The following is a 57,671-nucleotide window of genomic DNA, read 5'->3' as shown; positions in this document are numbered from 1 at the left end:
TCCACCGTAGTCCCCGCCGGGCCGTTTTCCCTGAGCGATGTACGGCGCTTGAATAGCCGCTCCGACGTGGAAGTCACAATCAAGGAAACCTCAGGTGAAGAGCGGCGTTTCACTGTGCCGGCCGCCATGCTGGGCCTGGGGTTGCCCGCCCCTGGTTACTCGGTCGCGGCCGGCCGGCTACGCAAGGTCGGTGACGGCCCTGGCGCCGAGCCCTGGGTAGCCAGCGGCGGCTGGAGCGGCGCGCTGCACCCTCAAGTCAGCGTCGGCGCCGGCGTGCTTGGGGCCGAAGACTATCGCGCGGCAGGTATGAGCCTGGGTTGGTTGCCGTGGCAGGACAGCCAGCTTCAGTTCTCCACCCAACTCGCCCAGGCCACTCGCCAAGGCAATGAACGCGGCATGCAAACCGACCTGTCCTGGTCTCAACGCTTGACCGAGCGCTGGGCAGTCACCACCGCCGGTTCGTGGCGCACCCTGGGTTATCGCGACCTGGAAGAGTCCACCTACACCACCAACACCCGCGAGCAACAACGCTCCCGCTACCGCGACCAGCAGAGCGCCACGGCGTCCTGGTCACACCCGATGCTGGGGGCGTTCAGTGCAGGGTTCTCACGTTCATCCACGTTTACCGGCGACAGCAGCAGCCGCGCGCTGATGTCCTGGGGCACCAGCTTTGGCCGGGTGTCGGTCTCGGCCAGTGCCGAATGGCAAATCGGTGGGCGCCAGCAAAGCGATGACAGCCTTTACCTGAACATCAGTGTGCCGCTCGGTGAAAACCGCAGGGGCCGTGCCTGGGCGCGAAACACCGGCGGCGAGCACCGCATTGGCGCCGGGGTAAGCGAGCAGATCAATGATCAATTGAGCTATCGCGTTGGCGTGGAACGCGACAGCCGCGACCGTGAGGTGGAGTCCTCCGTGGGCGTCTCGGCTCTGCCTTACTACAGCCAGTTGGACTTCAACTACACCCGCAACGACGCCGAGCGTTCCAGCTATCAGGGCGGCGCACGCGGGGGCGTGGTACTGCATGACGACGGCCTGACCTTTTCGCCGTACCCGGTGCGCGAAACCTTTGCGCTGATGTCGGTGGGCGACATGGCCGGGATCAAGGTGAGTACGCCCAGCGGCCCGGTGTGGACCGACTGGCAAGGCCAGGCGGTGGTACCGCAACTCAGTGCCTATGGCCGCAGCCCGGTGGAAGTGCAAACCCGCTCGCTGCCGCGCAATGCCGATATCAGCAATGGCCTGGCAGTGTTGTCGGCTGGCCGCGGTGCGGTGGACAAAGTCGAGTTCGGCGTGGCCCTGACCCGCCGTGCGCTGCTGAACGTGACCACGGCGGCCGGTCAGCCGGTGCCGCGCGGTGCCACCGTCAGTACCGAGAATGGCGAGTTTGTGACCCTGGTGCAGGAAGGCAGCCAAGTGTTTCTGCCCGACGTGCTCGACCGCCGCGCGCTGTGGATCAGCGCACCCGGCCAGGCCCGCTGCCGCCTGATGTTTGACCTGCCCGAACGCAGCGACCCCGAGGTGTATTACGAAACTGCACCGGCGCGGTGCCTACCATGAGGATGTCCACCATGGGTCTGAACCCTGTCTTGTTAGCACTGGGCCTGCTGTCGAGCGCCACCACCTGGGCCGCCGACGAGTGCCAGTTGAACCTGAGCGACACTGCGCTGGATTTCGGCCTGATGAACCGAGCGGTCGCAGGGGTGCCAGCAGCGGAACGCCTGCTGGGTGAACGAAGGGTGAGCCTGACCCTCAATTGCCCCGACCCCGCTGACCTGAGCCTGTTTTATCGCGCACTGGGCGCGGGTGCCGAACGCTTCGCCTTTACTGAGCGTGGCAGCTACAGCCTGCACGTCAGCCACGCCCTGCTCGATGGCCAAGCGGTTGAGTTGGGCTTGCTTGCCGGTCGCGGCCAACCCGCCGTCTCCAGCGGGACCAGCCTGGCGTGGCGCCCTGAACATGGGATTGTGCCGATGCGCGCCGGGGTGCCGGCCAGTGGGCGCAATCTGTCGGTACAACTGGAAATTCGTGCCTGGGCCAGCGAACAAGCCTCGCGGGTCAACGATGCTGTCACCTGGGAAACCAGCGGTGTGTTCGACGCCCTCAACACTGGCCGCACACGGGATATGCGCCTGCAAGCACGCTTTGCCCCGGCCGCCTGCACACCCAGCCTGTCCGGCGGCGGCACGGTGGATTTCGGCAAGTTATCGGTGATGGACCTGGACATGCACAAGGACACGTTGCTGGCCGCTCGCCCCCTGGTGATCAGCGTAGCGTGCGACGCGCCGACCGCCTTCACCCTGCGCCTTCAAGACAACCGCCAGGGTTCGGCCACCGGCCCAGGCGACGAAACCCGCTACGGCCTGGGACTCGATGCCAAAGGGCAAAAAATCGGTCGCTACGCAGTGATCTTCGACCCACTGCGCGTCACCGCCGATCACTTCGCCCAGTTGTACCGCACCGATTCCCCGACCGGTGACGCGCCGTGGAGCAGCGCCAGTGCCAGCCCGCTGGCCATCGGCGCCAACCGCCACCTGGGGTTCAGCGCCAGCGCCGGCAGCACCGGCGGCCCAGACCCCATTCAACAACTCAGTGCCACGGCGAGCCTGGAGGCGGTGATTGCACCGCTGGGTTCACTGGACCTGGGCAGCGAGGTGCGGCTCGACGGCTCGGCCACCCTCGAAATCAACTACCTCTAGGAGCACCGCCATGAAAACCCTATTGATGCCTCTCGCCGCCCTGATGGTTCTGTCAGGCAGCGTCCACGCCGCCTCCACGGTCGACCTGGCCGTGAAGGGCCTGATCACGCCGATGGCCTGCACGCCGCTGTTGTCCAGCGGCGGGCTGGTGGACTTCGGCAAGATCTCGCGCAATGACCTCAACCTCACCAACGGCACCCGCCTGCCCCACAAGTACCTGACCCTGACCGTCACCTGCAACGCCGCCGGGCGCTACGCCCTGCGCATGCGTGACAACCGTGACGGCACGGCCCACGTCAACAGCGAGATCTTCTACGGGCTGGGGCTCGACACCGCCGGCAACAAAATCGGCGTGTACTCGGTGAGCTTCGACCCCAAGCAGACCGTGGTCGATGACCTTGCCGTCGTGTATGGCACCGAGTCCACCACCGGCGGCCTCGCCTGGCGCACCTCCAACCTGAACCCGATCGACATCGGGTCACGCAGCCTTCTGGGCTTCACCGATGTGGTCGGCAGTGTCGCCGGCCCCTCGGCGATCCAGACCCTCACCAGCACCCTGACGCTGGAAGCCACGATCAACGCCCGACAGAACCTGGACCTCAGCGTGGAAACGCCGATGGACGGCTCTGCCACGTTGGAAGTGGTGTACCTGTAAACCCTGCAATTTTTCCTAACCCTGAATCTGGAGTAACCCCATGAGCAACATCCGCAACACACTGATCGCCGCACTGCTGACCACCGCCACCGGCACTGCACTCGCCGCCTCCAGCGTCGACCTGGCAGTAAAGGGATCGATCACCCCGAGTGCCTGCACACCCAGCCTGTCCAGTGGCGGCACGGTGGATTTCGGCAAGATGTCCGCCAAGGACCTCAATGCCGACAAAGTGACGCGCCTGGAAAGTGACCTCATTCAACTGAGGATCAGCTGCGACGCGGCCACGCTCTTTGCCTTCAAGGGCGACGACAATCGCAAAGGCTCGGTACCTGACGGCCACGAGGGCAACTTCGGGCTTGGCCTGATCAATGGCAATGAAAAGCTCGGTTCCTACTATGGTGTGTTGACTTCAGCGGTGGCTGACAATTCCCCCGCCAGGTTCATCGGTTCGCAAGATGGCGGAGCGACCTGGTTCAGTACCGGTGAACTATCGGATAGCCTTATCACATCCGTCGCCAATACCACGTCCATCACACCGATACCGGTGCAGGAGTTGACCGGCGACCTGAAAATCAAGGCGTTGATCGCCCCCGCCAACTCCCTGACCTTGACCAGTGAAGTGCCCCTCGACGGTTCTGTCACGCTGACGGTCAGCTACCTCTGACCCCCATGGGGTCAGACTTTTTCACTGCTGACCCCAACATACAACGCACGACCCGCACCACAACCGGCGATGATCGCGCCCAGGCCGATCACGCCGAACACCCAGCCGGTGGCGCCCCAGCCACCGGTCCAATCATGCAGTACCCCCACCGCCAACGGCCCCATGGACGCCAACGTATAGCCGATGCCCTGGGCCATGCCCGACAGGTTGGCGGCGACGTGGGAGTCCCGTGAGCGCAGCACAATCAGGGTCAATGCCAGGCTGAACGTGCCGCCCTGGCCCAGCCCCAGCAGAATCGCCCAGCCCCACAAGCCATCCAGCGGCGCAAACAGGCAGCCAAACAAACCGGCGAGGGTGAGCAGCATTACCACCACGATCGCCAGGCGTTGGTCCTTGCCCCGCGTAGCCAGCCACGGCGCGGTGAGCGCGCTGAGCAGTTGCACGATGATCGACCCGGACAGCGCCAAACCCGCTTCGGTAGCGCTAAGGCCCCGGCTGATCAGGATCGATGGCACCCAGCCAAACACGATATAGGCCAGGGACGATTGCAGGCCCATGTACAGGGTCACTTGCCAGGCCAACGGATCGCGCAGCAACCCCTTCACCCGATAAGCGACTTTGTGGGCACCGTGCTTCTGCCCGATTTGCGGCAACCAGAACAGCGCCGCCACCAATGCGGGCAGAATCCAGAAACCCAGGCCGATGTTCCAGCTGTTGCCGAAGTACTGACTCAACGGCACCGTCGCCCCCGCTGCCAACGCCGCGCCCAGGCACAACGCCATGGTGTACACACCGGTCATGGTGCCGGCCTGTTTGGCAAAGTCACGCTTGACGATGCCTGGCAGCAGCACACCGATGATGCCGATGCTTGCCCCCGCAACCAGGCTGCCGGCAAACAACCCGGCCTCGCCGAATGAGCTGCGCAGAAGAATGCCTGCGGCCAGCGTGAGCAGAATCCCCAGCACCACCCGCTCGGCACCAAAGCGCCGTGCCAGGATCGGCGCCAAGGGCGCAAACAACCCCAGGCACAGCACCGGCAAGGTGGTCAGCAAACCGGCCTTGGCCGCCGACAGGCCCAGGCTGGTCGACACATCGTTGAGCAATGGCGACAGGCTTGACAGCGCCGGGCGCAAATTCAGCGCCACCAGCACAAGCCCCAACAGCAGCAACCATGGGCGGCTTACCGGTGGCGGGCTGTGTTGAATCACATCGTCGTCGGCTTCGGCGTCGATCAACAGTTCTTCAAGCTTGGTTTCAGAGGTCATGGATCAACTGCCGGCAGAGGGATGGGCGTTTGCCCTGATCGCTGGTTGAAAAGTCCCACAGCCTATTCGGACGTGCCTACAAGAGCAACGCACTAAGTTTTTTAGGCAACAAAAGGAGCTGAATTTTCGATTGGTAAAATTACCCTCTGAGGGTAATTATTGGACTCAGGTGTCTTATGGAAAAGTACACACCTCATTACGATTTGGCCTTGGTAAAAAAAGAGGTCGTCCTTTTGGGTTACCGGGCATTCACTGATCTACGGCACGGAGATTTACATCAAGGTCACTGACCGCCCAGGCGGTGGCCCTCCCGTAATCTCCTTCAAGGAGAAAACCCTATAAGAACCCAGCAATGCATGAGCTGCGGAACCCATGACGCAATGCAGCACTTCGAAGGTCGCACCTTCACAATCAACACTCGGGGAATGATTCGGGTTATTCCTGACATTGCGGGCTGGGAATGCGAGGTCTGTCATGAAGTTGAATTCGATCACGACGACGACAGTGCGGAGCGTTATTGCAAGGCTTCCGATCTGCTGTTGATCGACGCGCGTAAAATCATCGCCGCCGAAATGAAGCGAATCCGCCGCAAGCTACACCTCACACAAAAAGACGCTGTGCGACTCTTCACCGTCCGCGGGCACAATGCATTTTCTCGCTACGAACGGGCTGAGATTTTTCCGCCGGAACCGTTGCTCACGTTGATGCGCCTATTGGATAAACACCCCCACTTGCTGGCAGATATTGAAGCCCTCAATGTCGGGGAAGACCTGAACCGACTGCTCATTGCAAAAGATGCGCTACCGCTGGCAGCACAAGCCTCCTGACAAAAACCAGCAGGCAAAAATAAACCCGGCACCAGGCCGGGTTTATTCATTCAAGCCCCGATCAATGCAAAATCTGGCTCAAGAACAACTTGGTCCGGTCATTCTGCGGGTTGTCGAAGAAGTCATTCGGCGCCGCCTGTTCCACGATTTCACCCTTGTCCATGAAGATCACGCGGTTGGCCACGGTGCGCGCAAAGCCCATTTCGTGGGTGACGCACAGCATGGTCATGCCGTCTTCGGCCAGGCCGATCATGGTGTCCAATACCTCTTTGACCATTTCCGGGTCGAGTGCCGAAGTCGGCTCGTCGAACAGCATGATTTTGGGTTTCATGCACAAGGCACGGGCAATCGCCACACGCTGCTGCTGGCCGCCAGACAGTTGCCCCGGAAACTTGTGGGCCTGCTCGGGGATGCGTACGCGCTCCAAGTAGTGCATGGCAATTTCTTCGGCCTTGCGCTTGGGCATCTTGCGCACCCACATCGGGGCCAGCGTGCAGTTTTGCAGGATGGTCAGGTGCGGGAACAGGTTGAAGTGCTGGAACACCATGCCCACTTCGCGGCGGATCGCTTCGATCTGCTTGAGGTCGTTGGTCAGTTCCACGCCATCGACCACGATGCGACCCTGCTGGTGTTCTTCCAGGCGGTTGAGGCAACGGATGGTGGTGGACTTGCCCGAACCCGACGGGCCGCACAGCACGATACGCTCGCCCTGCTTGACGTTGAGGTTGATGTCTTTCAACACGTGGAACTGGCCGTACCACTTGTTGACGCCCTGCATCTGGATAATGCCTTCAGGGCTCACAGGCTGTTTGATCGCTTCGCTCATAACATCAACTCCTAACGCTTGTGGCCTGTGTCGAGCTTGTGTTCCAAATGAATGGAATAGCGCGACATACCAAAACAGAAAATCCAGAACACCAGGGCGGCGAACACGTAGCCTTCGGTGGCCATGCCCAGCCATTTAGGGTCGGCGGCGGCTTGCTTGACGCTGTTGAGCAGGTCGAACAGGCCAATGATGATCACAAGGCTGGTGTCCTTGAACAGCGCAATGAACGTGTTGACGATGCCGGGGATCACCAGCTTCAAGGCTTGCGGCAGAATCACCAGGCCCATCGAACGCCAGTAGCCCAGGCCCATCGCCGCAGCCGCTTCGTATTGCCCTTTGGGAATCGCCTGCAAACCACCACGCACCACTTCAGCCACGTAGGCCGACTGGAACAGGATCACGCCGATCAGTGCGCGCAGTAATTTGTCGATGCCCATGCCTTCAGGCAGGAACAACGGCAGCATCACCGAGGACATGAACAGCACGGTGATCAACGGCACACCGCGCCAGAACTCGATGAAGGTCACGCAGACCACTCGAATCGCCGGCATGTTCGAGCGCCGCCCCAGCGCCAGCACGATGCCCAGCGGCAAGGCGCCGGCGATGCCGACAGTGGCGATCACCAGGGTCAGCATCAGGCCGCCCCATTGGCTGGTGGCCACGTTGGTCAGGCCGAAGATGCCGCCGTGCAGCAGGAAGAACGCGATGATCGGGTACAGCACCAGAAAGCCCAGGCCGTAGATCGCCTTGCGCTGGAAGCGCGAGATGAACAACGGCGCCACGCCAACAATGGCCAACCACACGGTCAGGTCCACACGCCAGCGCAGCTCGCCAGGGTAGTAGCCGTACATGAACTGGCCGAAGCGCTGTTGGATAAACACCCAGCAGGCGCCTTCCTTGGTGCAGTCGGCGCGGGTGGTCCCTACCCAGTTGGCATCCAGGATCGCCCAATGCAGGATCGGCGGGACCACCAGGTAGATCAGGTAGAACGCCAACAAGGTCAGCAGGGTGTTAAGCCAACTGGAAAACAGGTTGGCGCGCATCCATGCCATCGGCCCGAAGACTTTGCTCGGCGGCGGCATATCAGGTTTGAACGTATGCGAACTCATGCAGGTTTCCTCACCGCTCGATCAGCGCAATGCGCTTGTTGTACCAGTTCATCAGCAGGGAAATGCTGATGCTGATCGCCAGGTACACGCTCATGGTGATTGCAATCACTTCGATCGCCTGGCCGGTCTGGTTAAGCACCGTGCCGGCAAACAGCGAAACCATTTCCGGGTAGCCGATACCGGCGGCCAGGGACGAGTTTTTCGCCAGGTTCAGGTATTGGCTGGTCAGCGGCGGAATGATCACCCGCAGGGCCTGCGGGATGATGACCTTGCGCAGCGTCGGCCCAGGGCGCAGGCCCAGGGAGCGCGCGGCTTCGGTCTGGCCGTGGCTGACGGACTTGATGCCCGAGCGCACGATCTCGGCGATAAAGGCTGCCGTGTACACGGTGAGTGCCAGGGTCAGTGCCAGCAGTTCGGGGATCAATACCCAACCGCCGACAAAGTTGAAGCCTTTGAGCTCCGGCATTTCCCAGTGCAGCGGTGCACCGAAGACCAAGGCGCACAACGCCGGGATCACGATGAACAACCCAAGGCCCGCCCAGAATTTATGGAACGGCACGCCGGTGGCTTCAAAACGCTTGTTGGCCCAACGCGCCATCAACACGATTGCCACAATGGCCACCACGATGCTGACCACAAACGGCCAGAAGCCATCGGCGGCAATCGCTGCCGGCATGTTCAGGCCACGGCTGCTGACAAAGAAGGTATCGCCGAAGTTATGGCTGTTACGCGGCCCCGGCATGGTCAGGAACACCGCGAAATACCAGAACAGGATTTGCAGCAGCGGCGGGATGTTGCGGAACACTTCCACATACACGGTGGCCAGCTTGTTGATCATCCAGTTCGGTGACAGACGCGCCACGCCGATGATGAAGCCCAGCAGGGTCGCGAGAATCACGCCGATAAAGGTCACCAGCAAGGTGTTGAGCAAGCCGATCACGAAGACCCGTGCATAGCTGTCCGATTCGGTGTAATCGATCAAATGCTGCGCGATGCCGAAGCCGGCACTGCGTTCAAGAAAGTCGAAACCCGAGGTAATGCCCCGGTGCTGAAGGTTGGTCTGGGTGTTGTCGAAGAGGTACCAGCCCAGCGAAATCACCGCCACAATCGTGATGATCTGGAAGAGCCACGCACGCACTTTGGGATCGCTGAAGCTGAGCTTCTGCTTGGGTGCGACGATTTGTTTTTGCATGAAATGCCCCGAAAGAAATGGAACAGGAACTCACCCGGCGGTTGGCCCACCGGGTGATTGAACCATCAGCGATCAGCGCACAGGCGGTGCGTATTGAATGCCGCCGTTGTTCCACAGCGCGTTCAGGCCACGGTCGATTTCCAGCGGGGTGCTCTTGCCCAGGTTGCGCTCGAACACTTCGCCGTAGTTACCGACTTGCTTGACGATCTGTACAACCCAGTCTTTCTTCACTTTCAGGTCTTTGCCGTATTCGCCATCAGCACCCAGCAGACGGGCTACGTCCGGGTTCTTGGTGGACTTGGCTTCGGCTTCGACGTTTTTGGACGTGATACCGGCTTCTTCAGCGTTGAGCATGGCGTAGCCAACCCAGCGCACGATGGCCAGCCACTCGTCGTCGCCATTACGCACCACCGGGCCCAGTGGCTCCTTGGAGATGGTTTCTGGCAGAACGACGTAGTCCTTCGGTGCGGCCAGCTTGCTGCGCTGGGCGAACAGTTGGGACTTGTCGGAGGTCAGTACGTCGCAACGCCCGGATTCCAGCGACTTGGCGCTTTCATCGGAGGTGTCGAAGGTGATCGGGGTGTATTTGAGGCCGTTGCCACGGAAGTAGTCGGAAACGTTCAGCTCGGTGGTGGTACCGGCCTGGATGCAGATGGTTGCACCGTCCAGTTCCTTGGCACTTTTTACGCCCAGCTTGTTGTTTACCAGGAAGCCGATGCCGTCGTAGTAAGTAATGAAGCCTGGGAATTTCAGGCCCATGCCGGCGTCACGGGAGCTGGTCATGGTGGTGTTACGGGACAGGATGTCGACTTCGCCCGATTGAAGCGCGGTGAAACGCTCCTTGGCATTCAACTGGCTGAATTTGACCTTGGTAGCGTCGCCAAACACGGCGGCGGCCACAGCGCGGCACACGTCAGCGTCGATCCCCAGGATCTTGCCGCTGGCATCCGGTACCGAGAAACCCGGCAGGCCGTCACTCACGCCACATTGCACAAAGCCTTTCTTCTGCACGGCATCCAGGGTGGCGCCGGCTTGGGCGAAACCGCTGACACCCAGTACAGCCGCCGCAGTCACGATGGCCAGGGTGGATTTCAATACCTTCATTCAAACCTCCAGTTGCTCTTGTTGTGTCGGAGCTCGAACCTCAGCGCACCCTTATGAGGCGGTATTGACCCGTGTTGGCTTTTTTTGGGGTCAAGCAGCTTGAGGCCGTCGCAGTAATTCCAGCTGCTATCCCATCGGCGGCAGTCACTGATAGTGTTACCGTCTTCAGAGATAGTTCTGACATCGTTCAACACATAGCAAGGCCCGTACCAGAGTGGCGGCTGAGTCGTTTCAGCCCACTATCAAGCGCAAAAGATTCAACCTTGCGACATTCTCTTAACAGATCAACCTGCCGCGCACCGTTGGGTCGCACTTAATCGGAGCGCACGCACATATATGGAGCAGACATGACCGAACCCTTGATTCTTCAGCCCGCCAAGCCCGCAGACGCCTGCGTAATCTGGTTGCATGGCCTGGGTGCCGATCGCTACGACTTCCTGCCGGTGGCCGAAGCACTGCAAGAAAGCCTGCTGACCACCCGTTTCGTTTTGCCCCAGGCGCCGACCCGCCCGGTGACCATCAACGGTGGCTATGAGATGCCGAGCTGGTACGACATCAAGGCCATGAGCCCGGCACGCTCGATCAGCCTGGAAGAGTTGGAAATATCGGCAAAAACGGTCACGGATTTGATCGAGGCTCAGAAGAGAACCGGAATAGACGCTTCGCGCATTTTCCTCGCCGGTTTCTCCCAAGGGGGCGCCGTGGTGTATCACACCGCGTTCCTGAACTGGGAAGGCCCGTTGGGTGGCGTGATTGCCCTCTCCACCTATGCCCCTACCTTCGGCGACGAGCTGCAATTGTCTGCCAGCCAGCAGCGCATTCCGGCCCTGTGCCTGCACGGCCAATACGATGAAGTGGTGCAAAACGCCATGGGCCGCAGCGCCTACGAGCATCTGAAAACCCATGGTGTCACCGTGACATGGCAGGAATACCCAATGGGCCACGAAGTGTTACCCGAAGAGATCCGCGATATCGGCATCTGGCTGTCAGCACGCCTGGGCTGAAACCCGGCGTTTATGTAGCCGTATGACAGACGCACTACGCCGCGCCCGATTCTTGCATTACACTGGCCGGCGTACATTCCTTAACCAATTAATGAGATCACCGTGCTCGAAGCACTCAAGAAGATGTTCGGCAAAAGCGAGGCCGAGCCGCTCGCGCCTGTTCCCAGTGCTCCTGTCCCGACTGCCGGCAGCCGCAATGACGGCCAACAGCCCGAGCGGACTGCGCCTGTCGCCCAGCCCGCGACGCCTACGGTGACTCCGCCTGAGCTGGCCAAACAAGCCGCACCGGCGCCGAAACCGCGCCGCGAACGTGCGCCCAAGCCGCCCGTTATCCCGTGGAAACTCGAAGACTTCGTCGTCGAGCCCCAGGAAGGCAAGACCCGCTTCCACGACTTCAAGCTCGCCCCGGAACTGATGCACGCCATCCAGGACCTGGGGTTTCCGTACTGCACGCCGATCCAGGCACAGGTCCTGGGCTTCACCCTGGCGGGCAAAGACGCCATCGGCCGCGCCCAGACCGGTACCGGCAAGACTGCCGCGTTCCTGATCTCGATCATCACCCAGTTGCTGCAGACGCCACCGCCGAAAGAACGCTACATGGGCGAACCCCGCGCACTGATCATCGCCCCCACCCGGGAGCTGGTGGTGCAGATCGCCAAGGACGCCGCCGACCTGACCAAGTACACCGGCCTCAACGTCATGACGTTCGTTGGCGGCATGGACTTCGACAAGCAGCTCAAGCACCTCGAAGCCCGCCACTGCGACATCCTGGTGGCCACCCCTGGCCGCTTGCTGGACTTCAACCAGCGCGGCGACGTGCACCTGGACATGGTCGAAGTGATGGTGCTGGACGAAGCCGACCGCATGCTCGACATGGGTTTTATCCCACAAGTGCGCCAGATCATTCGCCAAACCCCGCCCAAGTCCGAGCGCCAGACGCTGCTGTTCTCCGCCACCTTCACCGAAGACGTGATGAACCTGGCCAAGCAGTGGACCACCGACCCGTCCATCGTCGAGATCGAAGCAGAAAACGTCGCCAGCGAAAACGTCGAGCAACATATCTATGCTGTGGCCGGGGCCGACAAGTACAAGCTGCTCTACAACCTGGTCAACGACAACGGTTGGGAGCGGGTGATGGTGTTTGCCAACCGCAAGGACGAAGTGCGCCGCATCGAAGAACGCCTGGTGCGTGATGGGGTAAACGCTGCGCAACTGTCGGGCGATGTGCCGCAGCACAAGCGCATCAAGACGCTGGAGGGCTTTCGTGAAGGCAAGATCCGCGTATTGGTGGCCACTGACGTGGCGGGCCGTGGCATTCACATCGACGGCATCAGCCATGTGATCAACTTCACCCTGCCGGAAGTGCCGGACGACTACGTGCACCGTATTGGCCGCACCGGCCGTGCAGGCGCTGCGGGTGTGTCGATCAGTTTTGCCGGGGAAGATGATTCGTACCAGTTGCCGTCGATCGAGGCGCTGCTGGGGCGCAAGATCAGCTGCGAGACGCCGCCGACGCATCTGTTGCGAGCGGTAGAGCGCAAACGCCCGTAAAGCTGGAATGCGATAAAAAATGTGGGAGCGGGCTTGCTCGCGAATGCGGTGTATCAGTGATGAATGTATCAACTGACACTCCGCATTCGCGAGCAAGCCCGCTCCCACATTTGGTTTTGTGTTTAGCCTACGACTTCCAGCGATCTGCGGCAGCGTGATCGCTACTACGCCCTTCGACCCATCGCGGTCCTTCGCTGGTGTTCTCTTTCTTCCAGAACGGCGCCCGCGTCTTCAAGTAATCCATCACAAACGCACAGGCATCGAACGCCGCCTGGCGATGGGCACTGGCTACGCCAACGAACACAATCGGCTCCCCAGGCTCCAGCGCGCCGATGCGGTGCAGCACATCCAGCTTGAGCAAGGGCCAGCGCTGTTCTGCTTCCACAGCAATCTTGGCCAAAGCCTTTTCAGTCATGCCGGGATAGTGTTCAAGAAACATCCCCGACACCTCACGGCCATCGTTGAAGTCACGCACGTAGCCGACAAAACTCACCACCGCGCCCACGCCGACATTGGCCGCGTGCATGGCGTTGACTTCGGCACCGGGGTCAAACGCCTCGATCTGCACCCGAATGGCCATGCTCAGCCTCCCGTGACGGGTGGGAAGAACGCCACTTCATCGCCATCGACGAGGGGTTCGTCCAGCGTACACAGCTCTTCGTTGCGCGCGCACATCAGGCTGGCTTCGTTGAGTACGGCAAAGTCTGCATCATTGGCGAGCGCGAGCCGCACCGCACCGACGGTGGCGAATTCGCCCTCCATCTCCAGCGAGTCAAAGCCCACCGCCTCGGCGTAACGCGCAAAAAACAATACGTTGATGCTCATGCCTGGTCCGCCTTGAAGTGCCCACTTTTGCCGCCGAGCTTTTCCAGCAGGCGAATATGTTCGATGGTCATGCCGCGATCCACGGCCTTGCACATGTCGTAGATCGTCAGCGCCGCAACGCTGGCGGCGGTCAGGGCTTCCATCTCCACGCCGGTTTGCCCGGAGAGCTTGCACCGCGCCAGGATGTGCACAGCGTCCACGCCATCGGCGCGCAACTCGACCTTGACGCCGGTGAGCATCAGCGGGTGGCACAGGGGGATCAAATCGCTGGTCTTCTTGGCGGCCTGGATCCCGGCGATGCGGGCCACGGCAAATACGTCACCCTTGGGATGGGCACCGTCGACAATCATTGTCAGGGTCTCGGGCAACATGCGCACACGCGCTTCGGCCACCGCTTCACGGAACGTCACGGCTTTGTCGGTGACGTCGACCATGTGGGCGCGACCTTGGGAATCGAGATGAGTCAGCACGGGGTTACTCCTGATCAGGAGCAGCGATTGTAAACCCAACACTGATCAAGATGTGTCACAAGCTTATGTGGGAGGGGGCTTGCTCCCGATAGCAGTGGGTCAGTCAACAGAGATGTTGAATGTGCCATAGCCATCGGGGGCAAGCCCCCTCCCACATTGACCGCATTTACAAGTGCGATTCGGCGTATTCAGCCAGAATCGAGCGTGGAACCCCTTGCAGCGCAATGTGCACGCCGTTCGGGAAGTCTTTGAAGCGTTCCGTCAGGTAGGTCAGCCCGGAGCTGGTCGCGGACAGGTAAGGGGTGTCGATCTGTGCCAGGTTGCCCAGGCACACCACTTTGGAACCGGCGCCGGCACGGGTGATGATGGTTTTCATCTGGTGCGGCGTAAGGTTCTGGCATTCATCAATCAAAATCAGGCTCTGCTGGAAGCTGCGACCTCGGATGTAGTTGAGGGATTTGAACTGCAACGGCACTTTGCTGAGGATGTAGTCGACGCTGCCATGGGTGTTTTCGTCATCCATGTGCAAGGCTTCGAGGTTGTCAGTGATCGCCCCCAGCCACGGCTCCATTTTTTCCGCCTCGGTGCCGGGCAGGAAGCCAATCTCCTGGTCCAGGCCCTGCACGCTGCGGGTGGCGATGATGCGGCGATAGCGCTTGGTCACCATGGTCTGCTCGATGGCGGCAGCCAGGGCGAGGATGGTTTTACCGGAACCGGCAGCGCCTGTCAGGTTGACCAGGTGGATGTCTGGGTCGAGCAGCGCGTACAGCGCCAGGCTCTGGTAGATGTCACGCGGTTTCAGGCCCCAGGCTTCCTGGTGCAACAGGGGTTCCTGATGCAGGTCGAGGATCAGCAGCTTGTCGACCTGGATCTCTTTGATCCAGCCCACAAAGCCCTGTTCGTCGATGATGAATTCATTGATATGCACCGCCGGCAGGTTGTCGATCAGTTGCACCTGGTGCCAGGTGCGGCCGTGGTCCTGGCGGGTTTCGACTTTGCTCACCAGGTCCCAGAAGGAGCCCGTGACGGTGTGATAACCACGGGACAACATCGAAACGTCGTCGACCAGTTGGTCGGTGCTGTAGTCCTCGGCCGCGATCCCACACGCACGGGCCTTGAGGCGCATGTTGATGTCTTTGGTCACCAGCACCAGGCGCAGGTCCTTGTCACGCGCGTGCAGGTCGATCAATTGGTTGATGATCTTGTTGTCGTTGAGGTTTTCCGGCAGCAGGCTGCTGGGCTCGCGGCCCTTGCTCATCAGGATCGACAGCAAGCCCTTGGGCCCGCTTTTGCCGCGCTGGATCGGCACGCCGAGTTCTACGTCTTCAGGAGAGGCCTCGCCCAATGTCTTGTCGATCAGGCGGATGGCCTGGCGGCATTCGGCGGCAACGCTGTGGTGCCCGCTTTTGAGTTTGTCGAGTTCCTCAAGCACGATCATCGGGATGGCGACGTGGTGTTCTTCAAAGTTGAGCAGAGCGTTTGGATCGTGGATCAATACGTTGGTATCAAGCACATAAAGGATTGGCTGGTCGGAAGAAGGGGTGCGTCCATGATCATCCATACTCGGTCACCTTTTGTGGGAGCCAGTCGACGCAATACCTGGGCGGTGCTGCGCCTCGATTCGACCACCGAATGCACCTGAGGGACGTCAAGTGCATGCCCACATGAGGAGTCTTGGAAGACGCCACCTGTGCTGCAGGTTTCGGCGATCTGACTTCGTAATACCGCAAAACCTGTGACACTAAAAAGCACTTTGACGCTTTTTTGAAGTTTATTTTTCAGGATGACGAATAGCACTAGCCGAGTGCCATGTACCCCGTTAAAGTCGGAAGTCCGCCTGCATCGATTTGTCGCACAAAATCGCCCCAGAAAGCCCTCATCCCCAACAGGGCCGGGCACTTCATCTTTTTATCGAAATGCTTCCCGGCAGTCCTGCCAACCCAGCCCACTTTGCGCCGTTTGCTGCAACAGCATGGGCAACGCCACACGCGCCTTGTCTTGGGTGTCGTGAAACACAATCACCCCTTTGCGCCACAGCAGCATCAGCGTCAGCACGCGCTGCGCCGACTCATCGGCCTTGAGTTTGCCGGGGTCATCCTGGGAATCGATGTCCCACAGCGCCACCTGCAAGCCCTGGGACTGGAAGAAGCCCTGGCTGTCCGCACGACGCTGGCCGTAGGGCGGGCGGAACAACGGCACGTAGTTTTCCGGCAGCAGGTTCTGCGCCAATGAAGCGGTGCGGGTGATCGAGCCCTGCCATTCCACCCAATGGCTGTGGGAACGGTATTGCCAGCCCAGGGTCCCGACGCACTGGTCCTGGTACAGCGCCTGCACATCGCTGGCCGAACTGCGTTCGACACGGCTTTGCAGGCTGCTGCCCAGCACGAAGAACGTGGCGTTCATCTTCTGTTTGCGCAGGTAGTCGGCGAGCCAATCGGTATTGCCGCTCACGGGTGCAGGGCCGCCGTCGAAGGTCAGCAGGAACATTCGGTCGTTGAATTCATCCCCATTGCGCTCATGGTCGCCGAAGCGGGCGACTTCGCTGCTGATCTGCGGGAACAGCGCGGCCTTGCGCAGCAATTCGTCCAGGTAGCGCTCGTGGAAGGTATGGCTCGGCGCGGCCCAGCCTATATAGAAGGAGTTTTCGCTGACCTCGAACTTGCCGGCCTGCTCGCGCAGGTCGTCCATGTTTTCCACCAGGTAGCAGAACGAGGCGTCTTCCTCGCAGCTTTGCTGGGCGAAGGTGTAATTCTCCAGCAGGCGCTGCCAGAGTTGGCGGCGCAGGTCGTCGATGGCGGCCAGGTTGATGATCTTCAAGCCCAGGCGCTGCTTGAGCGCGGCCTCATCCAGAGCTTCGGTGGCCGAGAGGCTGCGGGCGAACATCAGGATCTCCGCGCGTGAAGCCACATCGAACAGCGCCGGGCTGGCGAGCTTTTCGGGCCAGGTGCCACGGTCCAGGCTGGCCACATCCACCGGCGCGGCCTGAACATTCAGGCACAGCAGGCATGCCGACAACAAAAGCGCTATTCGCACACGGGGTCTCCCCTTCCAGAGTTACCGGCCATCATAACGGACTGACCGCCGATAAATGTAGGAGCGAGCTTGCTCGCGAAAAACCTCAACGATTACACGCTCATGCTGGATGAACGCGGTGCATGGGCGTTTTTCGCGAGCAAGCTCGCTCCTACAGAAAAGCGGCCACTATCAGCTTGATAGGTGGAGTCAAAACGCCCAAGCCCCTAGAATCGCCGCACGATTACAGGAGACGACTTCATGCTGACGGTGATTTCCCCCGCCAAGACCCTCGATTTCGAGACCAAGCCTGCCACCGAGCGCTTTACCCAGCCGCAGTACCTGGACCATTCCCAGGAACTGATCGAGCAACTGCGCGAGCTGAGCCCGGCGCAAATCAGCGAGCTGATGCACGTATCCGATAAGATCGGCGGCCTCAACGCCGCGCGTTTCGGCAGTTGGACCCCGGCATTCACCCCGGCCAACGCCAAGCAGGCGCTGCTGGCGTTCAAGGGCGACGTGTACACCGGCCTCAACGCCCAAACCTTCAGCGAGGCCGACTTCACCTACGCCCAGGACCACCTGCGCATGCTCTCGGGCCTCTACGGCCTGTTGCGCCCCCTGGACCTGATGATGCCGTACCGCCTGGAAATGGGCACCAAGCTGGCCAACGCGCGTGGTAAAGACCTGTACGCCTTCTGGGGCACCCGAATCAGCGAATGGCTGAACGAAGCCTTGGCTGCCCAAGGGGACGATGTGCTGCTCAACCTGGCCTCCAACGAGTACTTCTCGGCGGTCAAGCGCACAGCCCTGAACGCGCGGATCATCAACACCGAGTTCAAGGACTTGAAGAACGGCCAGTACAAGATCATCAGCTTCTACGCCAAAAAGGCCCGGGGCATGATGAGCCGCTTTGTGATCGAAGAGCGCATCAACGACCCGGCCAAGCTCAAGGCGTTTGATGTAGCGGGTTACCGCTTCAATGCGGAGCAGTCCAAGCCGGATAATTTGGTGTTTTTGCGCGATCACGCACCGGAATAAAGCCAAGCCCTTCTCTTTCAGGCAATGAGATCCAAATGTGGGAGGGGGCTTGCCCCCGATAGCGGTGTACCAGTCACCTAATTTTGTGACTGACACCCTGCTATCGGGGGCAAGCCCCCTCCCACATTTTGTTCGAGTTCCAACCATTAAAAAGCCATTATTTTGGCGTCAAAAAATATCTTGTCGCAAACCTAACGATTCTTTCACTCGACATTTCTGAATTTTTTTCATAGTGGCACCACTTTTTTAAAACACTAGTGGCACAAAACTATCCCCTCGCGCCAACTCCCCATAACTACTGGCCCAAATAGCAAGTGCTATCAATATAGTACCAGTGCCATCTTTTCTAATATTTCAAGAAATTTCGGGAAACAGGATGAGCGGCCTGGAACTTCGTCTAAACCGGCGGCTCATACCACCGGTAACGAAATTCTCTGTTTCTGTAGGAGATAACTTACACAGCGATCCAAGGAAGTAGCGAAGTTGCCCCATCAACTTTGACTCATGGGTCACATCATCAACTGATATGAGTTGAGGGCGGCGATAAGGATTAATTGCTTCTCCCTATAGGCCAAGGCAGCGCTTACCCAAATGTGTCAGTGATGACACCCAAGATGTTGATAAATAAAGGCTTATTGCCTCCATCAGCATCCTGCGGCACTGGCGTCGGGACCTTCCCCAAGAAGGCCGGCTGCATTTGAGGGCAAGCCCCAATAACAAGGCCAAGTTGCGCACAACTTGAGTGCAATAGTTAGTCACTCGTTATTCAACATGCCTGTACGCGGTAAGTCGGCGTCTATTCGCCTAACTTTCGCGGCATCAGTGACGCTTGCAAACATGAACTCCGGCCAATTATTGGCATGATTAACAAAGAGGTAAATGCGATGCGCATCAGCATATTTGGTCTAGGTTACGTTGGCGCAGTCTGTGCCGGTTGCCTGTCTGCCCGTGGCCACGAAGTGGTCGGCGTAGACATCTCCAAGGACAAGATCGACCTGATCAATGCCGGTAAATCGCCGATCGTTGAACCAGGCCTGGGCGAGCTGTTGAGCAAGGGGATCGAGACCGGTCGCCTGCGTGGCACCACCAACTTCGCCGAAGCCATCCGCAATACCGACCTGTCGATGATCTGCGTCGGTACGCCAAGCAAGAAAAACGGCGACCTGGAACTGGACTACATCGAAGCCGTGTGCCGCGAGATCGGTTTTGTCCTGCGTGACAAAGCCACCCGCCACACCGTGGTGGTGCGCAGCACCGTACTGCCAGGCACCGTGGCCAACGTGGTGATCCCGATCCTGGAAGACTGCTCCGGCAAGAAAGCCGGCGTCGACTTCGGCGTTGCGGTCAACCCGGAATTCCTGCGTGAATCCACCGCCATCGCCGACTACGACCTGCCACCGATGACCGTCATCGGCGAGTTCGACAAAGCCTCCGGCGATGTCCTGCAGTCGCTGTACGAAGAACTCGACGCACCGATCATCCGCAAGGACATCGCCGTTGCCGAAATGATCAAGTACACCTGCAACGTGTGGCACGCCACCAAGGTCACCTTCGCCAATGAGATCGGCAACATCGCCAAGGCTGTCGGCGTCGATGGCCGTGAAGTGATGGAAGTGGTCTGCCAGGACAAGACCCTCAACCTGTCCCAGTACTACATGCGCCCAGGTTTCGCCTTCGGTGGCTCGTGCCTGCCAAAGGACGTGCGCGCCCTCACCTACCGCGCCGGTTCCCTGGACGTAGAAGCACCGCTGCTCAACTCGCTGATGCGCAGCAACGAGTCCCAGGTCCAGAACGCCTTCGACATCGTGTCCAGCCACGACAAGCGCAAAGTCGCCCTGCTGGGCCTGAGCTTCAAGGCCGGCACCGACGACCTGCGTGAAAGCCCACTGGTAGAGCTGGCGGAAATGCTGATCGGCAAGGGCTTTGACCTGAGCATCTACGACAGCAACGTCGAGTACGCCCGTGTCCACGGTGCGAACAAGGACTACATCGAAGGCAAGATCCCTCACGTGTCGTCCCTGCTCAATTCGGACTTCGATGATGTGATCAACAACTCCGACGTGATCATCCTCGGCAACCGTGACGAGAAATTCCGCGCCCTGGCGCAGAACGCTCCGCACGGCAAGCAAGTGATCGACCTGGTGGGCTTCATGTCCAAGGCCACCTGCACTACCGGTCGCACCGAAGGCATCTGCTGGTAACAGCAACGGCAAGTTCCAGGCGGCGCGCGTTTCCATCCCCAGCGCGCGCCACCTGGAACCTCCTTCACCTTCGGAAGATGCTTATGTCCAAGTTAAAACACGTACTACTGCAATCCGCCGGCTGGCTGTTCTTCCTCAGCCTGCTGATGGGTCTCGCCCTGCTGTTGCCGGCGAGCACGTTCGACTCCGAGTCGAAGAATTTTATTTTCCTGATTGGCGCCGTGGGTATCTGGCGCTACTCGATGGGTGCTACGCATTTCTTTCGCGGCATGCTGTTTTTGTACGTGGTCTACCCGCACCTGCGCCGCAAAGTGCGCAAGCTGGGCAAGGCTGCCGACCCGTCCCATGTGTTCCTGATGGTCACAAGCTTCAGGATCGATGCACTGACCACCGCCCAGGTGTACAGCTCGGTGATTCGCGAAGCCATCGAATGCGGCTTCCCCACCACTGTGGTCTGCTCGCTGGTGGAAATGTCCGATGAACTGCTGGTGAAGAGCCTGTGGGAACGCATGCAGCCGCCAGAGCACGTAAAGCTCGACTTCGTGCGCATCGCCGGTACCGGCAAACGCGACGGCCTGGCTTTTGGTTTTCGTGCGATCTCCCGTCACCTGCCGGATGACCGCGCCGTGGTGGCTGTGATCGATGGCGACACCGTGCTGGCCGAAGGCGTCGTGCGCAAGACCGTGCCGTGGTTCCAATTGTTCGGCAATGTCGGCGGCCTGACCACCAACGAGTTCTGCGAAGTGCGCGGCGGCTACATCATGAGCGAATGGCACAAACTGCGCTTCGCCCAACGCCACATCAACATGTGCTCCATGGCCCTGTCCAAGCGCGTGCTGACCATGACCGGTCGCATGTCGGTGTTCCGTGCCAGCGTCGTGACCGACCCAGGCTTTATCGCCGACGTGGAAAGCGACTCGCTGCAACACTGGCGCCTGGGCCGCTTCAAGTTTTTGACCGGTGACGACAAGTCCAGCTGGTTCAGCCTGATGCGCCTGGGCTACGACACCTTCTACGTGCCGGATGCCGCGATCAACACCGTGGAACACCCGCCGGAAAAGAGCTTTATCAAGGCCAGCCGCAAGCTGATGTTCCGCTGGTACGGCAACAACCTGCGCCAGAACTCCCGAGCCCTGGGCCTGGGCGTGCGTCGCCTGGGTGTGTTCACCAGCATCGTGCTGTTCGACCAGCGTGTGTCGATGTGGACCTCCCTGCTGGGCCTGACGGTCGCGTTCATCGCCACCTTCAAATACGGCGGCGCGTTCATCCTCGCGTATCTACTGTGGATCGGCATCACCCGCCTGATCCTCACCCTGCTGCTGTCGTGCTCCGGCCACAAGATCGGCCCGGCTTACCCGGCGATTCTCTATTACAACCAGATCATGGGCGCGCTGGTGAAGATCTACGTGTTCTTCCGCCTCGATCAACAGTCCTGGACCCGCCAGGACACCAAACTGACCCGCGATTTGGCCAGCTTTCAACGTTGGTTCAACACCTGGTCGTCTCGGACCATGACCTTCTCCGCCGGCAGCATCTTCGTCGCCGTGTTGCTGATGATGGTCTGAACCTGCCAAGCCTGAATTAACTAGGAACTACACACCATGAATAGCCAAGCAAACGTCAACGTTGTCCACGAATCCGAAGCCCAACGCCAACATGCCCGGGTCAAAATCCCGGCCAAGCTGCGCTTTTTCAACACTGACCGCACACCGACCGAAGCACGGGTGATCGACCTGTCCGCCGGCGGCTTGGCATTCACCTCCACCCAGCCGTTGACCGTCGGCGAAGTGCACAAAGGCCGCCTGCAGTTTGTGATCGACAACCTGGGCCTGGCCATGGACGTGGAGCTGCAGATTCGCTCCTACGACCGCCAGAGCGGGCGCACCGGTTGCCAGTTCCAGAACCTGGAGCCCCAGGATATTTCCACCCTGCGCCACCTGATCACCTCGCACCTGTCCGGTGACATCGTGACCATGGGCGACGTGCTGGCCACCCTGCAGCGCGACAACTTCACCAAGGCGCGCAAGGTCAAGGACAGCGGCAGCGGCATGACCGCCTTTGGCCGCCTGCGTGCAGTGACGTTCAGCGCGGGTATCTTCATCGTCGGCCTGGCCGCTTTCGGTTTCATCTTCAAATCGGTGTACGGCATGTACTTCGTCAGCCACGCCCAGGCCGGTGTGGTGAGCGTTCCCGGCATGAACGTGACCATGCCCCGCGACGGCACCGTGCAAAGCCTGCTCAAGGGCGACGGAATTGCCGCCAAGGGCGCGCCACTGGCGAGCTTCAGCACCAGCATGCTGGACGTGCTCAAGGGCCATCTGGACGAAGACCAACTGCAACCGGCCAAGGTTGAAGAACTGTTCGGCAAGCAAATGACCGGCACCCTGACCTCGCCCTGCGATTGCGTGGTGGCCCAGCAAATGGTCGCCGACGGTCAGTACGCCAACAAAGGCGACGTGATCTTCCAACTGGTGCCACGCGGCAGCCTGGCCAATGTGGAAGCGCGCTTCACCTATCGCCAGTTCGCCGATGTGCGCCCAGGCACCCCGGTGAGCTTCCAGGTGGCCGACGAAGAACAACTGCGCACCGGCACCATCGTCAGCAGCACCAGCCTGAACAGCGCCGACCTGTCCTCCGACATCCGCGTACAGATCAAGCCTGACGCACCGCTGGACAGCACCTACGCCGGTCGCCCGGTGGAAGTGACCAGCGACCGTGGCCCTTCGCTGAACTGGCTGATCGACAAAGCCATGGCCAACGGTCTGTAAGCGAGGACATGCCTGTGATGACTCCTATAAAAACACCGCGGTCCCTGTGGGAGCGGGCTTGCTCGCGAAAGCAGTGTGTCAGCCAGCACATGCACCAACTGACACGCACTCTTCGCGAGCAAGTCGGATCGCCGCACCGCCGCTCCCACATGGGTTCTCTGTGCACATTGGCATTGGCAGTCAGCCTCGCGGGATGTGCCGGTTTGCCAGATCAGCGTTTAGCCAATGAAGCGTTGAAGCGCGGCGATACCGTCACCGCGCAACAGAACTACCAGCAACTGGCAGACCTGGGCTACAGCGAGGCCCAAGTGGGCCTGGCCGATATTCAGGTAGGCACCCGTGACCCGGCACAGATCAAACAGGCCGAAGCCACCTACCGTGCGGCGGCCGATACATCGCCCCGCGCCCAGGCTCGCCTGGGTCGCCTGCTGGTGGCCAAGCCCGGCAGCACCGAAGCCGAGCATCACGAAGCCGAAACCCTGTTGAAAAAAGCCTTTGCCAATGGCGAAGGCAACACCCTGATCCCGCTGGCGATGCTGTACCTGCAATACCCCCACAGTTTCCCGAACGTGAACGCCCAGCAGCAGATCAGTAAATGGCAAGCCTCGGGCTACCCGGAAGCCGGTCTGGCCCAGGTGCTGCTGTATCGCACCCAAGGCACCTACGACCAGCATTTGGATGATGTGGAGCGCATCTGCAAAGCCGCGCTGAACACCACCGATATCTGCTACGTGGAACTGGCCACGGTCTACCAGAAAAAGGCCCAGCCAGAACAACAAGCCGAACTGCTCAAGCAAATGGAAGCCGGCTACAGCCGTGGCACCGTCACCGCCCAGCGCGTGGACAGCGTAGCCCGCGTACTCGGCGATGCCACCCTCGGCACCCCGGACGAAAAAACCGCCCAGGCCTTGCTGGAAAAAATCGCCCCTGGCTACCCGGCGTCCTGGGTCAGCTTGGCGCAACTGCTCTACGACTTCCCGGAACTGGGCGACGTCGACCAGATGATGAAGTACCTGGACAACGGCCGCGCCGCCGACCAACCCCGCGCCGAGCTGCTGCTGGGCAAGCTCTACTACGAAGGCAAGTGGGTACCCGCCGACGCCAAGGCCGCCGAAGCGCACTTCGAAAAAGCCCAAGGCAAGGAAGTGGCCGCCGATTACTACCTCGGCCAGATCTACCGCCGTGGTTATCTCGGCAAGGTCTACCCGCAAAAAGCCCTGGACCACCTGCTGACCGCTGCGCGCAATGGCCAGAACAGCGCCGACTTCGCCATCGCTCAATTGTTTTCCCAAGGTAAGGGCACCAAGCCCGACCCATTGAACGCCTATGTCTTCAGCCAGTTGGCTAAAGCCCAGGACACGCCAGAGGCCAACGACTTGGCCACCCAACTTGAGGCCCCGCTGACACCGGAGCAACGCGCCCAAGGCCAACGCCTGGTGCAACAAGAGCTGGCGACCCGCGGCACCCTGGCCCAGAGCACGTTGCAACTGCACGCCCTGGAAGAAGACGACGGCGAGGAATCCCTATGAAGCTCAACCCATTCGTCAAGGCCGGCATCGGCCTGACCTTCGCCCTGTTGTGGTCGTGCCCAACCCTGGCCGCACTGACCGAAGCCAAGAACTTCGGCCTGGAAGTCAAAGCCACCGCGCAGTCCGAAGACGACCGCGACCTGGGCACGCAAAAAGGCGGCGACGTCAACGGCATCGGCCTGGACCTGCGCCCGTGGATCTACGGTGAGAGCGGCGCGTGGAGCGCCTACGCCATGGGCCAGGCCGTGGTGTCCAGCGACATCATCGAGACCGACACCCTGCAACAGTCCTCCGATGACGAAAACCAGCAGACCACCAACAACGACCGCAAGACCAAGAAAAACTACTTGGCCATGCGTGAGTTCTGGGTCGGCTACAGCGGCTTCACGCCCTACCCTGGCGAGATCCTCAAGCTGGGCCGCCAACGCCTGCGCAATGACGACGGCCAATGGCGCGACACCAACATCGAAGCGCTGAACTGGACCTTCGACACCACCCTGCTCAAAGCCAACGTGGGCGTCGCCGAACGGTTCAGCGAATACCGCACCGACCTCAAGGAACTGGCCCCGGTCGACAAAGACCGCCAGCACCTCTACGCCGACGCAGCCTACCAGTGGACACCCGGCCAGTGGATCGGCCTGCGCGCCCACCACACCCATGACAACGGCAAGCTCGACTACCCTGAGCCCGGCCAACCCACCGACTCGCTGGACAAGCGCGAGAACGGCGACCTGACCTGGCTCGGCATCGAAGCCAACAGCGACGCCTACAACTGGCGCAACACCAACACCGTCAACTACTGGGCCAGCGTGACCGGCATGCGCGGTGATCGCGACAAGGTCAACGCGCTCAAATCCGACGGCACCCGCCCGGACCAGGCCAAGAACAGCGATGACCTGAGTGGCTGGGCCACCGACATCGGCGTGCGCCTGCGCCTCGACCCGCAGTGGCAAGTGGGTGCGGCCTATGCCCGTGCCAGCGCCGACTACGAACAGAACGGCCTGCAGAGCAACCGCTCGAACTGGACCGGCACCCAGTCCCGCGTGCACCGCTTCGGCGAAGCGTTTCGCGGCGAGATGAACAACATGCAGTCCATGAGCCTGTTCGGTTCGTGGCAGCTGCGCGAGGACTACGACGCCAGCCTTGTGTACCACAAGTTCTGGCGCGTGGACGGCAACAAGCCGGTCAGCAGCAACGGTATCGCCGCGCTGGATAACACCACCGACGCAGCGGGCGACATCGTCTCCAGCACCTCGCTGCCACTGGCCGATGGCAAGAAAGACCTGGGTCAGGAAATGGACTTGGTGGTCACCAAGTACTTCAAGAAAGGCCTGCTGCCGGCAGCCCTCAGCCAGTCCATCGACGAGCCTTCGGCCTTGGTGCGTTTCCGTGCTGGCGTGTTCAAGCCAGGCGACGCCTATGGCAGCAACGTTGACTCGTACATGCACCGCGCGTTTGTCGACGTGATCTGGAAATTCTGATGGGAGCCTGCGCGATGAATGCTCATCCCTTCAAGGGCAGACACTTACTGGTAGCTGCGATGCTGATGGCCAACGCCACAGCGTTCGCGGATACCACACAGCAGGTCAAGGCGCCGACCATCGCCAAAGAACTGCAACAGGCCAAGACCTACACCATATCCAGCCCGCCCACCGCGCCGCTGGAAATGGCCAAGCCGGCCCTGCCTGACCTGACGGGCTACACCGCCGCCGCGATGGAAAAGAAAATCGTACGGACCAAGCCGGGCAAAATCAGCATCCGCCGCATGATGCAGGAAGACGCCCTCAAGGACTTTATCGGCGGTGACAACAAGATGGCTGAATGGGTGGTGCGCCAGCACGGCATTCCCCAGGCGATCTTCGTCGACGACGGCTACATGAACCTCAAGGACCTGCTGGGCAAGGTGCCCAAGCAGTACCTGAGCGAAACCTCGCCGGGTGTGTTCCTGGCCAAGCTGCCGATTGTGGTGGGCCGCAAGGGCATCCTCGATATCGACGGTAAGACCCAAGAGCTGCGCCTGTCCCAGGAAGCCGGTTCGTTCCTGATCAACGACGGCCAGCTGTTTGTGCGCGACACCAAGGTCACCGGCTGGAGCGAAAAGGCCAACGGCCCGGCGCTGTTCAAGTCGCCCAAGGAGTTTCGCCCATTCCTGCTGGCCTGGGGCGGCACCGAGACCTATATCTCCAAGACCAAGATGGCCAGCTTCGGCTACGCCAACAGTAAGTCGTACGGGGTGAGTATTTCCCAGTACACGCCGAACATGGCCAAGGTGCTCAAGCGTTCGGAGCCGACCGGTTGGATCATCGACTCCGAGTTCTCGGACATGTGGTACGGCTTCTACTGCTACGAAACCGAAGGCTTCGTGATCAAGGGCAATACCTACAAAGACAACATCGTCTACGGCATTGACCCCCACGACCGTTCCCACGGCCTGATCATCGCGGACAACACCGTGTACGGCACCAAGAAGAAGCACGGCATCATCATTTCCCGGGAAGTGAACGACAGCTTCATCTTCAACAACCGCAGCTACGACAACAAGCTCTCGGGCCTGGTGCTGGACCGTAACAGCGTCAACAACCTGGTGGCCGACAACGAGTTCTACCGCAACCACACCGACGGCATCACCCTCTATGAGAGCGGTGACAACCTGCTGTGGGGCAACAAGGTGATTGCCAACCGTCGCCACGGGATCCGCGTGCGTAACAGCGTGAATATCAAGCTGTACGAGAACACCTCGATGGCCAACGGGCTGACCGGCCTGTACGGCCACATCAAGGACTTGACCGACACCGACCGCGACATCGCCCTCGACCCGTTCGACGCCCAGGTGTCGCTGATCGTGGTGGGTGGTGAGCTGGCCGGGAACGGTAGCGGGCCGCTGTCCATCGACTCGCCACTGAGCGTGGAGCTGTACCGCGTGTCGATGCTGGCGCCGACCAAATCCAGCGGCATCAGCTTCAACGGTGTGCTGGGTGATCGCCAGGAAGAGATTCTCGACCTGCTGGTACGCCAGCAGAAAGCCGTGCTGATCGACCCTGTCGAACGCCAGACCGAATTGCAGGACTGAGGATGACCCTTATGCACCCACACATGATCAAACTGCTGAGCCTCTCGGGTCTGACCCTCGGCCTGCTCGCGGCCAGCCAGGGCGTACGCGCCGACGAAATCCAGGCACCGACGTTTACCGCCGAACCGTGCTGCAGCCTGTGCCCCGCCGCCCATGACGCGAAGAACTACACCACGCGCTACCAGCAGAACTTCACCACCCTGGTACAAGCCCAGGGCGACTGGTTGTTCCGTACCCAGGAAGACCTGCGCACCGAATTCGACACCAGCCCTGCCGGCTACAAGCGCATGCAGCAACTGCACGATGCGTTCAAGGCCAAGGGCGTGGAGTTGGTGGTGGTGTACCAGCCGACCCGTGGCCTAGTGAACCGCAACAAGCTCAACCCTGAAGAGAAAGCCAAGTTCGATTTCGACAAGGCCCTGGCCAACTACAAAACCATGCTCGGCCGATTCGCCAAGATGGGCTACGTGGTGCCGGACCTGTCGCCGCTGACCAATGAGCAGTTGCCCGATGAACTGCCGGCCCACGACTTCTACTTCCGCGGTGACCAACACTGGACGCCCTACGGCGCCCAGCGCACCGCGAAAATCGTCGGCGAGAAAGTGCGTGCCATGCCGGAGTTCGCCGATATTCCCAAGCGCGAATTCGAGACCACCCGCTCCGGGCGCATGGGCAAGACCGGCACCCTGCACAACATGGCCGGGCAACTGTGCGGCACCAGCTACGCGATCCAATACATGGACCAGTTCACCACCGAGCCCAAGGGCGAAGCGGGCGACGGCGACCTGTTCGGCGATTCGGGCAACCCGCAGATCACCCTGGTGGGCACCAGCCACAGCGGCAAGAACTACAACTTCGCGGGCTTCCTGGAACAGGAAATCGGTGCGGACATCCTCAACGTGGCCTTCCCCGGTGGTGGCCTGGAAGGTTCGATGATCCAGTACCTGGGCAGCGATGAATTCCAGAAGAGCCCGCCAAAAATTTTGATCTGGGAATTCTCGCCGCTGTACCGCCTGGACCAAGAGACCATCTACCGCCAGATGATGTCGCTGCTGGACAACGGCTGCGAAGGCAAGACCGCTCAGATGACCGCCAGCACTTCTTTGAAGCCGGGCAAGAACGAATTGATGGTTAACAGTTCCAACAAAGACCTGCGTAACGCCAATCACCAGGTAGATATCCGCTTCGCCGACCCGTCGGTGAAAACCCTGCAAGCCACCCTCTGGTACATGAACGGGCGCCACGAGGACATCAAAATCGAGAAACCCGAAACATCCGACACAGACGGGCGTTTCGCCTTCGAACTGCGCACCGATGAAGACTGGGCCTCGCAGAACTTGCTGGCCGTTGAAGTGCAGGGTCCAGAAAAGGGCGCGCAGAAGGTTGAAGCGAAAATTTGCACACGCAACGTATTCCCAAGCGGCGGTCAAAAAACCGCTTCACTCGGGCAATGAGGTTACCTATGCAGAAGTTATTGATACCAACGTTACTCGGCCTTGCGATGTTTGCAGGCTCGGTTAACGCCGCCGCGCCACTGCGTCCGCCCCAGGGTTATTTCGCCCCGGTGGAAGCGTTCAAGACCGGCGACTTCAAGAATGACTGCGACGCCATGCCGGCGCCGTACACCGGCTCGCTGCAATTTCGCAGCAAGTACGAGGGTTCGGACAAGGCTCGCGCCACCCTGAACACCCAGTCCGAAAAAGCCTTTCGCGACAGCACCGCCGACATCACCAAGTTGGAAAAAGACACCAGCAAGCGCGTGATGCAGTTCATGCGCGACGGTCGTCCGGAGCAGTTGGAATGCACGTTGAATTGGCTGACCAGCTGGGCCAAGGCGGATGCGTTGATGTCCAAGGACTTCAACCACACCGGCAAGTCCATGCGCAAATGGGCGTTGGGCAGCATGGCTTCGGCTTATGTACGCCTGAAGTTTTCCGACTCCCACCCGCTGGCCAACCACCAGCAGGAAGCGCAGTTGATCGAAGCCTGGTTCAACAAACTAGCCGACCAGGTGGTGAGCGACTGGGACAACCTGCCGCTGGAAAAAACCAACAACCACTCCTACTGGGCCGCCTGGTCGGTGATGGCAACCTCCGTCGCCACCAACCGCCGTGACCTGTTTGATTGGGCCGTGAAGGAATACAAAGTCGGCGTGAACCAGGTCGATGACCAAGGCTTCTTGCCCAACGAATTGAAGCGCCAGCAACGGGCCCTGTCGTACCACAACTACGCCCTTCCGCCGCTGTCGATGATCGCAAGCTTTGCCCTGGTCAACGGTGTGGACCTGCGCCAGGAAAACAACAGCGCGCTCAAGCGCCTGGGCGACAAGGTGCTGGCCGGGGTCAAAGACCCGGACATCTTCGAGCAGAAAAACGGCAAAGAGCAGGACATGAAGGACCTCAAGGAAGACATGAAATATGCCTGGCTTGAACCCTTCTGCACCCTCTACACCTGCGCGCCGGATGTGATCGAGCGCAAGCACGGGATGCAGCCGTTCAAGACCTTCCGCCTGGGGGGTGACCTGACCAAGGTCTACGACCCGGCACACGAAAAAGGCAACAAGGGTAGCTGACGAAACTGGGACCCAATGTGGGAGCGGGCTTGCTCGCGAATGCGGTGTGTCAGTCGACACATCTGTAACTGAACCACCGCATTCGCGAGCAAGCCCGCTCCCACAGTTTGAGCCGGTTTCGGCAGTTGGAATGAAGTACCGCCCTCCCCCGAATTTTCGTGGGGGGGTTTGGGGGGGCTGCGGCCCTTGACTGTGGTTAAACATGGAGAGATCGGGATGGTTTTCTCGTCCAATGTGTTCCTGTTTTTGTTCTTGCCGATCTTTCTCGGCTTGTACTACTTGAGCGGGCAACGCTATCGCAACCTGCTGCTGCTGATTGCCAGCTATGTGTTCTACGCCTGGTGGCGAGTGGACTTTTTGGCACTGTTCGCCGCCGTGACGCTGTGGAACTACTGGATCGGCCTCAAAGTCGGTGCCGCCGGCGTGCGCACCAAGCCGGCCCAACGTTGGCTGCTGCTCGGCGTGGCGATTGACCTGTGCATCCTGGGCTACTTCAAGTACGCCAACTTCGGCGTCGACAGCATCAACGTGATGATGAAGTCGGCGGGCCTGGAGCCGTTCATCCTCACCCATGTGCTGTTGCCGATTGGGATCTCGTTCTACATCTTCGAGTCCATCAGCTACATCATCGACGTGTATCGTGGCGACACCCCGGCTACCCGCAACCTGATCGACTTTGCGGCGTTCGTGGCGATCTTCCCGCACCTGATTGCCGGCCCCGTGCTGCGCTTTCGCGACCTGGCCGACCAGTTCAACAACCGTACCCACACCCTGGACAAGTTCTCCGAGGGCTGCACGCGGTTCATGCAGGGTTTCATCAAGAAAGTCTTCATCGCCGACACCCTGGCGGTGGTGGCCGACCATTGCTTCGCCCTGCAAAACCCGACCACGGGCGATGCCTGGCTCGGCGCGCTGGCCTACACCGCGCAGCTGTACTTCGATTTCTCCGGCTACAGCGACATGGCTATCGGTTTGGGCTTGATGATGGGTTTCCGCTTCATGGAAAACTTCAAGCAGCCGTACATCAGCCAGTCGATCACCGAGTTCTGGCGCCGCTGGCACATCAGCCTGTCCACCTGGCTGCGTGACTACCTGTACATCACCCTGGGCGGCAACCGTAAAGGCACGCTGACCACCTACCGCAACCTGTTCCTGACCATGCTGCTCGGTGGCCTGTGGCACGGTGCGAACATCACCTACATCGTGTGGGGTGCCTGGCACGGCATGTGGCTGGCGATTGAAAAAGCCATCGGCCTCAACACCGCGCCGCGCAGCTTCAACGTATTGCGCTGGGCCTTCACCTTCCTGCTGGTGGTGATGGGCTGGGTGATCTTCCGCGCCGAGAACCTGCACGTTGCCGGCCGTATGTACGGCGCCATGTTCAGCTTTGGCGAGTGGTCGCTGTCGGAACTCAACCGCGCCAGCCTCACCGGCCTGCAAGTGGCAACCCTGGTGGTGGCGTACGCAACCTTGGCGTTCTTCGGTCTGCGCGACTTCTACACCAACCGCCCTGCCGAAAAAACCAAGCCGGCCGACCCGAGCCTGATCAAGGCGGTACCGGGCGACAACCCTGGCAGCATCCACCAGCCCGGCTTCACCGTGGGCCAGGACGCCGCCGTACAACCGGCCTACTGGACCGCTGACTGGCCACGCTACGCCATGCGCGCTGCGGTGCTGCTGCTGTTCGTGGCGTCGATTCTCAAACTGTCGGCGCAGAGTTTCTCGCCGTTCCTTTACTTCCAATTCTGAGGGAGCCGACCATGACCCGTTCATTACGCGTCCTCTATATCGGCCTGTTCCTGGTGGTGCTGCTGGCCCTGGGCGCCTGGTCGCTGCGCAGTTTCCTGGGCTTTAGCACCAACGCCGATGCCACCGTGCTCAACGGTCGCTGGACCAAAGCAGTCGAGACGCACTACGACGACGAGTTCCCGATCAAGCGCATCGGCACCAACCTCTGGGCGGCGCTGGACTACAAGCTGTTCAACGAAGGTCGCCCTGGCGTGGTGCTGGGCCGTGATCACTGGTTGTACAGCGACGAAGAGTTCAACCCTATCGTCAACGAAGACCAGAACCTGCAAGGCAACTACGCGCTGGTCGAAGGCGTGCGCCAAAAACTCAAGGCCCAAGGCATCCAACTGGTCATGGCCATCGTGCCGGCCAAGGTGCGCCTGTACCCGGAACACGTCGGTGAGGTGAAACCGGCGAGCATCCACGCCAACCTGTACCAGGACTTCCATGCCCGCGTCGCCGCCGACAACATCCCCGCACCGGACCTGCTGGGCCCGCTGCAACAGGCCAAGCTGAGCGGCAAGCAAGTGTTCCTGCGTACCGACACCCACTGGACCCCGGACGGTGCCGAAATCGCGGCCAAGCAGTTGGCCAAAGGGATTGCCGAGCAAACCCCACTGAGTGGCGAGCCCCAGCGTTTTGTCACCGAGGCCGAGAACACCGCACCGCACAAAGGCGACCTGCGTCTGTTCCTGCCCCTGGACCCGCTGTTTGAAAACCTGATGCCACCCAAGGAGCCGCTGGAAAAACGCGTGACGCACCTGGCCAAAGAAGGGGGTGGCGACGACGCGCTGTTCAGCGACAGCGAAACCCCGGTGGCATTGGTGGGTACCAGCTACAGCGCCAACCCCAACTGGAACTTCGTGGGCGCGCTCAAGCAAGCCCTGCACAGCGACGTGATCAACTATTCGGAAGACGGCCACGGCCCGATCCTGCCGATGCTCAGCTACCTGAAAAGTGATGACTTCAAGAACAGCCCGCCTCAGGTGCTGATCTGGGAGTTTCCTGAACGTTATCTGCCGGTAAACAACGAAATCGGTGATGCCGACCCGTCGTGGGTTGCGCAACTTAAACAAGCCGGTTCGCGCCAACAAAACATGGCACTGAACACCCCAGCTAAAAACCCAAAATCCGAGACGCCCGACCGGGCGCAAAACTGAAAGAGAGGTAACTCACATGACTTTCACTACAACTCCTCGTCGTCTCGCTAAAACCCTGGCACTCGCGGCTGGCCTGAGCGTCGTCTCCCTGTCGGCCTTCGCCGGTGGTGACGCCGCCCTCTACGGCCCTACCGCGCCAAAAGGTTCGAGCTTCGTGCGTGTATACAACGCCAGCAACCAGGAAGTGAGCGCTACCGTCGGCGCCACCAACCTGAGCGACGTTGCGCCACTGGCCAGCAGCGACTTCAGCTTTATGCCGGGCGGTGACTACAGCGCCAAGATCGGCAGCCAGACCGTGCCGGTCAAACTCGCGGCCGACCACTACTACACCCTGGTCAACAACAGCAGCGGCCAGCCGCAACTGATCGAAGAACCGCCGTTCAAGAACAAGCAGAAATCCCTGGTACGTGTGCAGAACCTGAGTGACAAGGCCCTGACCTTGAAGACCGCCGATGGCAAGACCGATGTGGTCAAGTCGGTGGCTGCCAAGGGCCGTGGCGAACGTGAAATCAACCCGGTGAAAGTGAGCCTGGCGTTGTATGACGGTGACAAGAAAGTCGGTGATGTGAAGCCGGTTGCGTTGGAACGTGGTGAAGCAGCGGTGTTGTATGTCACAGGCTCGGGTTCGAGCTTGTCGCCAGTCTGGGTGAAACGCCCGGTATCGACCCGCTAATTAAATTTTCAATTTAACGCTCCCCTCCTGTGGGAGCGGGCTTGCTCGCGAATACGGTGGTTCAGCACCCGATGTAACCACTGAACCACTGCTTTCGGGAGCAAGCCCCCTCCCACAGGCTCTGACCCAAATCGATTCAAGGAGAAACACCCATGATCCCAGTAATCCTTTCCGGTGGTAGCGGCTCCCGTCTTTGGCCGCTGTCGCGTAAACAGTTCCCTAAGCAATTCCTGGCCCTGACCGGCGAGCACACGCTGTTCCAGCAAACCCTGGAGCGCCTGGTATTCGAAGGCATGGACACACCGATTGTGGTCTGCAACAAGGACCATCGCTTTATCGTCAACGAGCAACTGGCCAACCGTAAGCTGGAATGCCAACGCATCCTGATGGAGCCGTTCGGTCGCAACACCGCGCCGGCCGTGGCCCTCACCGCGATGATGCTGGTCAACGAAGGCCGCGACGAGCTGATGCTGGTGCTGCCCGCCGACCATGTGATCGACGACCAGAAAGCCCTGCAACGCGCCCTGGCCCTGGCCACCGTGGCCGCCGAGCGTGGTGAGATGGTGCTGTTCGGCGTGCCGGCCACCCGCCCGGAAACCGGCTATGGCTACATCAAGTCCACCGCCGACTCGCTGCTGCCGGAAGGCGTGAGCCGCGTCGAGCAGTTCGTGGAAAAACCCAATGAAAAACGCGCCGTCGAGTTCGTCAAAAGCGGCGGTTATTTCTGGAACAGCGGCATGTTCTTGTTCCGTGCCAGCCGCTTCCTCGAAGAGCTGAAAAAGCACGATCCGGACATCTACGACACCTGCCTGCTGACCCTTGAGCGCAGCGAGCAGGACGCCGACACGGTGTCCTTCGACGAAGCGACTTTCGCCTGCTGCCCGGACAACTCCATCGACTACGCCGTGATGGAAAAAACCCAGCGCGCCTGCGTAGTGCCGTTGAGTGCTGGCTGGAGCGACGTGGGTTGCTGGGCGTCGCTGTGGGCGGTCAACGATAAAGACGCCGATGGCAACGTCACCAAGGGCGACGTGGTGATCCAGGACAGCAAGAACTGCATGATCCACGGCAACGGCAAGCTGGTGTCGGTGATCGGCCTGGAAAACATCGTGGTGGTGGAAACCAAGGACGCGATGATGATTGCCCACAAGGACAAGGTCCAGGGCGTCAAGCAGATGGTCAACACCCTCAACGAACAGGGCCGCAACGAGACCCAGAACCACTGCGAAGTCTATCGTCCGTGGGGCTCCTACGACTCGGTGGACATGGGCGGTCGCTTCCAGGTCAAGCACATCTCGGTCAAGCCGGGCGCGTGCCTGTCGCTGCAAATGCACCACCACCGTGCCGAGCACTGGATCGTGGTCAGCGGCACGGCCGAAGTGACCTGCGACGAGAATGTGTTCCTGCTCTGCGAGAACCAGTCCACCTACATCCCGATTGCCTCGGTGCACCGCCTGCGCAACCCAGGCAAGATCCCGTTGGAAATCATCGAAGTGCAATCGGGCAGCTACCTGGGCGAAGACGACATCGAGCGGTTCGAAGATATCTACGGTCGTTCGACGCCGGTTGAGCGTGGTGTTTCGGTGAAAACTATCGCGCAGTAAAAGAGTCGTACAAGAAGCCCCCGTCCAGCCGACTGCGTCCCCTATCCGCAGCCGGTTGGGCGGGGGCTTTTTCTTGGGTTTTGTGGTGGCTGTGAGGGCCTCTTCGCGAGCAAGCCCGCTCCCACAGTTGACCGAGTACATCCTTTGGAATGCGATCAACCTGTGGGAGCGGGCTTGCTCGCGAAGGCGTCAGCCGCATCAACCCATCTCTCAAGCCACCCAATCCCACCTACGCTTAAGTTAGGATGCTCGTTCCCAATTCGAGGTGGTCTCCATGTTCTTCGGCGTTCTCCTGATCATCACCTGGCTGATCCTGCTGCTGCGCTACCCCGCCAAGGCGCTGCCGGTGTCCCTTGCCGCCGCCGTGGGCCTGGGTTTTGTCGCCATCTGGGTGGTGTGGCTGGACAACCGCGAAGCCTCCCAACTGGCACGCCTGGAACTGCGCATCACCTATGCGCCGCAAGAATGCCCCGCCGACCGCCCGCTGAAACTGACCCTCAACAACGGCAACGACGTACCACTGACCGAGCTGCGCTGGCGCCTCGCCGCCTACGCACCGGGCGACACGGTAAACCTGGCCGACAACGTCTACGCCGCGCCCCGCTATCGCGGCCCCGGTGAGCTACAGGCCGGTGGCACCTGGGAAGACTGCCTGCCGACGCCACCGTTGCGTCCTGGTTATCGCCCACAAACCCTGGAATTTCGTGCCGAACACCTGCAAGGTGGCTTCTCGGACTGACAAAGGACTGCCCCATGCCCAACGTACTCATCACCGGCTGCTCCAGCGGCATCGGCCGCGCCCTGGCGGACGCGTTCAAAACCGCCGGCTACACCGTATGGGCGAGCGCCCGCCGCCCGGATGACGTTGAAGCCCTCGCCACCGCGGGCTTTAACGCGGTCGAACTGGACGTCAACGACAGCACCGCCCTGCAACGCCTGGCCGAACAACTGGGCGAACTGGATGTGCTGATCAACAACGCGGGCTACGGCGCCATGGGCCCGCTGCTCGATGGCGGCACCGAAGCGATGCAACGCCAGTTCGAAACCAACGTGTTCTCCATCGTCGGCGTGACCCAGGCGCTGTTCCCGGCACTGCGCCGCAGCAAAGGCCTGGTGGTGAACATCGGCAGTGTTTCCGGGGTGTTGGTCACGCCATTTGCCGGTGCCTACTGCGCCTCAAAGGCCGCCGTGCATGCCTTGAGCGACGCATTGCGCATGGAAGTGTCGCCGTTTGGCATTCGGGTCATGGAAGTGCAACCGGGCGCTATCGATACAAGCTTTGCCAAAAACGCCGGGGCCCAGGCCGAGTTGCTGATCAGCGAAAAATCCCCCTGGTGGCCCCTGCGCGAAGGCATCCGCGCCCGCTCCCAGGCCTCGCAGGACAACCCGACCCCGGCCAGCGAATTTGCGGCACAGGTGCTCAAGGCTGTGCAACAAGCAACCCCGCCGCGCCTGTTGCGCGCAGGCAATGGCAGCCGGGCGTTGCCGTTGATGGCGGCGCTGCTGCCCAAGGGTTTACTGGAACGCGTGTTGAAAAAACGCTTTGGATTGGAACGGAGTTTGTAATGATCGACTACAGCGACTTTTTCGAAGAAGTCACCCAAACCCACGTCGAGATCGAGCAATGGTTCGCCGGCGTCGCGCCTGAAGGCACCTTGCAAAACCTACTCGCGCGCTTCTCCCCGGAATTCAGCATGGTCGCCCCGGCGACCGGCACACGGGTGAATGCGGCCGGAGTCCATGCGTTGTTCACCCGCTTGGGCGGGATGCGCCCGGGATTGAAGATCACGTTGAGCGAAATGACCGGGATCGACCGACACGCGCGGGGTGCGACAGTGACTTACCGCGAGCGTCAGGTGGATGACAGCGGCACCCAGACCGACCGCCGCGCCACCGTGGTGTTCGAGAAGATGGCCAGCGGCGCGCTGCTGTGGCGCCATCTGCACGAAACCTTCATCAAGGCCTGACGCGGTCAAAAAATGTGGGAGCGGGCTTACTCGCGAATACGGTGCGTCAGACGACACATTTGTTGCTGAACCACCGTATTCGCGAGCAAGCCCGCTCCCACATTCTTAGATTTGTGTTTGGCTAGTCGGGCCAGGGACTACAAAAAACAGCGAACGGCCTGACATCATTTCAAGGAACCAATCCTCAGGCTCTTTCACCTCTGTCTACCTACAGGTGAAAGGATGCCCAGCGACTTCTTACGAAGCGGCGTGCCGGATGCGCACACCACTACCCGGCAACGACTGGCCAGTTTGCTGGACCTGCCAAAACTCTATCAAACCATAGACGCCGACCCGGCCATCGTCGGGGCGGGGGTGGTGCATATCGGCAGTGATTATCAGGTGACGGTGCTGAGGGAGTTTGTGCCGCTGTGCAGTATCAAGCCCAAGCGGGTGATTTTGCGGGAGGTGGCGGGGCCGGCATTCACGGCTGAAGACTATGCGCAGTTGGCGGCAAGTTCGACGCGCGAATCTCAACTGTGGAAGGAAGCATCGGGGATGGCTCTAGCATGCAGTGGGGCCGTGATTGGTATCTACGTTGCCAGTGCCGGAGTCGCGACGGCTCCTTTAAGTGCAGGTTCCAGCCTTGCAGTGACTTACATCGCCTATACCGCCGCAGCCGCCAGTGGTTTGCAATGTTTCAACGGCTTATGGCGAACCCATAAAGAACTCACCAATCCGGCAGAGAACGATTATTTCGACAGCCTGGATTGGTATCAAACAATGACGTTAGCCTTGGACGGCATTTCTCTAGTGGGCGCGGGCAGTACGACCTTCGTCACCGTGAAAACAGTCATGACTATTAAAAACACTACAGGTCGCGAGTTGACTGACATCCTGCGGCGCATGAGCCGCCAGGAACGCGCAAAACTGACAAATGAAGTTCTACGCCTACAAAATATTCGTCGTCCTCGCGAAATGATTCGATTAAAGCAATTGGCCGGAAAACTCCCCAAGCGCTTCAGCAATGCCCAATTGAGACGGGACATGCTCACTCAATTAGCCGATCAAGTGGGTGCCGCTTTCGCGGTTACTGGCAGCGGCATCTCCGGAAATATCAATCACATCGTCATTGCCATTTATGAAGAGTTCGACAGCCATGAGCCATAATCCCCATCCCCATACATTGCGCAGCCATATCAGGCGCTTTGCGTTCACGGTGGGGACGGCGGTGTCCCTCTACATGGTCAGCATTTCAGGCAACCTGTCACACAGCCTGTCTTATTACGCCCGAATAAATGACCTCCCTAGCGAATATGCGATCGTGGCGAGTTTGGTATTGCTACTGGGAATGAGCATTGGATTAGGGCTAATAGCGGCCGGGTTACGATCAGGGCCAGGGTTGCTAGTAGTCATCGCGACCATGAACGCTTTGATTTCGGCGGATTACTTGGGGAACCACTCCGTTACGATGTTGGTGGTATTCCCTTTGTTTCAATCCCTGGCCTGCCTATTAGTGCTTAATACAAGAAACCACCGCCGCTTTGTCAGCATGCTGCAGGTCAGGCGTCGACGTAAAACCAGAGCTGCCGAGCCGCTCATTAGCTAAAAATGCTTACTCCGACCGTATTGCCAACAAAGATCAAAGGTGGGAGCGGGCTTGCTCGCGAAAGCAGTGGGTCAGTCGACGGATTAGGTGAATGACCCACCGCATTCGCGAGCAAGCCCGCTCCCACACTTTAGTTCTGTGTTTGGTTGACGATGACGGTGCAGGTGATGCCCGCCGCTAGCAGCACGCCCTCTGGCACTTGATCGATGTGAATCCGCACCGGCACTCGTTGCGCCAATCTCACCCAGTTGAACGTCGGGTTCACATCCGCCACCAACTCGCGGCTCTCGGGGTTGTCGCGGTCGTAGATGCCTCGGGAGATGCTTTCCACATGGCCCTTTAACGTCTCGCCGCTCATTAACTGCATGTCGGCTTTGTCGCCCACCTTCACATGCGGCAGCTTGGTTTCTTCGAAGAAGCCGTACACCCAGAACGAGTTCATATCCACCACGGCCATCTTGGCTTCACCAATGCGCGCATAGTCGCCGCGATGCACATTGAGGTTGGTGACGTAGCCGTCCACCGCCGCCAGCACTTGGGTGCGTTTGAGGTTCAGTTCGGCCGCTTCCAACTGGGCCTGCGCGTGCTGGTAATCGGCCAGGGCGGAGTCAGCAATGTTGCTGGCGTCATCGCGGTTTTCTTTGGAGATCACCAGGGCGTCGAGGTCGGCACGGCGGTGGGCGTTGACCTTGCGCATTTCCCAGGTGGCTTTGCGCGAGGCGACGAGGGACTGCGCCTGTTTGACGGCGATGCGGTAGTGCTCGGGGTCGATCTGCATCAGCAGGTCGCCCTTTTTCACCAACTGGTTATCGCGCACCGGCACGTCCACCACTTCGCCGGTAACGTCGGCGGCAACGTTGATGATGTCGGCCCGTACACGGCCATCGCGGGTCCACGGGGTTTCCATGTAGTGCACCCACAGCGTGCGGCCAATCCAGATCGCCAAAGCCAGAACCAGCAAGGTCGCGAGCAGGCTGAAAAACTTTTTCATCGGGGCATTCTCAACGGTAGACGGTCAGCGCCAGGGCGCCGAACAGGCAAACGAACAGGCTCAGGCGCAGCAACGCCGGGTGCCAGAAAAAACGGTACAGGTCGAACCCGGCCAGGAAGCGGTCCAGGGCCCAGGCAAGCCCGGCCGCGATCAAAAACATCAAGGTCATGGTCGGCATATAGACGCCATGAAAGGCGATTTCACGGGGCATGGGGGGCTCCTTTGAGGGCCGCCAGGGGCGATTGCGGGTCCAACAGCGAGGTGCGGATAAAGTGCAGGTAGCTTTTCACCCGGCGCAGGGCCGAGGTGTCAAAGTGCGGGGCGAAGGGTTCGTCGGTGGCCTGCACGCGGCTGATGGCATGGTCGACGGCGATCAGGCTGCGCTCCAGGTTGCTCGCGCTGGGTTGCAGGAACAGGCGCACCAAAGAGCGCCCCATCACACGCAGTGCCTGGCGCCACGGCTGGGAGGCAGCGTAGGCCGGGTGCACGGGCAGAATCGCCTGTTCCTTGCGCAACTCGATGACCGCGTGGCCCACCTCCAGCACCACGAACATCCAACGCAGCAGGTCGCGCTGCACTTGCGGCTGGCTGACGGCGAGGCCGTAGGCCTGGTGCATCAAGTCACGGGTACGGCTTTCGAAACTCGACGCCAGGCCCTTGAGCTTGCCGCTGATGGCATACACCACTTGCTCGCGCAGGTCCTGCTCCAGCCGGCGCCACAACCAGCGGCTGTTGGGCGGCAGGATGATTGCCCCCGCCGCCGCGCACACCAGCATGCCGATGATCATGGCGATGTAGTCGTTGATAAAGGTGTAGGGGTTGTAGACCGTGAGGTTGTCCGGCACTGAACCGGTGCTGAAGAAGATCAGCAGGCCCAGGCCCACACCGGCGTACTGCGGGCGCGAGCTGAGGAACGCGCCGAGGATGATCACCGGGGCGATCATCACGCACAGCAGCGGGAAGCCGTCGATCCAGGGGAACACGAAGAACATCTCGACAAACCCCACCAAGGCACCGATCAAGGTGCCGCAGGCGATCTGGAACGCCATGCGCTTGGGATTGGGCGTGGCCGCCGACAAACCGACCGTGGCGGCGGCGATCAGGGTCATGGTGGCGCCACTGGGCCAGGCGGTGGCCACCCAGTAACTGCCCAGCACAATCAGGATGAACGAGGCACGAATGCCCGACGCCGCACAGGCCAACCAATTGGTTTTTGGGGTGTAGGGCTCGTGCCAGTCTTCGCGGGCATGGCTGTGGTCGGCCAGGGACGCGTGGGTTTGCGCGTAGTTGTGCAGGTCGTCGACGAAGCGATAGAGCAGTTCGTAGGCGGTGTGGAAATCCAGTTGTTCGGCTTCGGTGGGGTTTTGTTCCTGGAACACGCCACGCAGGCTACGCACTTTGGCGGGCAGCTCGTCCTTGTAGGCGCTCAGTTGAACCACCAGCCGCGCCGCGTCGGGACAGGTGAGGGCCCGGCCGGAGAACCCGTCAAGCACCTCGGCAAGGTCAAGCAGGCCGGGCTTGATGGCCGCAACCACATGATCCGCCTCATCCTTGCGCAGCCGCTCAAGCAACTGGTGCAGGGCATTGAAACGCGTGGTGATGCTCATGAACTCGCTGTTGAGGCGACTGAGCCGACCGTTGCGCCGACGCATATGCGGGTCTTCAAACACGGTAACGCTGCGCAGCCCTTCCAGGCCCACGGCTTGCGCGATAAAGCGCACGTTGCTGGCCTCGAAATGGTCACGCTGGCTACGCCCACGCAAACCATCGGTGGCAAACAGCGCAAACACGCCAAAACGCTGGTACAGCGCGTTGCGCATGGCGGCGCTGGAGGTTTGCGGCAGGATCGCGGCGCTGACCAGGGTGGAGCACAGAATGCCCAGGGAAATTTCCAGCACCCGCCACACCGCTGCCATAAACGCGCCGTCCGGGTGTGCCAGGGCGGGCAGGCCAACCATCGCCGCGGTGTAGCCCGCCAGCACAAAACCATAGGCACGAAAATTACGGTTACGCGTCGCGCCAGCGGTGCAGATACCTACCCAGATCGCCAGCGCGCCCAGGAACAACTCGGTGTTCTGCGCAAACAAGGCGATCAGCAGCACCATCACCGCCGACCCCGCCAGGGTGCCGAGGAAGCGATAGAAGCTTTTGGCAAACACCTGGCCGCTCTGCGGTTGCATCACGATAAACACGGTGATCATCGCGGTGCGCGGTTGCGGCAACTCCAGGCGCATGGCCAGCCACAGCGTGAGGAACGCAGCGATCAGCACCTTGAAGATGTACACCCAGGTCACGCCGTCGCTGCGCGCCCAGTCGAAAAAACCGCGACGCCACTCAAGGGAGTGCAGCCAGCGCAGCGGTGCAGGCAAGGGAGTCATTCAATCCTACTCAGTGATCAAACACGGCGAGGGCCGCCGGGGTCTTGCTCGGGAGGGTCTTGGCGTCTTGGGGCACATCGTTGCCGGCACCGACCCCACCGCCCAGGGCGGTGACCAGTTCGGCATGGGCACTCAGGCGTGCGGCCTGAACCTGTTGCTCGACCTGCTGCTGACGAAACAGCAACGTCTGGGCATTGAGCACATTGAGGTAATCGGTGAGGCCGCGTTGGTAGGCGATCATCGCGATGTCGTAGGTTTTTTGCGCCGAGGCCACCGACTGCGCGGCGAAGGTCGATTGCTTGTCCATGGATTCGCGGCGGATCAACTGGTCGCTGATGCCCTTGAGCGCGTTGACCAGAGTCTGGTTGTACTTGGCCACCGCGATGTCATAGCCAGCGCTGGCTTGCCCCAGTTCGGCACGCAAACGCCCGCCGTCGAAGATCGGCAGGGTGATCGCAGGCCCCACGTTGAAGTTGAATTTCTTGCCCGCCAGAAACTCCAGCATGCCGCCGCCGGTGGCCATGTAGCCGAGGCTGCCCACCAGGTCGACGTTGGGGTAGAACCCGGCGTGGGCCACATCGATGCCACGGGCTTGCGCTGCGACTTGCCAGCGGCTGGCGACTACGTCCGGGCGTTGGCCCAGCAGTTGTGCGGGCAGGCTCGACGGCAGTTTCAGTGGTGCGGCCAGGGACAGGCTCGGGCGCTGCAAGTGCGCGCCCTCCCCTGGGCCTTTACCGGCCAATGCGGCAAGCTGGTTGCGGCTCAGGGCGATTTCTTCATCCAGGGCGTCGAGCTGGCGATGGGTTTCCGGCAACGGGGTTTCGGCCTGGCTCACGTCGAAGTGGGTGCCGATCCCGGCGTTCAGGCGTTTGTTGGCCAAGTCCAGAATCTGCTCTTGCTGGGCCAGGGTGGCGGCGACGATATCGCGGTTGGCGTAGTGCAGTGACAGCTGGATGTAGGCGCGCACCACGTTGTTCTGCAATTCGAGCTGGGCCTGGCGCGCTTCAGCGGCGCTCATGTGGGCCAAGTCCACGGCGCGTTCGGTGGTGTTGCTTTCGCGGCCCCACAGGTCCAGGGCATAGCTCAGGCCCAGGGACGAATTGTTGTCCCAAGTGGTAGCGCCGCTCAGTTCGCCGGGGCCGTAGAACTGGTCTTTCGGCCAGTTGTGGCGCTTGAGGGTGGTGTCGCTGTTGATCTGCAGCGACTCGGCCGACTCGGCAATCCCGGCCATGGCTCGTGCTTCACGCACACGGGCGGCGGCCATGGCCATGCTTGGGCTGTTTTGGGTGGCGAGGTCGACCCAATGGTTGAGCTGGGCGTCGCCATAGGCTTGCCACCACTGGGCGGTGGGCCAATGGGCGTCCTGGGCGGCGTTCTGGATTGCTTCGTCGGTGGCCAGGGTATTGGCGCTGAGCGCCTGGCCTTGGGGGGCGATGCCTCCCGTTCCGATGCAGCCGCTGATTGCTAACGATAAGGCCCAAATACTGAGAGTCTTCAGCTCTCTGCTGATGCGACGCGGCACGGCAAGCGAATTCCTGAGAGGGTGTTGCGGGGTAGGTGGGGCAATTCTAGGCGGCGGCATGAAGGACGATAAGCTGGCATTCCTGTGAATCTTTGTTACCGTTCAAGCGATAATCCGTTGGTAGGGATCACTGGACGGCGTAACTTTCTGTCACAATTTGCTATCTCCCCTGAGAACACCCCATGGACACTTTGCAAAACATGCGCGCCTTCAGTTGTGTGGCCGAAGCCGGCAGCTTCACCGCCGCCGCCGTGCAACTGGACACCACCACCGCCAACGTCTCGCGCGCGGTCTCCAACCTTGAGGCCCATCTGCAAACCCGCTTGCTCAACCGCACCACCCGGCGCATTGCACTCACCGAGGCCGGTAAACGCTATTTGCTGCGCTGCGAACAGATCCTCGCTTATGTAGAAGAAGCCGAGGCCGAAGCCAGCGATGCCCATGCGCGCCCCGCCGGGCAATTGAAAGTGCACACCATGACCGGCATCGGCCAGCATTTCGTCATTGACGCGATTGCGCGCTACCGCCGCACCCACCCCGACGTGACCTTCGACCTGACCCTGGCCAACCGCGTGCCGGACCTGCTCGATGAGGGCTACGACGTGTCCATCGTGCTGGCCAGCGAATTGCCGGACTCAGGCTTCGTGTCGCAACGTTTGGGCATCACCTACAGCATCGCCTGCGCCTCGCCGGAATACGTCAAGGCCAAAGGCTGCGCCCAACGCCCCCATGACTTGCTCAACCATGCCTGCCTGCGCCTGGTCAGCCCGGTGATCCAGCTGGACAAATGGACCTTCAACGGCCCCGAAGGCCAGGAAAGCGTGGCCATCAATACCTCGCCGTTCCTGGTGAACTCCGCCGACGCGATGAAAACCGCTATCACCAGCGGCATGGGCGTGGGGCTGCTGCCGGTGTATGCCGCGATTGAAGGCTTGCGCAACGGTACCCTGGTGCGGGTGATGCCCAACTACCGCTCCCAGGAGCTGAACCTGTACGCCATCTACCCGTCGCGCCAATACCTGGATGCGAAGATCAAGACCTGGGTGGAGTACCTGCGCGGTTCGTTGCCGGAGATTCTGGCGGCGCATCAGGCGGAGTTGGTGGCGTATGAAGTGAGTGGTGGGTTGGGCGGGGCTCGTTTGGCGAACTGATCTCCATCAGACAATACGGTCAAATGTGGGAGGGGGCTTGCTCCCTCCCACATTTATATCTGTGTTCACATTGGTTCAGCAGTGTCCTGACAATTGTGGGCAAGAATGTTAGCTTGCTTGGCATTCTTCCGTAGTCGATGAGCCCGCCTGCAATGAAAAAGACTGTCCTCGCCTTCAGCCGTGTCACCCCGCCCATGATCGAACGCCTGCAACAGGATTTCGAGGTGATCGCGCCCAACCCCAAGCTGGGCGATATCAATGCACAGTTCAATGAAGCGCTGCCCCACGCCCATGGCCTGATCGGCGTGGGCCGCAAGCTGGGGCGCGAGCAGCTGCAGGGCGCGAGCAAGCTGGAGGTGGTGTCCAGCGTCTCGGTGGGCTACGACAACTACGACCTGGCCTACTTCAATGAGCGCGGGATCATGCTCACCAACACCCCGGACGTACTCACCGAAAGCACCGCCGACCTGGCCTTCGCCCTGCTGATGAGCAGCGCGCGCCGCGTGGCCGAACTGGACGCCTGGACCAAGGCCGGCCAGTGGAAAGCCAGCGTGGGCGCACCGTTGTTCGGTTGTGATGTGCATGGCAAGACCCTGGGCATCGTCGGCATGGGCAACATCGGCGCGGCCGTGGCCCGCCGTGGACGCCTGGGCTTCAACATGCCGATCCTGTACAGCGGCAACAGCCGCAAGACCGAGCTTGAACAAGAGCTGGGCGCGCAGTTCCGCAGCCTGGACCAGTTGCTGGCCGAGGCGGACTTTGTGTGTTTGGTGGTGCCGTTGAGCGACAAGACCCGCCACCTGATCAGCAGCCGCGAGCTGGGCTTGATGAAATCCAGTGCGATCCTGATCAATATTTCCCGTGGCCCGGTGGTGGATGAGCCGGCGCTGATCGAAGCGCTGCAAACCGGGCGTATTCGTGGGGCGGGGCTGGATGTGTATGAGCAGGAGCCGCTGAGCGAGTCGCCGTTGTTCCAACTGAGCAATGCGGTGACCTTGCCGCATATTGGTTCGGCAACGAATGAAACCCGCGAAGCCATGGCCAACCGCGCCCTGGAAAACCTGCGCAGTGCCTTGTTGGGCGAGCGTCCGCAGGATCTGGTGAACCCGCAGGTCTGGAAGGGCTGACGTAGATCCAATGTGGGAGGGGGCTTGCTCCCGATGAGGGTGGGTCAGCCAATACATCTGGTAGCTGATACACCGCCATCGGGAGCAAGCCCCCTCCCACATTGACCGCATCCGGCGCGAAATCGAGTTAAAGCCTGGCTACTCCAAGTCGATAACCTTCTATAGATGTCATCCCTGATCCACAGAAGGTTTTTATGTCCACCACCAAAGCCCGCGCAGACTCCCTCTCGCTTCTGCTCTTTACCCTGCGCAGCGGCAAGCTGATGGCGATCAACCTGCTGAAAGTCAGCGAAATCATCCCCTGCCCGCCGCTGACCAAGCTGCCGGAGTCCCACCCCCACGTCAAAGGCATCGCCACCCTGCGCGGTACGTCGCTGTCGGTGATCGACCTGAGCCGTGCCCTGGGGGAAATGCCCCTGCAGGACCCGGACGGCGGCTGCCTGATCGTCACCGATGTGAGCCGTTCCAAGCAGGGCCTGCATGTGCAGGCGGTGAGCAAGATCGTGCATTGCCTGACCACCGATATCCGCCCGCCGCCGTTTGGCTCCGGCGGTAACCGCTCGTTTATCACCGGAGTCACCCAGGTGGAAGGCGGTCTGGTGCAGGTGCTGGATATCGAGAAAGTCATCCATGGCATCGCCCCGGCGCAGATCGAAGCGGCGCCCACCGACTTGACCATGGAAGAAGCCGAAGTGCTGGGCCATGCCCGCATTCTGGTGGTGGACGACAGCCAGGTCGCCTTGCAACAGTCGGTACACACCCTGCGCAACCTTGGCCTGACCTGCCACACTGCCCGCAGCGCCAAGGAAGCGATTGATGTGCTGCTGGAGTTGCAGGGCACTGCCGAGCAAATCAACGTGCTGGTCTCCGACATCGAAATGTCCGAGATGGACGGCTACGCCCTCACCCGCACCCTGCGGGAAACCCCAGACTTCCAGGCGCTTTACGTGCTGCTGCACACCTCTTTGGACAGTGCGATGAACAGCGAAAAAGCGCGCCTGGCCGGTGCCGATGCGGTGCTGACCAAGTTCTCGTCCCCCGAACTGACCAAATGCCTGGTGGTCGCCGCACAGACCGTGGCGCAAAAAGGCCTGTGAGCGAATATTTCCAACTGCTGCGCCGCGATCTCATTGGCAGCCTGCCCGCCCCGCAATGGCCAGCCGGTACGCAGTTGGACCACTACCGCGACGACCTCGCTTCGGCGATCCATGCGGTGCTGTGCATGACCCAGGAGCAAGGCGGCGGCCGCGTGCCCGACCTGCAAACCTGGCAGCATCAGTTCACCACTGATGCCGAGTTCGACCCCAGGCTCTGCCTGGTGGCCAGTAACGCCGAGGGCATCCTGGGCGTGGCCCAATGCTGGACCAGTGCCTTTATCAAAAACCTCAGCGTTCACCCTTGCGCCCAAGGCCAGGGACTGGGTCGCGCCTTGTTGCTGCACAGCTTCCAGGTGTTCAAGCAACGCGGTGAACCCTACGTGGACCTCAAGGTGCTGGAGAGCAATCTGCGGGCGCGGGCGTTGTATGAAAGCGCGGGCATGCGATTTGTCCTACGCGATGTCGTTACAGACGTCTGACAATCACTGGCGTGCAACTTGCTTCCAGAGTGTCAAAACGGTGAACAGAGGTAAAAACCCGTCACCGTTGCAGCGTGCCCTCTGACCTTGCCTGGTGACAGATCCGCCATGAACACTCATTTTTCCTGCGTCGGTTGCGGCAAATGCTGCACCGACCATCACGTCCCCCTGACCCTCGACGAAGCCCGCCAGTGGGCGGCGGATGGCGGCAACGTCATCGTTCTGGTAGAGGGGTTCCTGGGCAATGGCCTGGGCCTGCCCCTGCAACAGCGCGAGCATGCCGAACGCCGTTCGGTGGTGGTGCCCAGCGGCAACACCGAGGCGTTCGTGGCAATCACCTTTGCCGCCTACAACGCCGGGCGCTGCCGGAATCTTGACGCAGACAACCTGTGCCGCATCTATGAACGGCGGCCGTTGGTGTGTCGCATCTACCCGATGGAGATCAACCCACACATCCCGCTCAACCCCGCCGCCAAGGATTGCCCGCCGCAATCCTGGGAACAGGGCCCGGCGCTGATCGTCGGGGGTGAGTTGATGGATGCAGAGTTGGCCGAGCTGATCCAACGCTCACGCCAGGCCGACCGTGATGACGTGCAGACCAAGGAAGCGGTGTGCGCCTTGCTGGGCATTCGCACTACGGCGCTCAAGGGCGATGGGTTTACGGCGTACCTGCCGGACATGGGCGCATTTGCCAAGGCGATTGAGTTGGCAGCGCACCGGCCGGCGGTGGCCAATGAGTGGGTGTTTCATGTGTCGGGGATGGACATTGCCGAGCAGGTGCTGGAAGCCGGGGCGCAGGTGGCGACTGAGGTGCCGGCCAATTATGCGTTTATCTCGCTGAGGGCCGCGTAGGCCTTAGCGGCCCCTTCGCGAGCAAGCCCGCTCCCACACTCGACTGCATTCCAGCCTTGGAACTCGGTCAAATGTGGGAGCGGGCTTGCTCGCGAAGAGGCCAGCAGATTCACCACAAGGCCAACGGTCAGCGCCGCCCACTCCAAAACTCCCGCGCCAATTGCCGCAAATCCTCCGCCAACGCCGCCACGTCCCCCGAGCTGAGCTGGCTCAGCTGCCCAGCACTGACGGTGGCCTCCCCCGCGTTACGAATGCCGACGATATTGCGATTGATGTCCTCGCTCACCGCACTCTGCTCCTCCACCGCCGTTGCGATCTGCTGGCTCATGGCGGTGATCTGTGTGACCCGCTGGCTGATGCCATCCAATGCCGCTGCCGCCCGCTGCGCCTGCTGCACGCTGGACTCCACATGCTCACTGCTTTGCGCCATGGCCTGCACCGCGTCCCGTGCCCCCCCTTGCAGGGTGCTGATCATGCGCTGGATTTCATCGGTCGATTGCTGGGTGCGCTGGGCCAGGCCACGCACTTCGTCGGCCACCACGGCAAACCCACGGCCCTGCTCACCGGCGCGTGCGGCTTCGATGGCCGCGTTCAGCGCCAGCAGGTTGGTCTGTTCGGCAATCGTGCGGATCACATCCAGCACGCCACTGATCTCGCCGCTGTGGTGTTCCAACTGGTGGATCACTTCGGTGGCCCGCGCCAACTCCTGGGACAGGCGCAACACCGCATCGCGGCTCTCGTCCACGCGCTGATGGCCTTCACGGGTCTCGCTGCCAGCCTGGTCCGCGGCCTTGGAGGCCTCTTGGGCATGATTGGCCATTTCAGCCACGCTGGCGGCCATCTCATGGATCGCGGCGGCCACCTGGTCGGTCTGGGTCTGCTGACCCAGGCTGCTGGCGTGGCTGCTGTCGAGTTGGCGCACCAATTGCGCTGCATGCCCTGCCAGGCGCTGGGACGCATCGCCTATACGTCCCACCACGGCGCCCACCTGGGCTTCAAGCATCTGCAGGGCAAATTCGATCTGCCCGCACTCGTCCCGGCGCCCGGTGTAGATCGCCTGGCTCAGGGGGTTGTCGGCAATCGCTCGCGCCCGCTGGCTCAACCGGGCCAAAGGGCGCAGGATCAGGTTCACGCCTGCTACGCCCAACAGGCTGCCCAGCACCAACGCCAACAGCTGCCAACTCAACGAATACCTCGACAAGCCCAGCTCCAGCGCCCACATCACACCGCAGGTCGCGCCAACCCAGGCCGACATCTTCAGGCCCAGGCCCAACGCCGGCCATCGCGGCTGCTTGCCCGCGCGCAAACGGGCATACGCCTGCTCTGCGACCTCCACTTGGCGCGCATCGGGCTTGGTGCGCACCGATTGATATTCCACCGTCACTGCGTCCCGCGTCACGGGCGTGGCGTAGGCACTGACCCAATAGTGGTCGCCGTTCTTGCAGCGGTTTTTCACCATGCCCATCCAGGAGCGTCCGGCTTTCAAGGTTCGCCACATATGGGCAAACGCCTCGGGCGGCATGTCCGGGTGGCGCAGCACATTGTGGGCACTGCCCAACAGTTCATCGCGGCTGTAGCCGCTGATGTCGACAAAGTCCTGGTTGGCGTAGGTAATCGCGCTGGTCAGGTCGGTGGTCGAAAGAATGTTTGCGTCGGGGGCAACGTCCACATGTCGACCGGTGACCGGCAGATTGATCTTCATGAATAAGCGCGCTCGTGATTATTGGAGGAGTCGGCAGGGCGTCGACTCTAAGCGCACCGATGGGGCAAATACTGATCCAGCTCATACTCCGCGCAATTAATTGGCCATCACGGTATTTCCAGACGATAAGGCTGCACGATCCGTTGGTATTCGCCGTTTTGCATCAGTTCTTCCAGGGCTCGGTTGAGTTCATTGCGCAACGTTGTGTCGGGCTTGCGCAGCGCGATCGCCACGCCGTTGCCCAACAGTTCGGCCGAAACTGCAGGGCCTGAAAAGGCGAAATCATCACCGGCGGCGGTGTCGAGCAGGAGGTCGCGAATTTCCACGGAACCCTGCAAAGTCGCATCGATATCCCCGGCCACCAGGCTGCGGACCAGTTCGTCGTTAAGCCAGAAACTCTTGATGATGACGCCTTTGCGCTCCCACCTGGATCGCACGAAGGCTTCGCGGTTGCTCCCCAGCAATACGCCAACCCGCTTGCCTCTCAGCGACCTCGGCGTGGGCAGCAGACCCGAGCCTTTGCGCGCAACCAGGCGGGTGGTGAAGGGATACAGGTTATCGGTGAAGCTGACCCAGCGCCGTCGCTCGGGGGTGGGGGCAATCCCCATGATTGCATCGAACTGCCGGGCTTCGAGGGCGGGAAAATTTTCGGCAAGCACCTGGTCGACCCAAGTACAGCGCACATTCAGTTGCTGGCACAGCGCATTGCCCAGCTCGATGTTCAGACCCACCAGCTGCCCTTGCGGGTTGCGGCTTTGGAAGGGAGGGAATTGCGCCACAACGGCGAAGCGGATTTCACCCCGGGGAGGCTCGATAGCCGCCACGGCATCCACCGAAAGTAGCAGGGCAAACACGACACACAGATGTATCAGGGCCACGGGAAACGTCCTTTTCCGGAAAGAGCGACCTGTGCACACCCCCGGTGAAACACCAGGGCAGAACAAAAGGCGGTGCAAGCTTTCAAGAATCGGATGCGGATCAACAAGCAGAAATATCAGCGGACGTTGTAGGCAACATCCGCCAAATATTACAGGGCGTTATTCTTAACGTTTACCCATGGAGCGACGGGTACCTGGCGGAGCCATGCCCGGAGACTTGGTGTGGCCGTTCTTGGCGCCATTCTTGTACCAGGGCTGGGCGGCTTGCTTGGCCCCGGCCAGTTCACCCGGCTTGAACGGAAACTTGAACGCCGGGATCTCGGCTTTTTCAACGCCTTCGGCGCTGGCCGGATCGACGAGGTCGGCCGCTTCAACTGGGGGTTGTGTCGGGGAAGTCATGGAAGCTCCGGAACGTGCAAAAAATGACGCGGGGCCGACTTGCGGGCCACGCTGGCGCGCAGTATACCTGCGCCCCCGTAATGTTTAACCACTGTCGTACGAATGGTCAGGCGTTAACTGACAGCGCCGTCAGATAGCGGTCACTTTATTGACCGGGTTCACAGGCTATAAATACGCTTCATTCCTCCCACTCCTCGTCCCGGCGCCCTACAGCATGCACATTCCACGCAAAACCGCCTTGATCGTAGGCGCCCTCGCAGTCGTGGCCATCGCGACCTGGAGCCTCACCCGCCCCGCCAAGACCAAACTGGTGGCGTCGACGGCAGTGCCGGTACGCGTGATGAAAGTGGTGGAACAGGACTTGCCCCGTTACGTCACCGGCATCGGTTCGGTGCTGTCGTTGCACAGTGTGGTGATCCGCCCGCAGATCGACGGCATCCTCACCAAATTGCTGGTCAAGGAAGGGCAATTGGTCAAAGCCGGTGACCTGCTGGCAACCATCGACGACCGTTCGATCCGCGCTAGCCTCGACCAGGCCAAGGCGCAGTTGGGGGAAAGCCAGGCGCAACTGCAAGTGGCGCTGGTCAACCTCAAGCGCTACAAGGAGTTGAGCATTGATGATGGCGTGTCAAAGCAGACCTACGACCAGCAGCAAGCCCTGGTCAACCAGTTAAAAGCCACGGCGCAAGGCAATCAGGCCTCCATTGACTCGGCTCAGGTACAACTTTCCTACACGCAAATACGCTCCCCCGTTACGGGCCGCGTCGGCATTCGTACCGTGGATGAAGGCAATTTCCTGCGTATGAGTGACACCCAAGGCTTGTTCTCCGTGACGCAGATCGACCCGATTGCTGTCGAGTTCTCCCTGCCGCAGCAAATGCTGCCGACCCTGCAGGGCCTGATCGCCGCGCCCTACCCGGCCAGCGTCGACGCCTTCCTGGGCGCCGATACCGACGGTGAACACAGCCAACTGCTGGGTGAAGGTCGCCTGAGCCTGATCGACAACCAGATCAACAGCACCACCGGCACCCTGCGTGCCAAGGCCGAATTCGGCAACAGCGCGCAAAAGCTCTGGCCGGGCCAACTGGTGACGATCAAGATCCAGACCGCCCTGGACCGCAACGCCCTCGCCGTGCCGCCCACGGTGGTGCAACGTGGCCTGGACTCGCACTTCGTGTACCGCGTGGACGGCGACAAGGTGCAGATCGTGCCAGTGCAAGTGATGTACCAAGACAGCGAGCGCACTATTCTCAAGGGCATCCAGGCCGGTGACGTGCTGGTCAGCGATGGCCAGTCGCGGCTCAAGGCGGGCGCCCAGGTGGAGATTCTCAAGGATCCGCCCCAGGTGATCCAGACCGCTGACGCCAAGGTGCAGCCATGACGTCGCGGGGGTCGATTTCCGCCTGGTGCATCGACCGCCCGGTCGCCACCCTGCTGCTGACCTTCGCCCTGGTACTGCTGGGGTTGATTGCCTTCCCCAAACTGCCCATCGCCCCACTGCCGGAAGCGGAGTTTCCGACGATCCAGGTCACCGCGCAGTTGCCGGGCGCCAGCCCCGACACCATGGCCTCATCGATCGCCACCCCGCTGGAGGTGCAATTCAGCGCCATCCCCGGCATGACCCAGATGACGTCCAGCAGCGCCCTGGGCTCAACCCTTTTAACCCTGCAGTTCACCCTCGACAAAAGCATCGATACCGCTGCGCAGGAAGTCCAGGCAGCCATCAACACCGCCGCCGGCAAGCTGCCCAGCGATATGCCGAGCCTGCCGACCTGGCGCAAGGTGAACCCGGCGGACAGCCCGGTGCTGATCGTCAGTGTCAGCTCGCGCGACATGCCCGGCACTGAACTGAGCGACCTGGTGGAAACCCTGCTGGCAAGGCAGATCAGCCAGATCGACGGCGTCGGCCAGATCAACATTACCGGCCAGCAACGCCCGGCGATCCGCGTGCAGGCGTCCCCCGACAAGCTCGCCGCCATCGGCTTGACCCTGGCGGACGTGCGCCTGGCGATCCAGCAGTCGAGCCTCAACCTCGCCAAGGGTGCGCTGTACGGCAAGAACAGCGTGTCGACCCTGGCGACCAACGATCAACTGTTCCACCCGGATGAATACGGTGACTTGATCATTTCCTACAAGGACGGCGCGCCGGTGCAATTGCGGGACGTGGCCAAAGTGGTCAACGGCTCGGAAAACGCCTACGTCCAGGCGTGGGCCGTCGATACCCCCGGCGTCAACCTGGTGATCACCCGCCAGCCCGGCGCCAATATTGTCGAGACCGTAGAACGCATCCAGGCCGAAATGCCCCGCCTGGAGGCGATGCTGCCGGCCTCGGTCCAAGTCAGCGTATTGATGGACCGTACCACCACCATCCGCGCCTCCTTGCATGAAGTGGAGATGACCCTGCTGATCGCGATCCTGCTGGTGGTGGGGGTGATGGCGATTTTCCTGCGCCAGTGGTCGGCCACCGTGATTGTGTCCAGCGTGCTGGGGGTGTCGTTGATCGCCAGTTTTGCCCTGATGTACGTGATGGGCTTCAGCCTGAACAACCTGACCCTGGTGGCCATCGTGGTGGCCGTGGGGTTTGTGGTGGACGATGCGATTGTGGTGGTGGAAAACATCCATCGCCATCTCGAAACCGGCCTGGACAAGCGCGAGGCGGCGATCAAGGGCGCAAGCGAGATCGGCTTTACCGTGGTGTCCATCAGCGTGTCCCTGGTGGCCGCCTTCATACCGCTGCTGTTCATGGGCGGCGTGGTCGGCAGGTTGTTCAAGGAATTTGCGCTGACCGCCACCTCGACCATTCTGATTTCCGTGGTGGTGTCGCTGACCCTGGCGCCCACTCTGGCAGCACTGTTCATGAAAGCGCCGAGCCATCGCCCCCATGACCAGCCCGGCTTTGGCGAACGCTTGCTGGCGGGCTACGAAAAATACCTGCGCCGCGCCCTCGCCCACCAACGCACCATGGCCAGCATCTTCCTGCTGACCCTGGGCCTGGCCGTGGTGGGTTACGTGTTTATACCCAAGGGATTCTTCCCGGTACAGGACACCGGCTTCATCCTCGGCACCAGCGAAGCGGCTGCGGATGTTTCGTACCCGGACATGGTGGCCAAACACAAGGCGCTGGCCGAAATCATGAAGGCGGATCCGGCGGTGCGGGCGTTCTCCCACTCCGTGGGCGTGACCGGCAGCAACCAGACCATCGCCAACGGCCGCTTCTGGATTTCCCTGGTTCCCCGTGGTGACCGTGACGTGTCCGCCAGCCAGTTCATCGACCGTATCCGCCCCAAACTGGCCCAGGTGCCGGGGATCGTCCTGTACCTGCGTGCCGGCCAGGACATCAACCTCAGCTCCGGCCCCAGCCGCAGCCAGTACCAATACGTGCTCAAGAGCAACGACGGGGCCACGCTCAATACCTGGACCCAGCGCTTGACCGAAAAACTGCGTTCCATCCCGGCCTTCCGCGATATTTCCAACGACCTGCAACTGGGCGGCAGCATCACCCATATCAGTATCGACCGTCGCGCCGCCGCACGTTTTGGCCTCACGGCCACCGACGTCGACCAAGCGTTGTACGACGCCTTCGGCCAGCGCCAGGTCAATGAGTTCCAGACCGAAATCAACCAGTACCAGGTGGTGCTGGAACTGGACACCCACCAGCGCGGCAAGGCCGAGAGCCTGAACTACTTCTACCTGCGCTCGCCGCTGACCAATGAGATGGTGCCGCTGTCGGCGCTGGCCAAGGTCGACCCGCCCACTGTCGGGCCGCTGTCCATCAGCCATGACGGGATGTTCCCGGCCGCCAACCTGTCGTTCAACCTGGCCCCTGGGGTGGCGCTGGGCGACGCGGTGATCCTGCTCAACCAGGCGAAAAACGAAATCGGCATGCCAACCTCGATCATCGGCAATTTCCAGGGAGCGGCCCAGGCGTTCCAGAGTTCGCTGGCCAGCCAGCCGTGGTTGATCCTGGCGGCACTGGTGGCGGTATACATCATTCTCGGCGTGCTCTACGAGAGCTTCGTGCACCCGCTGACCATCATCTCCACCCTGCCTTCGGCGGGCCTGGGCGCGCTGATCATGCTGTGGCTGCTGGGCCAGGACTTTTCGATCATGGCGTTGATCGGCCTGGTGCTGTTGATCGGCATCGTGAAGAAGAACGGTATCCTGCTGATCGACTTCGCCCTGGAGGCGCAGCGTGAGCGCGGCTTGTCGCCCCATGATGCGATCTTCGAAGCCTGTATCACACGGTTCCGCCCGATCATCATGACCTCCCTGGCCGCCTTGCTCGGCGCCCTGCCGCTGATGCTCGGCTATGGCGCCGGTGCGGAGTTGCGCCAGCCATTGGGTATCGCCGTGGTCGGCGGCTTGCTGGTGAGCCAGGCGCTGACGCTGTTCACCACACCAGTCATATACTTGTACCTGGAGAAGTTTTTCCACCGGCCCACACCAACGCCTGCGTTGGCGACCCCACACTGAGGCGGTGTCATGCGCGTCCTGATTGTTGAAGATGAAGAAAAAACTGCCGACTACCTGCACCGCGGCCTGACGGAGCAAGGCTACACCGTCGATGTGGCCCGCGAAGGCGTCGAAGGCCTGCACCTGGCGTTGGAAAACGACTATGCGGTGATCGTGCTCGACGTGATGCTGCCCGGCCTCGACGGCTTTGGCGTGTTGCGTGCGTTGCGTGCGCGCAAGCAGACGCCGGTGATCATGCTCACTGCCCGCGAACGGGTCGAAGACCGCATTCGCGGCCTGCGTGAAGGCGCGGATGACTACTTGGGCAAGCCGTTTTCGTTCCTCGAACTGGTGGCGCGCCTGCAAGCCCTGACCCGCCGCAGCGGCGGCCATGAACCGGTGCAGGTGACCGTCGCCGACCTGTGGATCGACCTGATCAGCCGCAAGGCCAGCCGCAACGGCCTGCGCCTGGACCTGACCGCCAAGGAGTTCTCGCTGCTCAGCGTATTGGCGCGGCGCCAGGGCGAGATCCTGTCCAAGACCGCCATTGCAGAGATGGTCTGGGACATCAATTTCGACAGCGATGCCAACGTGGTGGAAGTGGCGATCAAGCGCCTGCGCGCCAAGCTCGACGGCCCCTTCGAGCAGAAGCTGCTGCACACCATCCGTGGCATGGGTTATGTGCTGGAGAGCCGCAGTGTCGGCTAATTCCATCGCCCTGCGCCTGAGCAGTATGTTCACCCTGGTGGCGCTGCTGATCTTCCTGTTGATCGGCGGCGCGCTGTACCAGCAAGTGGACCGTAGCCTGGGCCTGTTGCCGGGGGCCGAACTGGATGCGCGCTACAGCGTGCTGGAATCCTCGGTCAATCGCTTCGGCACGCCGGAGCATTGGGTCAAGATGCAAGCCAAGCTCAAGCTGCTGGGCGAGGAAGACAAGCGCATCCGCTTCTGGGTGGTGAGCAGCGACCCGAACTATGAATACGGCAACCCCGATGCGCAGATCCGCGCCTTCGCTCAAGGGCCGACGGGCAAGCGCGACCTGCGCCTGCCTGGTCGTGAATACCCGCTCAAGGTGCTGGTGAGCCAGTTTCCGGCCAAGGAGCAACGCCCGCCGCTGCGCTTTATGATCGCCATCGATACCGAGAACTTCCGCGCGACCCAGCACCACCTGCTGGTGGCACTGATCAGCCTGGCGCTGATGGGTGTGGTCATGGCCTCGCTGCTGGGCTTCTGGGTGGCGCGCATTGGTCTCAAGCCGCTGGGCAAACTGTCGGATGAGGCGCAGAAACTGGCGCCGCCCAAGCTTTCCGGGCGCTTGCAGCTGTCGCCGTTGCCGCCGGAGTTGAGCCAGTTCGTCAACTCCTTCAACGCCACCCTCGACCGCGTGGAACACGCCTATTCGCGCCTGGAGTCGTTCAATGCCGACGTGGCCCACGAACTGCGTTCGCCCCTGACCAACCTGATCGGCCAGACCCAAGTGGC

The 57,671-nt window shown here is 61.0% G+C and carries 51 protein-coding genes (2 of these 51 running past the window's edge); 34 read left to right on the top strand and 17 right to left on the bottom strand.

From position 1 onward, the window contains the following. The 4 genes in view from DYL59_RS01310 to DYL59_RS01295 are tightly spaced (at most 40 nt apart) and all read left to right on the top strand, a layout consistent with a single transcriptional unit that may run on beyond the window. Positions 1-1,557, top strand: partial view of a fimbria/pilus outer membrane usher protein gene (locus DYL59_RS01310; RefSeq protein ID WP_135287527.1) — the 3' portion only. 879 nt of this gene lie to the left of the window's left edge; only the last 1,557 of its 2,436 coding nucleotides appear in the window; its start codon lies beyond the left edge, outside the window; its stop codon occupies positions 1,555-1,557. 11 nt (positions 1,558-1,568) lie between these two features. Continuing rightward, complete coding sequence (locus tag DYL59_RS01305; protein WP_135287526.1) at positions 1,569-2,696, top strand: DUF1120 domain-containing protein; 1,128 nt, start codon at positions 1,569-1,571, stop codon at positions 2,694-2,696. Between the two features lie 10 nt (positions 2,697-2,706). Further along, positions 2,707-3,351: a DUF1120 domain-containing protein gene (locus tag DYL59_RS01300; RefSeq protein ID WP_135287525.1), complete on the top strand. Its 645-nt coding sequence runs from the start codon at positions 2,707-2,709 to the stop codon at positions 3,349-3,351. 40 nt (positions 3,352-3,391) lie between these two features. After that, on the top strand, positions 3,392-4,015 hold the full coding sequence (locus tag DYL59_RS01295) for a DUF1120 domain-containing protein (RefSeq protein WP_135287524.1): 624 nt from the start codon (positions 3,392-3,394) through the stop codon (positions 4,013-4,015). 11 nt (positions 4,016-4,026) lie between these two features. On the opposite strand, the gene DYL59_RS01290 is transcribed toward DYL59_RS01295, so the two are convergent. Beyond that, positions 4,027-5,280, bottom strand: coding sequence for a CynX/NimT family MFS transporter (locus tag DYL59_RS01290; RefSeq protein ID WP_135287523.1), 1,254 nt, complete (start codon positions 5,278-5,280; stop codon positions 4,027-4,029). 338 nt (positions 5,281-5,618) lie between these two features. Between DYL59_RS01290 and DYL59_RS01285 the strand changes: the two genes are divergently transcribed. Next, the gene (locus DYL59_RS01285) at positions 5,619-6,107 is read left to right on the top strand and encodes a type II toxin-antitoxin system MqsA family antitoxin (RefSeq protein ID WP_135287522.1); all 489 of its coding nucleotides are present in this window, start codon (positions 5,619-5,621) and stop codon (positions 6,105-6,107) included. Positions 6,108-6,168: 61 nt separating this feature from the next. Here the strand turns inward: DYL59_RS01285 and DYL59_RS01280 are convergent, their stop codons facing one another. From DYL59_RS01280 to DYL59_RS01265, 4 genes are all read right to left on the bottom strand, one after another. Next, complete coding sequence (locus tag DYL59_RS01280; RefSeq protein ID WP_003171943.1) at positions 6,169-6,933, bottom strand: amino acid ABC transporter ATP-binding protein; 765 nt, start codon at positions 6,931-6,933, stop codon at positions 6,169-6,171. Between the two features lie 11 nt (positions 6,934-6,944). Next, entirely contained in the window at positions 6,945-8,042 is a 1,098-nt protein-coding gene (locus tag DYL59_RS01275; protein ID WP_135287521.1) for an amino acid ABC transporter permease, read from the bottom strand. Between the two features lie 10 nt (positions 8,043-8,052). Next, a complete protein-coding gene (locus DYL59_RS01270) occupies positions 8,053-9,234 on the bottom strand; it encodes an amino acid ABC transporter permease (RefSeq protein WP_135287520.1) in 1,182 nt (393 codons plus the stop codon). Between the two features lie 72 nt (positions 9,235-9,306). Next, positions 9,307-10,338: an amino acid ABC transporter substrate-binding protein gene (locus DYL59_RS01265; protein ID WP_135287519.1), complete on the bottom strand. Its 1,032-nt coding sequence runs from the start codon at positions 10,336-10,338 to the stop codon at positions 9,307-9,309. Positions 10,339-10,685: 347 nt separating this feature from the next. Here DYL59_RS01265 and DYL59_RS01260 point away from each other — a divergent pair, with 347 nt between their 5' ends. Together DYL59_RS01260 and rhlB are read left to right on the top strand one after the other, a co-directional pair. Beyond that, positions 10,686-11,342 carry an alpha/beta hydrolase gene (locus DYL59_RS01260; protein ID WP_135287518.1) on the top strand — a complete coding sequence of 219 codons (657 nt, stop codon included), beginning with the start codon at positions 10,686-10,688 and terminating at the stop codon, positions 11,340-11,342. Positions 11,343-11,438: 96 nt separating this feature from the next. Further along, positions 11,439-12,893, top strand: a complete 1,455-nt coding sequence (gene rhlB, locus DYL59_RS01255; RefSeq protein ID WP_202877191.1) for an ATP-dependent RNA helicase RhlB — start codon at positions 11,439-11,441, stop codon at positions 12,891-12,893. Between the two features lie 127 nt (positions 12,894-13,020). Here rhlB and moaE read toward each other — a convergent pair whose 3' ends face one another. From moaE to DYL59_RS01230, 5 genes are all read right to left on the bottom strand, one after another. Then, on the bottom strand, positions 13,021-13,473 hold the full coding sequence (gene moaE, locus DYL59_RS01250) for a molybdopterin synthase catalytic subunit MoaE (RefSeq protein ID WP_135287516.1): 453 nt from the start codon (positions 13,471-13,473) through the stop codon (positions 13,021-13,023). Positions 13,474-13,475: 2 nt separating this feature from the next. After that, complete coding sequence (gene moaD, locus DYL59_RS01245; protein ID WP_135287515.1) at positions 13,476-13,718, bottom strand: molybdopterin converting factor subunit 1; 243 nt, start codon at positions 13,716-13,718, stop codon at positions 13,476-13,478. After that, the gene (gene moaC / locus DYL59_RS01240) at positions 13,715-14,188 is read right to left on the bottom strand and encodes a cyclic pyranopterin monophosphate synthase MoaC (protein WP_135287514.1); all 474 of its coding nucleotides are present in this window, start codon (positions 14,186-14,188) and stop codon (positions 13,715-13,717) included. The genes moaD and moaC overlap by 4 nt, the downstream gene beginning before the upstream one ends. Positions 14,189-14,354: 166 nt before the next feature. After that, on the bottom strand, positions 14,355-15,749 hold the full coding sequence (locus DYL59_RS01235; protein WP_135287513.1) for a PhoH family protein: 1,395 nt from the start codon (positions 15,747-15,749) through the stop codon (positions 14,355-14,357). A gap of 347 nt (positions 15,750-16,096) precedes the next feature. Then, positions 16,097-17,221 carry a polysaccharide deacetylase family protein gene (locus tag DYL59_RS01230; RefSeq protein WP_135287512.1) on the bottom strand — a complete coding sequence of 375 codons (1,125 nt, stop codon included), beginning with the start codon at positions 17,219-17,221 and terminating at the stop codon, positions 16,097-16,099. A gap of 240 nt (positions 17,222-17,461) precedes the next feature. Here DYL59_RS01230 and yaaA point away from each other — a divergent pair, with 240 nt between their 5' ends. From yaaA to DYL59_RS01135, 18 genes are all read left to right on the top strand, one after another. Further along, positions 17,462-18,241, top strand: coding sequence for a peroxide stress protein YaaA (yaaA, locus tag DYL59_RS01225; RefSeq protein ID WP_135287511.1), 780 nt, complete (start codon positions 17,462-17,464; stop codon positions 18,239-18,241). Positions 18,242-19,125: 884 nt separating this feature from the next. Beyond that, entirely contained in the window at positions 19,126-20,442 is a 1,317-nt protein-coding gene (locus tag DYL59_RS01220) for a nucleotide sugar dehydrogenase (protein ID WP_135287510.1), read from the top strand. An 83-nt stretch (positions 20,443-20,525) separates the two neighbouring features. Further along, entirely contained in the window at positions 20,526-22,007 is a 1,482-nt protein-coding gene (alg8, locus tag DYL59_RS01215; RefSeq protein ID WP_135287509.1) for a mannuronan synthase, read from the top strand. Between the two features lie 36 nt (positions 22,008-22,043). After that, positions 22,044-23,210: an alginate biosynthesis protein Alg44 gene (locus DYL59_RS01205; protein WP_135287508.1), complete on the top strand. Its 1,167-nt coding sequence runs from the start codon at positions 22,044-22,046 to the stop codon at positions 23,208-23,210. Positions 23,211-23,359: 149 nt separating this feature from the next. Continuing rightward, a complete protein-coding gene (gene algK / locus DYL59_RS01200; protein ID WP_135287507.1) occupies positions 23,360-24,739 on the top strand; it encodes an alginate biosynthesis TPR repeat lipoprotein AlgK in 1,380 nt (459 codons plus the stop codon). After that, the gene (locus tag DYL59_RS01195; protein ID WP_135287506.1) at positions 24,736-26,220 is read left to right on the top strand and encodes an alginate export family protein; all 1,485 of its coding nucleotides are present in this window, start codon (positions 24,736-24,738) and stop codon (positions 26,218-26,220) included. Before algK ends, DYL59_RS01195 begins: the two co-directional genes overlap by 4 nt. After that, complete coding sequence (algG, locus tag DYL59_RS01190; protein WP_135287505.1) at positions 26,220-27,809, top strand: mannuronan 5-epimerase AlgG; 1,590 nt, start codon at positions 26,220-26,222, stop codon at positions 27,807-27,809. The genes DYL59_RS01195 and algG overlap by 1 nt, the downstream gene beginning before the upstream one ends. Before the next feature lie 11 nt (positions 27,810-27,820). Continuing rightward, a complete protein-coding gene (locus DYL59_RS01185) occupies positions 27,821-29,263 on the top strand; it encodes an alginate O-acetyltransferase (protein ID WP_135287724.1) in 1,443 nt (480 codons plus the stop codon). 8 nt (positions 29,264-29,271) lie between these two features. Beyond that, complete coding sequence (locus DYL59_RS01180) at positions 29,272-30,381, top strand: mannuronate-specific alginate lyase (RefSeq protein WP_135287504.1); 1,110 nt, start codon at positions 29,272-29,274, stop codon at positions 30,379-30,381. Between the two features lie 216 nt (positions 30,382-30,597). Then, entirely contained in the window at positions 30,598-32,130 is a 1,533-nt protein-coding gene (locus tag DYL59_RS01175) for an MBOAT family O-acyltransferase (protein ID WP_135287503.1), read from the top strand. A gap of 11 nt (positions 32,131-32,141) precedes the next feature. Further along, a complete protein-coding gene (locus tag DYL59_RS01170) occupies positions 32,142-33,329 on the top strand; it encodes an alginate O-acetyltransferase (RefSeq protein ID WP_135287502.1) in 1,188 nt (395 codons plus the stop codon). Positions 33,330-33,345: 16 nt separating this feature from the next. Continuing rightward, a complete protein-coding gene (locus DYL59_RS01165; RefSeq protein ID WP_135287501.1) occupies positions 33,346-34,002 on the top strand; it encodes an alginate O-acetyltransferase AlgF in 657 nt (218 codons plus the stop codon). A 152-nt stretch (positions 34,003-34,154) separates the two neighbouring features. Continuing rightward, positions 34,155-35,606: a mannose-1-phosphate guanylyltransferase/mannose-6-phosphate isomerase gene (locus tag DYL59_RS01160; RefSeq protein ID WP_135287500.1), complete on the top strand. Its 1,452-nt coding sequence runs from the start codon at positions 34,155-34,157 to the stop codon at positions 35,604-35,606. 274 nt (positions 35,607-35,880) lie between these two features. Further along, complete coding sequence (locus DYL59_RS01155; RefSeq protein WP_135287499.1) at positions 35,881-36,345, top strand: multidrug transporter; 465 nt, start codon at positions 35,881-35,883, stop codon at positions 36,343-36,345. Between the two features lie 14 nt (positions 36,346-36,359). Then, entirely contained in the window at positions 36,360-37,172 is an 813-nt protein-coding gene (locus DYL59_RS01150; protein WP_135287498.1) for an SDR family oxidoreductase, read from the top strand. Beyond that, entirely contained in the window at positions 37,172-37,573 is a 402-nt protein-coding gene (locus tag DYL59_RS01145) for a DUF4440 domain-containing protein (RefSeq protein ID WP_135287497.1), read from the top strand. Before DYL59_RS01150 ends, DYL59_RS01145 begins: the two co-directional genes overlap by 1 nt. 222 nt (positions 37,574-37,795) lie before the next feature. Beyond that, positions 37,796-38,722, top strand: coding sequence for an Ssp4 family T6SS effector (locus DYL59_RS01140; RefSeq protein ID WP_135287496.1), 927 nt, complete (start codon positions 37,796-37,798; stop codon positions 38,720-38,722). After that, positions 38,712-39,161, top strand: a complete 450-nt coding sequence (locus DYL59_RS01135; RefSeq protein ID WP_238340585.1) for a hypothetical protein — start codon at positions 38,712-38,714, stop codon at positions 39,159-39,161. The genes DYL59_RS01140 and DYL59_RS01135 overlap by 11 nt, the downstream gene beginning before the upstream one ends. A 130-nt stretch (positions 39,162-39,291) precedes the next feature. On the opposite strand, the gene DYL59_RS01130 is transcribed toward DYL59_RS01135, so the two are convergent. Genes DYL59_RS01130 through DYL59_RS01115 form a run of 4 tightly spaced genes read right to left on the bottom strand, consistent with a single transcriptional unit; the run spans position 39,292 to position 44,052 of the window. After that, positions 39,292-40,152 carry an efflux RND transporter periplasmic adaptor subunit gene (locus DYL59_RS01130; protein WP_135287495.1) on the bottom strand — a complete coding sequence of 287 codons (861 nt, stop codon included), beginning with the start codon at positions 40,150-40,152 and terminating at the stop codon, positions 39,292-39,294. 10 nt (positions 40,153-40,162) lie between these two features. Then, on the bottom strand, positions 40,163-40,363 hold the full coding sequence (locus DYL59_RS01125; protein WP_010565658.1) for a DUF1656 domain-containing protein: 201 nt from the start codon (positions 40,361-40,363) through the stop codon (positions 40,163-40,165). Further along, entirely contained in the window at positions 40,353-42,530 is a 2,178-nt protein-coding gene (locus DYL59_RS01120; protein ID WP_135287494.1) for an FUSC family protein, read from the bottom strand. Before DYL59_RS01120 ends, DYL59_RS01125 begins: the two co-directional genes overlap by 11 nt. A 10-nt stretch (positions 42,531-42,540) precedes the next feature. Next, on the bottom strand, positions 42,541-44,052 hold the full coding sequence (locus DYL59_RS01115) for an efflux transporter outer membrane subunit (protein ID WP_135287493.1): 1,512 nt from the start codon (positions 44,050-44,052) through the stop codon (positions 42,541-42,543). A gap of 182 nt (positions 44,053-44,234) precedes the next feature. Here DYL59_RS01115 and DYL59_RS01110 point away from each other — a divergent pair, with 182 nt between their 5' ends. The 5 genes from DYL59_RS01110 to DYL59_RS01090 all read left to right on the top strand — a co-directional run bounded on the left by DYL59_RS01110 (position 44,235) and on the right by DYL59_RS01090 (position 48,758). Further along, the gene (locus DYL59_RS01110) at positions 44,235-45,203 is read left to right on the top strand and encodes a LysR family transcriptional regulator (RefSeq protein WP_135287492.1); all 969 of its coding nucleotides are present in this window, start codon (positions 44,235-44,237) and stop codon (positions 45,201-45,203) included. Between the two features lie 152 nt (positions 45,204-45,355). Then, a complete protein-coding gene (locus tag DYL59_RS01105) occupies positions 45,356-46,330 on the top strand; it encodes a 2-hydroxyacid dehydrogenase (protein WP_135287491.1) in 975 nt (324 codons plus the stop codon). Between the two features lie 194 nt (positions 46,331-46,524). Further along, positions 46,525-47,427 (top strand): chemotaxis protein, encoded by a 903-nt coding sequence (locus DYL59_RS01100; protein WP_135287490.1) that lies wholly within the window; start codon positions 46,525-46,527, stop codon positions 47,425-47,427. Further along, positions 47,424-47,906 (top strand): GNAT family N-acetyltransferase, encoded by a 483-nt coding sequence (locus DYL59_RS01095; RefSeq protein ID WP_135287489.1) that lies wholly within the window; start codon positions 47,424-47,426, stop codon positions 47,904-47,906. The genes DYL59_RS01100 and DYL59_RS01095 overlap by 4 nt, the downstream gene beginning before the upstream one ends. Before the next feature lie 108 nt (positions 47,907-48,014). Beyond that, a complete protein-coding gene (locus DYL59_RS01090; protein ID WP_135287488.1) occupies positions 48,015-48,758 on the top strand; it encodes a YkgJ family cysteine cluster protein in 744 nt (247 codons plus the stop codon). A gap of 127 nt (positions 48,759-48,885) precedes the next feature. Here DYL59_RS01090 and DYL59_RS01085 read toward each other — a convergent pair whose 3' ends face one another. The 3 genes from DYL59_RS01085 to DYL59_RS01075 form a co-directional block, all read right to left on the bottom strand. Then, the gene (locus tag DYL59_RS01085; protein WP_135287487.1) at positions 48,886-50,460 is read right to left on the bottom strand and encodes a methyl-accepting chemotaxis protein; all 1,575 of its coding nucleotides are present in this window, start codon (positions 50,458-50,460) and stop codon (positions 48,886-48,888) included. 107 nt (positions 50,461-50,567) lie between these two features. Further along, positions 50,568-51,338, bottom strand: coding sequence for a transporter substrate-binding domain-containing protein (locus tag DYL59_RS01080; RefSeq protein ID WP_135287486.1), 771 nt, complete (start codon positions 51,336-51,338; stop codon positions 50,568-50,570). A 165-nt stretch (positions 51,339-51,503) separates the two neighbouring features. Next, positions 51,504-51,737: a hypothetical protein gene (locus tag DYL59_RS01075; RefSeq protein ID WP_135287485.1), complete on the bottom strand. Its 234-nt coding sequence runs from the start codon at positions 51,735-51,737 to the stop codon at positions 51,504-51,506. Positions 51,738-51,951: 214 nt separating this feature from the next. Here DYL59_RS01075 and DYL59_RS01070 point away from each other — a divergent pair, with 214 nt between their 5' ends. The 4 genes in view from DYL59_RS01070 to DYL59_RS01055 are tightly spaced (at most 9 nt apart) and all read left to right on the top strand, a layout consistent with a single transcriptional unit that may run on beyond the window. After that, positions 51,952-53,118 (top strand): efflux RND transporter periplasmic adaptor subunit, encoded by a 1,167-nt coding sequence (locus DYL59_RS01070; protein ID WP_135287483.1) that lies wholly within the window; start codon positions 51,952-51,954, stop codon positions 53,116-53,118. Continuing rightward, positions 53,115-56,210 (top strand): multidrug efflux RND transporter permease subunit, encoded by a 3,096-nt coding sequence (locus DYL59_RS01065; protein WP_135287482.1) that lies wholly within the window; start codon positions 53,115-53,117, stop codon positions 56,208-56,210. Before DYL59_RS01070 ends, DYL59_RS01065 begins: the two co-directional genes overlap by 4 nt. 9 nt (positions 56,211-56,219) lie before the next feature. Further along, positions 56,220-56,897, top strand: coding sequence for a heavy metal response regulator transcription factor (locus DYL59_RS01060; protein ID WP_135287481.1), 678 nt, complete (start codon positions 56,220-56,222; stop codon positions 56,895-56,897). Further along, positions 56,887-57,671, top strand: the 5' portion of a protein-coding gene (locus tag DYL59_RS01055) for a heavy metal sensor histidine kinase (RefSeq protein ID WP_135287480.1). It continues 580 nt past the right edge of the window; the window shows 785 of its 1,365 coding nt (coding positions 1-785); its start codon is at positions 56,887-56,889; its stop codon lies beyond the right edge, outside the window. Before DYL59_RS01060 ends, DYL59_RS01055 begins: the two co-directional genes overlap by 11 nt.

Origin of the sequence: Pseudomonas kairouanensis, from assembly GCF_004682055.1 — a bacterium.
GTDB classification, from domain to species: domain Bacteria; phylum Pseudomonadota; class Gammaproteobacteria; order Pseudomonadales; family Pseudomonadaceae; genus Aquipseudomonas; species Aquipseudomonas kairouanensis.
This window is presented reverse-complemented; position numbering and strand designations above follow the sequence as displayed.

Excerpts from the sequence above, each read along its gene's own strand:
- DYL59_RS01305 (WP_135287526.1), top strand. The coding sequence starts at position 1,569 with ATGGGTCTGAACCCTGTCTTGTTAGCACTGGGCCTGCTGTCGAGCGCC.
- DYL59_RS01300 (WP_135287525.1), top strand. The coding sequence starts at position 2,707 with ATGAAAACCCTATTGATGCCTCTCGCCGCCCTGATGGTTCTGTCAGGC.
- DYL59_RS01295 (WP_135287524.1), top strand. The coding sequence starts at position 3,392 with ATGAGCAACATCCGCAACACACTGATCGCCGCACTGCTGACCACCGCC.
- DYL59_RS01290 (WP_135287523.1), bottom strand. The coding sequence starts at position 5,280 with ATGACCTCTGAAACCAAGCTTGAAGAACTGTTGATCGACGCCGAAGCC.
- DYL59_RS01280 (WP_003171943.1), bottom strand. The coding sequence starts at position 6,933 with ATGAGCGAAGCGATCAAACAGCCTGTGAGCCCTGAAGGCATTATCCAG.
- DYL59_RS01275 (WP_135287521.1), bottom strand. The coding sequence starts at position 8,042 with ATGAGTTCGCATACGTTCAAACCTGATATGCCGCCGCCGAGCAAAGTC.
- DYL59_RS01270 (WP_135287520.1), bottom strand. The coding sequence starts at position 9,234 with ATGCAAAAACAAATCGTCGCACCCAAGCAGAAGCTCAGCTTCAGCGAT.
- DYL59_RS01265 (WP_135287519.1), bottom strand. The coding sequence starts at position 10,338 with ATGAAGGTATTGAAATCCACCCTGGCCATCGTGACTGCGGCGGCTGTA.
- DYL59_RS01260 (WP_135287518.1), top strand. The coding sequence starts at position 10,686 with ATGACCGAACCCTTGATTCTTCAGCCCGCCAAGCCCGCAGACGCCTGC.
- moaE (WP_135287516.1), bottom strand. The coding sequence starts at position 13,473 with ATGGCCATTCGGGTGCAGATCGAGGCGTTTGACCCCGGTGCCGAAGTC.
- moaD (WP_135287515.1), bottom strand. The coding sequence starts at position 13,718 with ATGAGCATCAACGTATTGTTTTTTGCGCGTTACGCCGAGGCGGTGGGC.
- DYL59_RS01235 (WP_135287513.1), bottom strand. The coding sequence starts at position 15,749 with ATGGATGATCATGGACGCACCCCTTCTTCCGACCAGCCAATCCTTTAT.
- yaaA (WP_135287511.1), top strand. The coding sequence starts at position 17,462 with ATGCTGACGGTGATTTCCCCCGCCAAGACCCTCGATTTCGAGACCAAG.
- DYL59_RS01220 (WP_135287510.1), top strand. The coding sequence starts at position 19,126 with ATGCGCATCAGCATATTTGGTCTAGGTTACGTTGGCGCAGTCTGTGCC.
- alg8 (WP_135287509.1), top strand. The coding sequence starts at position 20,526 with ATGTCCAAGTTAAAACACGTACTACTGCAATCCGCCGGCTGGCTGTTC.
- DYL59_RS01205 (WP_135287508.1), top strand. The coding sequence starts at position 22,044 with ATGAATAGCCAAGCAAACGTCAACGTTGTCCACGAATCCGAAGCCCAA.
- algK (WP_135287507.1), top strand. The coding sequence starts at position 23,360 with ATGGGTTCTCTGTGCACATTGGCATTGGCAGTCAGCCTCGCGGGATGT.
- DYL59_RS01195 (WP_135287506.1), top strand. The coding sequence starts at position 24,736 with ATGAAGCTCAACCCATTCGTCAAGGCCGGCATCGGCCTGACCTTCGCC.
- algG (WP_135287505.1), top strand. The coding sequence starts at position 26,220 with ATGGGAGCCTGCGCGATGAATGCTCATCCCTTCAAGGGCAGACACTTA.
- DYL59_RS01185 (WP_135287724.1), top strand. The coding sequence starts at position 27,821 with ATGCACCCACACATGATCAAACTGCTGAGCCTCTCGGGTCTGACCCTC.
- DYL59_RS01180 (WP_135287504.1), top strand. The coding sequence starts at position 29,272 with ATGCAGAAGTTATTGATACCAACGTTACTCGGCCTTGCGATGTTTGCA.
- DYL59_RS01175 (WP_135287503.1), top strand. The coding sequence starts at position 30,598 with ATGGTTTTCTCGTCCAATGTGTTCCTGTTTTTGTTCTTGCCGATCTTT.
- DYL59_RS01170 (WP_135287502.1), top strand. The coding sequence starts at position 32,142 with ATGACCCGTTCATTACGCGTCCTCTATATCGGCCTGTTCCTGGTGGTG.
- DYL59_RS01165 (WP_135287501.1), top strand. The coding sequence starts at position 33,346 with ATGACTTTCACTACAACTCCTCGTCGTCTCGCTAAAACCCTGGCACTC.
- DYL59_RS01160 (WP_135287500.1), top strand. The coding sequence starts at position 34,155 with ATGATCCCAGTAATCCTTTCCGGTGGTAGCGGCTCCCGTCTTTGGCCG.
- DYL59_RS01155 (WP_135287499.1), top strand. The coding sequence starts at position 35,881 with ATGTTCTTCGGCGTTCTCCTGATCATCACCTGGCTGATCCTGCTGCTG.
- DYL59_RS01150 (WP_135287498.1), top strand. The coding sequence starts at position 36,360 with ATGCCCAACGTACTCATCACCGGCTGCTCCAGCGGCATCGGCCGCGCC.
- DYL59_RS01145 (WP_135287497.1), top strand. The coding sequence starts at position 37,172 with ATGATCGACTACAGCGACTTTTTCGAAGAAGTCACCCAAACCCACGTC.
- DYL59_RS01140 (WP_135287496.1), top strand. The coding sequence starts at position 37,796 with ATGCCCAGCGACTTCTTACGAAGCGGCGTGCCGGATGCGCACACCACT.
- DYL59_RS01135 (WP_238340585.1), top strand. The coding sequence starts at position 38,712 with ATGAGCCATAATCCCCATCCCCATACATTGCGCAGCCATATCAGGCGC.
- DYL59_RS01130 (WP_135287495.1), bottom strand. The coding sequence starts at position 40,152 with ATGAAAAAGTTTTTCAGCCTGCTCGCGACCTTGCTGGTTCTGGCTTTG.
- DYL59_RS01125 (WP_010565658.1), bottom strand. The coding sequence starts at position 40,363 with ATGCCCCGTGAAATCGCCTTTCATGGCGTCTATATGCCGACCATGACC.
- DYL59_RS01120 (WP_135287494.1), bottom strand. The coding sequence starts at position 42,530 with ATGACTCCCTTGCCTGCACCGCTGCGCTGGCTGCACTCCCTTGAGTGG.
- DYL59_RS01110 (WP_135287492.1), top strand. The coding sequence starts at position 44,235 with ATGGACACTTTGCAAAACATGCGCGCCTTCAGTTGTGTGGCCGAAGCC.
- DYL59_RS01105 (WP_135287491.1), top strand. The coding sequence starts at position 45,356 with ATGAAAAAGACTGTCCTCGCCTTCAGCCGTGTCACCCCGCCCATGATC.
- DYL59_RS01100 (WP_135287490.1), top strand. The coding sequence starts at position 46,525 with ATGTCCACCACCAAAGCCCGCGCAGACTCCCTCTCGCTTCTGCTCTTT.
- DYL59_RS01090 (WP_135287488.1), top strand. The coding sequence starts at position 48,015 with ATGAACACTCATTTTTCCTGCGTCGGTTGCGGCAAATGCTGCACCGAC.
- DYL59_RS01085 (WP_135287487.1), bottom strand. The coding sequence starts at position 50,460 with ATGAAGATCAATCTGCCGGTCACCGGTCGACATGTGGACGTTGCCCCC.
- DYL59_RS01075 (WP_135287485.1), bottom strand. The coding sequence starts at position 51,737 with ATGACTTCCCCGACACAACCCCCAGTTGAAGCGGCCGACCTCGTCGAT.
- DYL59_RS01070 (WP_135287483.1), top strand. The coding sequence starts at position 51,952 with ATGCACATTCCACGCAAAACCGCCTTGATCGTAGGCGCCCTCGCAGTC.
- DYL59_RS01065 (WP_135287482.1), top strand. The coding sequence starts at position 53,115 with ATGACGTCGCGGGGGTCGATTTCCGCCTGGTGCATCGACCGCCCGGTC.
- DYL59_RS01060 (WP_135287481.1), top strand. The coding sequence starts at position 56,220 with ATGCGCGTCCTGATTGTTGAAGATGAAGAAAAAACTGCCGACTACCTG.